General features: G+C 67.7%; 53 protein-coding genes and 1 pseudogene (2 of these 54 cut by a window edge). 30 read left to right on the top strand and 24 right to left on the bottom strand.

The genetic code is table 11. The features are described 5' to 3' along the window. Together J3R73_RS11290 and J3R73_RS11285 are read left to right on the top strand one after the other, a co-directional pair. On the top strand, positions 1 to 254 hold the final stretch of the coding sequence (locus tag J3R73_RS11290) for a sugar-binding transcriptional regulator (RefSeq protein WP_307426435.1). It extends 742 nt beyond the left edge of the window; the window shows 254 of its 996 coding nt (coding positions 743-996); the start codon falls outside the window, past its left edge; it ends in the stop codon at positions 252 to 254. A 180-nt stretch (positions 255 to 434) separates the two neighbouring features. Beyond that, positions 435 to 1,712 (top strand): L-fuconate dehydratase, encoded by a 1,278-nt coding sequence (locus tag J3R73_RS11285; RefSeq protein ID WP_307426432.1) that lies wholly within the window; start codon positions 435 to 437, stop codon positions 1,710 to 1,712. Positions 1,713 to 2,012: 300 nt separating this feature from the next. Here J3R73_RS11285 and J3R73_RS11280 read toward each other — a convergent pair whose 3' ends face one another. Continuing rightward, positions 2,013 to 2,939, bottom strand: coding sequence for a LysR family transcriptional regulator (locus J3R73_RS11280; protein ID WP_307426429.1), 927 nt, complete (start codon positions 2,937 to 2,939; stop codon positions 2,013 to 2,015). Positions 2,940 to 3,040: 101 nt separating this feature from the next. On the opposite strand from J3R73_RS11280, the gene J3R73_RS11275 reads away from it, so the two are divergent. Further along, entirely contained in the window at positions 3,041 to 3,556 is a 516-nt protein-coding gene (locus J3R73_RS11275; RefSeq protein WP_307426426.1) for a VOC family protein, read from the top strand. A 132-nt stretch (positions 3,557 to 3,688) separates the two neighbouring features. Here the strand turns inward: J3R73_RS11275 and J3R73_RS11270 are convergent, their stop codons facing one another. After that, complete coding sequence (locus J3R73_RS11270) at positions 3,689 to 4,387, bottom strand: ABC transporter ATP-binding protein (protein ID WP_307426423.1); 699 nt, start codon at positions 4,385 to 4,387, stop codon at positions 3,689 to 3,691. A 111-nt stretch (positions 4,388 to 4,498) separates the two neighbouring features. Between J3R73_RS11270 and J3R73_RS11265 the strand changes: the two genes are divergently transcribed. Beyond that, entirely contained in the window at positions 4,499 to 5,125 is a 627-nt protein-coding gene (locus J3R73_RS11265; protein WP_370880076.1) for an arylesterase, read from the top strand. 118 nt (positions 5,126 to 5,243) lie between these two features. On the opposite strand, the gene J3R73_RS11260 is transcribed toward J3R73_RS11265, so the two are convergent. Both J3R73_RS11260 and pncA read right to left on the bottom strand, forming a co-directional pair. Beyond that, entirely contained in the window at positions 5,244 to 5,630 is a 387-nt protein-coding gene (locus tag J3R73_RS11260; protein ID WP_307426420.1) for a DUF2794 domain-containing protein, read from the bottom strand. A gap of 135 nt (positions 5,631 to 5,765) precedes the next feature. Continuing rightward, positions 5,766 to 6,410 carry a bifunctional nicotinamidase/pyrazinamidase gene (gene pncA / locus J3R73_RS11255; RefSeq protein WP_307426417.1) on the bottom strand — a complete coding sequence of 215 codons (645 nt, stop codon included), beginning with the start codon at positions 6,408 to 6,410 and terminating at the stop codon, positions 5,766 to 5,768. A 112-nt stretch (positions 6,411 to 6,522) separates the two neighbouring features. Between pncA and rsmI the strand changes: the two genes are divergently transcribed. From rsmI to J3R73_RS11240, 3 genes are all read left to right on the top strand, one after another. Continuing rightward, complete coding sequence (gene rsmI, locus J3R73_RS11250) at positions 6,523 to 7,449, top strand: 16S rRNA (cytidine(1402)-2'-O)-methyltransferase (RefSeq protein ID WP_307426414.1); 927 nt, start codon at positions 6,523 to 6,525, stop codon at positions 7,447 to 7,449. After that, positions 7,446 to 7,820 carry a YraN family protein gene (locus J3R73_RS11245; RefSeq protein ID WP_307426411.1) on the top strand — a complete coding sequence of 125 codons (375 nt, stop codon included), beginning with the start codon at positions 7,446 to 7,448 and terminating at the stop codon, positions 7,818 to 7,820. The genes rsmI and J3R73_RS11245 overlap by 4 nt, the downstream gene beginning before the upstream one ends. Before the next feature lie 470 nt (positions 7,821 to 8,290). Continuing rightward, entirely contained in the window at positions 8,291 to 9,508 is a 1,218-nt protein-coding gene (locus J3R73_RS11240) for an MFS transporter (protein WP_307426407.1), read from the top strand. A 135-nt stretch (positions 9,509 to 9,643) separates the two neighbouring features. On the opposite strand, the gene J3R73_RS11235 is transcribed toward J3R73_RS11240, so the two are convergent. Continuing rightward, positions 9,644 to 11,881 carry a transglycosylase domain-containing protein gene (locus J3R73_RS11235; RefSeq protein ID WP_307426405.1) on the bottom strand — a complete coding sequence of 746 codons (2,238 nt, stop codon included), beginning with the start codon at positions 11,879 to 11,881 and terminating at the stop codon, positions 9,644 to 9,646. Between the two features lie 363 nt (positions 11,882 to 12,244). Between J3R73_RS11235 and J3R73_RS11230 the strand changes: the two genes are divergently transcribed. The 3 genes from J3R73_RS11230 to J3R73_RS11220 are packed head-to-tail and all read left to right on the top strand — an operon-like array spanning position 12,245 to position 14,150. Next, entirely contained in the window at positions 12,245 to 12,589 is a 345-nt protein-coding gene (locus J3R73_RS11230) for a DUF952 domain-containing protein (RefSeq protein WP_307426402.1), read from the top strand. After that, positions 12,586 to 13,587, top strand: a complete 1,002-nt coding sequence (locus J3R73_RS11225) for a quinone-dependent dihydroorotate dehydrogenase (protein ID WP_307426399.1) — start codon at positions 12,586 to 12,588, stop codon at positions 13,585 to 13,587. Before J3R73_RS11230 ends, J3R73_RS11225 begins: the two co-directional genes overlap by 4 nt. A 32-nt stretch (positions 13,588 to 13,619) precedes the next feature. Further along, on the top strand, positions 13,620 to 14,150 hold the full coding sequence (locus tag J3R73_RS11220) for a transposase (RefSeq protein WP_307426396.1): 531 nt from the start codon (positions 13,620 to 13,622) through the stop codon (positions 14,148 to 14,150). 191 nt (positions 14,151 to 14,341) lie between these two features. Here J3R73_RS11220 and J3R73_RS11215 read toward each other — a convergent pair whose 3' ends face one another. The 4 genes from J3R73_RS11215 to J3R73_RS11200 form a co-directional block, all read right to left on the bottom strand. Then, complete coding sequence (locus J3R73_RS11215; protein WP_307426392.1) at positions 14,342 to 16,549, bottom strand: FAD-dependent oxidoreductase; 2,208 nt, start codon at positions 16,547 to 16,549, stop codon at positions 14,342 to 14,344. Continuing rightward, complete coding sequence (locus J3R73_RS11210) at positions 16,549 to 17,757, bottom strand: acetyl-CoA C-acetyltransferase (RefSeq protein ID WP_307426389.1); 1,209 nt, start codon at positions 17,755 to 17,757, stop codon at positions 16,549 to 16,551. The genes J3R73_RS11215 and J3R73_RS11210 overlap by 1 nt, the downstream gene beginning before the upstream one ends. A 105-nt stretch (positions 17,758 to 17,862) precedes the next feature. After that, a complete protein-coding gene (locus J3R73_RS11205; RefSeq protein ID WP_307426387.1) occupies positions 17,863 to 19,641 on the bottom strand; it encodes an acyl-CoA dehydrogenase C-terminal domain-containing protein in 1,779 nt (592 codons plus the stop codon). A 9-nt stretch (positions 19,642 to 19,650) separates the two neighbouring features. After that, complete coding sequence (locus tag J3R73_RS11200) at positions 19,651 to 20,100, bottom strand: MerR family transcriptional regulator (RefSeq protein ID WP_307426384.1); 450 nt, start codon at positions 20,098 to 20,100, stop codon at positions 19,651 to 19,653. 136 nt (positions 20,101 to 20,236) lie between these two features. Between J3R73_RS11200 and J3R73_RS11195 the strand changes: the two genes are divergently transcribed. Both J3R73_RS11195 and J3R73_RS11190 read left to right on the top strand, forming a co-directional pair. Next, entirely contained in the window at positions 20,237 to 20,905 is a 669-nt protein-coding gene (locus J3R73_RS11195; RefSeq protein WP_307426382.1) for a cytochrome c oxidase assembly protein, read from the top strand. A 322-nt stretch (positions 20,906 to 21,227) separates the two neighbouring features. Further along, entirely contained in the window at positions 21,228 to 21,866 is a 639-nt protein-coding gene (locus J3R73_RS11190; protein ID WP_307426379.1) for an SEL1-like repeat protein, read from the top strand. A gap of 117 nt (positions 21,867 to 21,983) precedes the next feature. Here the strand turns inward: J3R73_RS11190 and J3R73_RS11185 are convergent, their stop codons facing one another. The 9 genes from J3R73_RS11185 to J3R73_RS11145 form a co-directional block, all read right to left on the bottom strand. Then, positions 21,984 to 22,580 carry an amino acid synthesis family protein gene (locus J3R73_RS11185; RefSeq protein ID WP_307426375.1) on the bottom strand — a complete coding sequence of 199 codons (597 nt, stop codon included), beginning with the start codon at positions 22,578 to 22,580 and terminating at the stop codon, positions 21,984 to 21,986. Positions 22,581 to 22,670: 90 nt separating this feature from the next. After that, entirely contained in the window at positions 22,671 to 23,255 is a 585-nt protein-coding gene (locus tag J3R73_RS11180; RefSeq protein ID WP_307426374.1) for an amino acid synthesis family protein, read from the bottom strand. After that, positions 23,248 to 24,138: a UPF0280 family protein gene (locus J3R73_RS11175; protein ID WP_307426371.1), complete on the bottom strand. Its 891-nt coding sequence runs from the start codon at positions 24,136 to 24,138 to the stop codon at positions 23,248 to 23,250. The genes J3R73_RS11180 and J3R73_RS11175 overlap by 8 nt, the downstream gene beginning before the upstream one ends. Continuing rightward, positions 24,135 to 25,622, bottom strand: coding sequence for a 6-hydroxynicotinate reductase (locus J3R73_RS11170; protein WP_307426368.1), 1,488 nt, complete (start codon positions 25,620 to 25,622; stop codon positions 24,135 to 24,137). The genes J3R73_RS11175 and J3R73_RS11170 overlap by 4 nt, the downstream gene beginning before the upstream one ends. A 336-nt stretch (positions 25,623 to 25,958) precedes the next feature. Beyond that, the gene (gene mprF, locus J3R73_RS11165; protein WP_307426365.1) at positions 25,959 to 28,589 is read right to left on the bottom strand and encodes a bifunctional lysylphosphatidylglycerol flippase/synthetase MprF; all 2,631 of its coding nucleotides are present in this window, start codon (positions 28,587 to 28,589) and stop codon (positions 25,959 to 25,961) included. 199 nt (positions 28,590 to 28,788) lie between these two features. Beyond that, complete coding sequence (locus tag J3R73_RS11160) at positions 28,789 to 29,151, bottom strand: helix-turn-helix domain-containing protein (RefSeq protein WP_307426362.1); 363 nt, start codon at positions 29,149 to 29,151, stop codon at positions 28,789 to 28,791. Further along, positions 29,148 to 29,765, bottom strand: coding sequence for a Smr/MutS family protein (locus J3R73_RS11155; protein ID WP_307426359.1), 618 nt, complete (start codon positions 29,763 to 29,765; stop codon positions 29,148 to 29,150). Before J3R73_RS11155 ends, J3R73_RS11160 begins: the two co-directional genes overlap by 4 nt. After that, positions 29,762 to 30,970 carry a murein transglycosylase A gene (gene mltA / locus J3R73_RS11150; protein ID WP_307426356.1) on the bottom strand — a complete coding sequence of 403 codons (1,209 nt, stop codon included), beginning with the start codon at positions 30,968 to 30,970 and terminating at the stop codon, positions 29,762 to 29,764. The genes J3R73_RS11155 and mltA overlap by 4 nt, the downstream gene beginning before the upstream one ends. A gap of 61 nt (positions 30,971 to 31,031) precedes the next feature. Continuing rightward, entirely contained in the window at positions 31,032 to 31,736 is a 705-nt protein-coding gene (locus J3R73_RS11145; protein WP_307426355.1) for a Tim44/TimA family putative adaptor protein, read from the bottom strand. A gap of 221 nt (positions 31,737 to 31,957) precedes the next feature. Between J3R73_RS11145 and J3R73_RS11140 the strand changes: the two genes are divergently transcribed. After that, a complete protein-coding gene (locus J3R73_RS11140) occupies positions 31,958 to 32,416 on the top strand; it encodes an FxsA family protein (RefSeq protein ID WP_307426353.1) in 459 nt (152 codons plus the stop codon). 83 nt (positions 32,417 to 32,499) lie between these two features. Here the strand turns inward: J3R73_RS11140 and J3R73_RS11135 are convergent, their stop codons facing one another. Beyond that, on the bottom strand, positions 32,500 to 32,715 hold the full coding sequence (locus J3R73_RS11135) for a hypothetical protein (RefSeq protein ID WP_307426350.1): 216 nt from the start codon (positions 32,713 to 32,715) through the stop codon (positions 32,500 to 32,502). Between the two features lie 154 nt (positions 32,716 to 32,869). Between J3R73_RS11135 and J3R73_RS11130 the strand changes: the two genes are divergently transcribed. From J3R73_RS11130 to truB, 10 genes and pseudogenes are all read left to right on the top strand, one after another. Continuing rightward, entirely contained in the window at positions 32,870 to 33,766 is an 897-nt protein-coding gene (locus J3R73_RS11130) for a LuxR family transcriptional regulator (protein ID WP_307426347.1), read from the top strand. Between the two features lie 76 nt (positions 33,767 to 33,842). After that, complete coding sequence (locus J3R73_RS11125) at positions 33,843 to 34,481, top strand: acyl-homoserine-lactone synthase (protein WP_307426343.1); 639 nt, start codon at positions 33,843 to 33,845, stop codon at positions 34,479 to 34,481. 123 nt (positions 34,482 to 34,604) lie between these two features. Next, positions 34,605 to 35,123, top strand: a complete 519-nt coding sequence (locus tag J3R73_RS11120; protein WP_307426340.1) for a transposase — start codon at positions 34,605 to 34,607, stop codon at positions 35,121 to 35,123. Between the two features lie 233 nt (positions 35,124 to 35,356). Beyond that, entirely contained in the window at positions 35,357 to 36,049 is a 693-nt protein-coding gene (gene rimP / locus J3R73_RS11115; protein ID WP_370879889.1) for a ribosome maturation factor RimP, read from the top strand. Positions 36,050 to 36,061: 12 nt separating this feature from the next. After that, positions 36,062 to 37,660 (top strand): transcription termination factor NusA, encoded by a 1,599-nt coding sequence (gene nusA / locus J3R73_RS11110; RefSeq protein ID WP_307426337.1) that lies wholly within the window; start codon positions 36,062 to 36,064, stop codon positions 37,658 to 37,660. A gap of 6 nt (positions 37,661 to 37,666) precedes the next feature. Then, a complete protein-coding gene (locus tag J3R73_RS11105; RefSeq protein WP_307426335.1) occupies positions 37,667 to 38,401 on the top strand; it encodes an RNA-binding protein in 735 nt (244 codons plus the stop codon). A gap of 30 nt (positions 38,402 to 38,431) precedes the next feature. After that, a pseudogene (locus J3R73_RS31515) lies at positions 38,432 to 38,572 on the top strand (translation initiation factor IF-2 associated domain-containing protein); the annotation flags it as partial. 573 nt (positions 38,573 to 39,145) lie between these two features. Next, positions 39,146 to 41,872 carry a translation initiation factor IF-2 gene (gene infB, locus J3R73_RS11100; RefSeq protein ID WP_370880075.1) on the top strand — a complete coding sequence of 909 codons (2,727 nt, stop codon included), beginning with the start codon at positions 39,146 to 39,148 and terminating at the stop codon, positions 41,870 to 41,872. A gap of 144 nt (positions 41,873 to 42,016) precedes the next feature. After that, the gene (rbfA, locus tag J3R73_RS11095; RefSeq protein WP_307426328.1) at positions 42,017 to 42,442 is read left to right on the top strand and encodes a 30S ribosome-binding factor RbfA; all 426 of its coding nucleotides are present in this window, start codon (positions 42,017 to 42,019) and stop codon (positions 42,440 to 42,442) included. Beyond that, complete coding sequence (gene truB / locus J3R73_RS11090) at positions 42,439 to 43,374, top strand: tRNA pseudouridine(55) synthase TruB (protein WP_307426325.1); 936 nt, start codon at positions 42,439 to 42,441, stop codon at positions 43,372 to 43,374. The genes rbfA and truB overlap by 4 nt, the downstream gene beginning before the upstream one ends. A 3-nt stretch (positions 43,375 to 43,377) precedes the next feature. Here truB and ppk2 read toward each other — a convergent pair whose 3' ends face one another. Next, positions 43,378 to 44,289 carry a polyphosphate kinase 2 gene (gene ppk2 / locus J3R73_RS11085; protein WP_307426322.1) on the bottom strand — a complete coding sequence of 304 codons (912 nt, stop codon included), beginning with the start codon at positions 44,287 to 44,289 and terminating at the stop codon, positions 43,378 to 43,380. Between the two features lie 198 nt (positions 44,290 to 44,487). On the opposite strand from ppk2, the gene J3R73_RS11080 reads away from it, so the two are divergent. The 7 genes from J3R73_RS11080 (at position 44,488) to phoB (ending at position 51,425) form a co-directional block, all read left to right on the top strand. Further along, on the top strand, positions 44,488 to 45,741 hold the full coding sequence (locus J3R73_RS11080; protein ID WP_307426320.1) for an ATP-binding protein: 1,254 nt from the start codon (positions 44,488 to 44,490) through the stop codon (positions 45,739 to 45,741). A gap of 320 nt (positions 45,742 to 46,061) precedes the next feature. Next, entirely contained in the window at positions 46,062 to 47,111 is a 1,050-nt protein-coding gene (gene pstS, locus J3R73_RS11075) for a phosphate ABC transporter substrate-binding protein PstS (RefSeq protein WP_307426318.1), read from the top strand. 87 nt (positions 47,112 to 47,198) lie between these two features. Beyond that, a complete protein-coding gene (gene pstC / locus J3R73_RS11070) occupies positions 47,199 to 48,179 on the top strand; it encodes a phosphate ABC transporter permease subunit PstC (protein ID WP_442358289.1) in 981 nt (326 codons plus the stop codon). 16 nt (positions 48,180 to 48,195) lie between these two features. After that, positions 48,196 to 49,017, top strand: coding sequence for a phosphate ABC transporter permease PstA (pstA, locus tag J3R73_RS11065; RefSeq protein WP_307426314.1), 822 nt, complete (start codon positions 48,196 to 48,198; stop codon positions 49,015 to 49,017). 8 nt (positions 49,018 to 49,025) lie between these two features. Next, positions 49,026 to 49,841 (top strand): phosphate ABC transporter ATP-binding protein PstB, encoded by an 816-nt coding sequence (gene pstB / locus J3R73_RS11060; protein ID WP_307426310.1) that lies wholly within the window; start codon positions 49,026 to 49,028, stop codon positions 49,839 to 49,841. A gap of 59 nt (positions 49,842 to 49,900) precedes the next feature. Further along, positions 49,901 to 50,620, top strand: a complete 720-nt coding sequence (gene phoU, locus J3R73_RS11055) for a phosphate signaling complex protein PhoU (protein WP_307426307.1) — start codon at positions 49,901 to 49,903, stop codon at positions 50,618 to 50,620. Positions 50,621 to 50,723: 103 nt separating this feature from the next. Continuing rightward, a complete protein-coding gene (phoB, locus tag J3R73_RS11050) occupies positions 50,724 to 51,425 on the top strand; it encodes a phosphate regulon transcriptional regulator PhoB (protein WP_307426306.1) in 702 nt (233 codons plus the stop codon). Positions 51,426 to 51,533: 108 nt separating this feature from the next. On the opposite strand, the gene J3R73_RS11045 is transcribed toward phoB, so the two are convergent. The 4 genes from J3R73_RS11045 to J3R73_RS11030 form a co-directional block, all read right to left on the bottom strand. Further along, complete coding sequence (locus tag J3R73_RS11045) at positions 51,534 to 52,487, bottom strand: aldo/keto reductase (RefSeq protein ID WP_307426303.1); 954 nt, start codon at positions 52,485 to 52,487, stop codon at positions 51,534 to 51,536. An 88-nt stretch (positions 52,488 to 52,575) separates the two neighbouring features. After that, positions 52,576 to 53,022, bottom strand: a complete 447-nt coding sequence (locus J3R73_RS11040) for an RrF2 family transcriptional regulator (RefSeq protein ID WP_307426300.1) — start codon at positions 53,020 to 53,022, stop codon at positions 52,576 to 52,578. A 92-nt stretch (positions 53,023 to 53,114) separates the two neighbouring features. Next, complete coding sequence (locus J3R73_RS11035; RefSeq protein ID WP_307426297.1) at positions 53,115 to 53,405, bottom strand: RNA-binding S4 domain-containing protein; 291 nt, start codon at positions 53,403 to 53,405, stop codon at positions 53,115 to 53,117. A gap of 3 nt (positions 53,406 to 53,408) precedes the next feature. Then, positions 53,409 to 56,356, bottom strand: partial view of a DEAD/DEAH box helicase gene (locus J3R73_RS11030; protein WP_307437273.1) — the 3' portion only. 628 nt of this gene lie beyond the right edge of the window; only the last 2,948 of its 3,576 coding nucleotides appear in the window; its start codon lies beyond the right edge, outside the window; the stop codon is at positions 53,409 to 53,411.

Here is a 56,356-nt window from a genome sequence, read left to right as displayed (position 1 = left end):
TCGGCCAGGCCATGGAGGCCGGCGCGATCGGCGAACTGCTCGGCCACGGCATCGACGCCTCCGGCAGGCTCGTCTCCGGCGGCTATCACGACCGGCTGACCTCCTTCCTGCTGCAGGCGGGAGCCAGGCGCCCGACCATGATCGTGCAGTCCGGCACCATCCGCGTGCCGGCCATCCGCGCCGCCCTCGACGGGCGCCTCGCCAACAGCCTGATCACCGACGAGAACACCGCGCGGCGCCTGCTGGAGGAATGAGCCGATCCCGGGTGCGCGGGCGTCCCGCCCGCTCTTGCCTCCTGCAAGCGCGACGTTTCAAGGGCGGACGAGACGTCCGCGCACCCGGGGGATAAGATCCGACGGATCGATTCTTTACGGACGGACGGGTATCCTCGCATGAGGCAGCCTCGTCCTTCGCAATCGTCCACGGTGGCAGACATGACCAGAATTACCGGCCTTCGCATTTTCGACCTGCGTTTCCCGACCTCGCAATCGCTCGACGGCTCGGATGCGATGAATCCCGATCCGGATTATTCGGCCGCCTATGTCATCCTCGACACCGACCGGCCCGGCCTGTCGGGCCACGGCCTCACCTTCACCATCGGCCGCGGCAACGAGGTCTGCTGCGCGGCGATCCGCGCGCTCGACCATCTGGTGATCGGCCTCGACCTCGACTGGATCAAGCAGGATCCCGGCCGGTTCTGGCGCCACGTCACCGGCGACAGCCAGCTGCGCTGGATCGGCCCGGACAAGGGGGCCATCCATCTCGCCACCGGCGCCGTCGTCAACGCCGTGTGGGACCTGTGGGCCAAGGAGGCGGGAAAGCCGGTCTGGCAGCTCGTCGCCGAGATGAACCCGGAGGAACTCGTCGGCATCATCGACTTCCGCTACCTCACCGACGCCCTGACGCCGGACGACGCCCTCGCGATCTTCCGCCGCGCCGAGCCGGGCAAGGCCGAACGCATGCGGCTTCTGCGCGAAGAGGGCTATCCCTGCTACACCACCTCGGCCGGCTGGCTCGGCTACAGCGACGAGAAGCTGCGACGGCTCTGCCAGGAGGCGGTCGACAACGGCTTCGACCACATCAAGATGAAGGTCGGCCGCGATCTCGACGACGATATCCGCCGCCTGAAGACGGCGCGCGAGGTCATCGGTCCGGACCGCTACCTGATGATCGACGCCAATCAGGTGTGGGAAACCGACCAGGCGATCGAATGGGTGAAGGAGCTCGCCTTCGCCAAGCCCTATTTCATCGAGGAGCCGACCAGCCCCGACGATATCGAGGGCCATCGCCGCATCCGCGAGGGTGTCGCCCCGGTCAAGGTCGCTACCGGCGAGATGTGCCAGAACCGCATCCTGTTCAAGCAGTTCATCACCCGGGACGCGATCGATATAGTGCAGATCGACGCCTGCCGCATCGGCGGGCTCAACGAGGTGCTCGCCGTGCTGCTGATGGCGGCCAAATATGGCAAGCCGGTCTGGCCGCATGCCGGCGGGGTGGGCTTGTGCGAATATGTCCAGCACCTCTCGATGATCGACTATCTCGTCGTCTCCGGCGAGAAGGAGGGGCGCGTCATCGAATATGTCGACCACCTGCACGAGCATTTCGTCGACCCCTGCCTGATCGAGAACGCCGCCTACATGCCGCCGACCCGGCCGGGATTCTCGATCGAGATGAAGGAAGAATCGATCCGGCGCTATACGTTCGCGGGGTAGGATCCGGGGAGCGCGGACATCTCCGTCCGCCGCCGCCCCTGCCGGCAGGGCGATCGCCTATGGATGCCGCGTCATCCCGGACGCGATGCGGCACGCAGTGACGCTTCGCAGATCCGGGACCGCCGGCCGATGAAGGCGCTTCTTATCGTCTCGCGATCCCGCCTCTGCATCGCACCACTGCGTGGCGCAATGCGCGCGGGATGACACACAGACAGATGCGACTGCTCTTCCGCCAGGAGCGGAGCGGTTTCGGCCTGCGGGCACGCATGAGCGGACAGGGATGTCCGCGCTCGCCGCCCCCTATGCCAGGGCGAGATCGCGGTCCCAGGGCGGCCTGGGGCCGAAACGCTCCGCAAGATGGTCGATGAAGGCGCGGACCTTGGCCGGCGGATTGCGGCCCGGCGGCTGCACGGCATGGATGGCGAGGCTGGTGCGCTGCGGCTGGTCGAGCGGCACGATGACGAGCCGGCCGGCGCGGATGTCGTCTCCGACGATGAAGGTCGGCTGATTGATCAGCCCGAGGCCGGCCAGCGCGGCCAGGCGCAACGCCTCGCCATTGCTGGCGCGCAGGCGACCGGAGACGGCGACGCCGATCTCGCCGTCGCGGCCGAAGCTCCAGCGCTCGGCGGATGCGGGAACCGGCAGCGTGTAGCCGAGGCAGTCATGGGCGGCGAGGTCCGCCAGCGTCCTCGGCGTTCCCCGGCGTTCCAGATAGGCTGGCGCGGCGCACAGCACCATGTTGCACGGCGCGAGGCGCCGGGCGAGCAGGCTCGATTCGGCCAGGACCGCGATGCGGACCGCCACGTCCCAGCCCTCGTCGATGAGGTCGACGACGCGGTCGTTGAAGCCGATATCGACGGTGATGGCCGGGTGCTGCTGCAGGAAACCCGCCAGGAGCGGGGCGATCTCCCTCGTTCCGAACACGACCGGCACCGCCACGCGCAGCACGCCGCGCGGCTCGATGCGCTCGTCCGCCGTGGCCCGCTCCGCCTCCTCGATCTCGGCGAGGATGCGCTCACAGAATTCGAGGTGCCGGCGACCGGCGTCGGTCAGGGTCAAATGCCGGGTCGAGCGGTGGAAAAGCCGCACCCCGAGCCTGTCTTCCAGGGCCTGGACGTGGCGGGTGACCATGGTCTGCGACAAGGAAAGAGCCCGGCCTGCCGCCGAGAAGCTGCCGAGCGCCGCCACCCGGACAAAGACCTGCATTCCCGTCAAGCGATCGAGCACGGCATCATCTCACACTCCGCCGATGAGATGATATTCCATTGCGCCATATTATCCAGTCGAACGGCAGAGGTTATATCTCGCTCAGCAAACAGGAGCCTTCCATGTCCGTCCCATCCTTCGAACCCCTGCGTACGCCGGCCAATCCGATCGCCGCCGGCACCCGCATCGGTCACATCCATCTCAAGGTCGCCGACCTCGACCGCGCGCTCGCCTTCTATGTCGACGTCCTCGGCTTCAGCCTGATGGCGCGCTATGGCACGCAGGCCGCCTTCATCGCCGCCGGCGGCTACCATCATCACATCGGGCTCAACACCTGGGAGAGCCGTGGAGGCTCGCCGCCGGCCCCCGGCACCACGGGCCTGTTCCACACCGCCATCCTCTATCCGACCCGCGCCGCACTGGCGGACGCTCTCCGCCGGCTCATCGCCGCGGGCATCCCGCTCGACGGGGCGAGCGACCACGGCGTCAGCGAGGCGCTCTATCTGCACGATCCCGACCATAACGGCGTCGAGCTCTATTGGGACCGGCCCGAAGCCGAATGGCCGCGCCAGCCCGACGGCAAGCTCGGCATGTACACGCGCCATCTCGACCTCGACGGCCTGCTGAAGGCGGCATAGCCCGGGAGGGTCGATCACCGATCGACCTCTTCCTTTCCCGCAAGCTCCACGTTGCCAGGAAGGGCGATCGGTGATCGCCCCTCCGTTCGCGCCATCTCCCGCAAACCCCGCACCTCGGGGCAGATGTCTGCCCTACTCCGCCGCTTCGGCTTCGGGCGTCTCGTCGGTCTCGATCCGGCCGGAGCGGATGCGGATCATGCGGTCGCAGCGCGCCGCCAGCGCCAGGTCGTGGGTGACGAGCACCAGCGTCGCCCCGCGCTCGCGCTTGAGCCGGAACATCAGCTCGACGATGCCGCGGCCGGTATCCTCGTCGAGATTGCCGGTCGGCTCGTCCGCGATGAGGATGGCCGGCTCGGGTGCGAGCGCCCGCGCCAGCGCCACCCTCTGCTGCTCGCCGCCGGACAATTGCGCGGGATAATGGGCCTGGCGCCCCGCCAGCCCCACCGCCGCCAGTTCCGCCTCGGCCCTGGCGAAGGCATCGCGCCGTCCGGCGAGCTCCAGGGGAACCGCGACATTCTCCAGCGCCGTCATGGTCGGGATGAGGTGGAAGGACTGGAAGACGATGCCGATATGCCGCCCGCGGAAACGGGCGAGCCCGTCTTCGTTCAGGACGCCGAGATCCTGCCCGGCGATGCGGACCATGCCGCTGTCCGGCCTTTCGAGGCCACCGAGCGTCATCAGCAGGGTCGATTTGCCGGAACCGGATGGACCGACCAGGCCGATGGCCTCGCCCTGCCTTATTTTCAGCGTAACGCCCTTGAGAATGTGAACGCGCGCCGCACCGGTGCCGAGGCTGAGATGGACATCGGCCAGATCGATCGCTTCGTTCATGATCATTCCCGTAAAGGCCCAGTCCGCAAAGCGCCACCGCTTTCCGGCCAACAGAAGAGTTCGGAAGGCATGCCCGTCTGCAGCATCCCCGTCTACGCATGGATTGTGGCAATTCGCCGTCGCGCCGCTGCCCTGGCCGCGCTCGCGCTGCTGGCGGCGGCGCTGCAGCCGGCAGCGGCGCGATCCCTCCACATCGTCGCGCTGGGCGACAGCCTCACCGCCGGCCTCGGCCTGCCGGCCGGGGACGCCTATCCGGTGAAGCTCCAGGCCGCCCTCACCGCGCAGGGCCTCGACGTCGCCATCGACAATGCCGGCGTCTCCGGCGACACCGCCGACGACGGCCTCGCGCGGATCGACTGGTCGGTCCCGGACGGCACCGACGCGGTGCTGCTCGAACTCGGCGCCAACGACATGCTGCGCGGCTTCGACCCCGCCCGGACGAGAGCCGCGCTCGACGCCATCCTGTCGCGGCTGAAGGAACGCAGGATCGCGGTCATGCTGCTCGGCATGCGCGCCGCGCCCAATCTCGGCCCCGACTACCAGAAATCCTTCGACACCATCTATCCGGACCTCGCCGTCCGCTACGGCGTCGGACTGTACCCATTCTTCCTCGACGGCGTGGCGGGAAACCAGAAGCTTAACCAGGCGGACGGCATGCACCCCACGGCGCAGGGCGTCGACGTCATCGTGGCAAAGATGGCGCCGGCCGTAGCGGCTTTCGTGAAGGGGATGCCATAGACGGCAGCGCGGACATCCCTGTCCGCATCTTCGCGCCGGTTCGCCGCGGCGATAGCCAGGGCCCTCCCGTCACCTGGAAGGCGTGCGCCCTCCAGAGCGGACAGGGATGTCCCGCTCCCTACACCACCACCCGCACCGGCTTGTCGATCACCTGCAGCACGCGGGCGAGGTCATGCCCGCGCTTGAGGATCATGCCGGTCGGCGCGAGGACGCTGTAGGCGCCCTGGCGCTGGGCCAGGGCCGGGTCCTTGACGATACGGTAGAGCGGCATCTCCGAAGAGCGGCGAAAGATCGAGAAAATCGCCTTGTCGCGCAGGAAATCGATGGCGTAATCGCGCCACTCGCCATAGGCGACCATGCGGCCATAGAGATCGAGGATCTGGCGCAATTCGTGCCGGTCGAATGCGATGGTGGGGGGATCGGGCCGGCGCGGAGCCGGAAAGACCGCTATGTCGGCTCCCTCGCTCCGCGAAACCTGCGATCCCGGCGGATCGGACTCCGTCATGACGCCTCCATGTCAGATAGGGCCTGTCGTCATAACGTCATGATCGCGCCGAACGCCCGGCGGTTCAAGTCACCATTTCGGTCCGCTCCGGATTGCCCTCCGCACCGAAGCGCAGTGGTATCCGCACGAGACCGGCTAGATCCAGTCGACGAGCACCGCGCCGGCCGCCTTCATGGCGCCGATGCCGGCGGCGATCGAGCCGTCGAGGTCGATGCCGCGGCAGGCGCCGAGCACCACCACCGTCTCGAAGCCGAGCCGCCGTGCGTCCTCGGCCGAATAGCGCACGCAGAAATCGGTGGCGAGCCCGACACAGAAGATCCGCGACAGGCCGCATTCCCTGAGATAGCCGGCAAGCCCGGTCGGCGTCCGCCCGTCATTCTCGAAGAAGGCCGAATAGCTGTCGATCGCCGGGCGGAATCCCTTGCGGATGACGAGGCCGGCGCGCGGCAGGGCAAGGCCCGGATGGAATTCCGCGCCCTTCGTCCCCTGGACGCAGTGGTCCGGCCACAAAGTCTGCTCGCCATAGGGCATGGCGACGGTCGAATAGGGCTGGCGGCCCGGATGGCTCGAGGCGAAGGAGGAATGGCCGGCCGGATGCCAGTCCTGCGTCAGCACGCAGCGGTCGAAACTCATGGCGATGCGATTGATGTCCGGCACCACCGAATCGCCGTCCGGCACGGCGAGCGCACCGCCCGGGCAGAAATCATTCTGCACATCGATCACCAGAAGAACGTCCGTCTCGCCCGGCTTCATCGCAAATCCCTTGCTGCTTTGCGCCATCATCGGCGCCGGAGGCGGCAAGATCAACTTGCCTTTGCGTCGAGCCCCCCGGCAATGCTACGCAACGCAGTGGCCGCCCCATCGCGACGCGGGCGGATAAAGGCAGGACCCTATGCGTCCCGATTTCTCTCCCTCCTCCGACAGCGCCGAGCGAACCTATATCCTGCACGGCCAGCGCCTGACGCCCCCCTCGCTGATTCCGGGCCTTCATGTCGTGGCGACGCCGATCGGCAATCTCGGCGACGTCACCTTGCGGGCCTTGGCGACCTTGGCCGCGGCCGACCTGATCGTCTGCGAGGACACTCGCGTCACTGCCCGCCTCACCAACCATTACGGCATCGGCGCCACCCTGCTCGCCTATAACGACCACAATGCGCCCCGCATGCGCCCCCAGATCCTGAACCGCCTGAACAGCGGCCAGGCGGTGGCCCTGGTCTCGGATGCGGGCACGCCGATGGTGTCCGATCCCGGCTTCAAGCTGGTGCGCGAGGCCATCGAGGCCGGCGTGGCGGTGTTCTCGGCCCCCGGCCCGTCCGCGGCGCTGGCGGCGCTCACGCTCGCGGGCCTGCCGACCGACCGCTTCTTCTTCGAGGGCTTCCTGCCGGCCCGGGACGGCGCCCGGGTCAACCGGCTGGCCGAACTCAAGACGATTCCGGCCACGCTGATCTTCTACGAGAGCGGCCCGCGCCTCGCCGACAGCCTCGCCGCCATGGCGACGGCGCTCGGCGACCGCAGCGCCACCGTGGCGCGCGAGCTCACCAAGGCGTTCGAGACCGTCTATCGCGGCACGCTGGTTTCGCTGGCCACCGATTTCGCCCTGGCGGACGAGCCCCGGGGCGAGATCGTGGTGATCGTCGGCCCGCCGGTCGAGGAGCGCGCCAGCGAGCACGACATGGAAGCCTCGCTCGCCGTCGCCCTCGACAGCCTTTCGGTGAAGGATGCGGCGACGACGGTGTCCGCCCGCCTCGGCCTGCCCCGGCGCGATGTCTATGCCCGGGCCGTCGAGATGGCGGCCGAACGGCGCAGCCGGGCGTCGTGAGCGGGCGCGACGCGCGCCGGACCGCCTTCCGCTTCGGCCTCGGCGCCGAGGCCAGGGCGGCATGGCTCCTGCGCCTGAAGGGCTACCGTATCCTCGCCCGCCGCTTCAAGACGCAGGCAGGGGAGATCGACCTCGTCGCCTCGCGGGGCGACACGCTCGTCTTCATCGAGGTCAAGGGCCGTCTCGATGCGGCCTCGGCCTATGAAGCGATCACGCCGGCGCAGCGGCGGCGGATCGCCGCGGCCGCCCGCATCTGGCTGGCGCGCCATCCCGGCCACATGGCCATGACGCAGCGTTTCGACGCCGTCTTCGTCTCGCCGCGCCGCTGGCCCGTCCACAACGCCAACGCCTTCGAGATGGATCTGGGGTAGAGGCATGGCTGCCCCTTGCGTCGCGTCCCGAACCGGTCGGGCGAGACGAAGACATTTCCGACCCGTCTCGACGCCGAGGTTCCCTCTCCCCGCATCGCGGGGAGAGGATAGAGGTGAGGGCAACGCCGCCGCCCGCCCTCGTCGAGCAGGCGATCGCGCCGCCCCTCATCCTACCCTTCTCCCCGTAAGGACGGGGAGAAGGAGTGGCCGGCGTCACGTCTCGAACTGGCCGGGCGAGACGGAGACGTTTCCCGATCCGAGGTCCCCTCTCCCCGCATCGCGGGGAAGAGGGTAGGGCAAGCGCTGCGCCGCTGCTGACGTCACGTCTTCGGCGCTGCGGCCTGCAAATCCGGATGGCAGTTTTGCAAAAAGATCATGGGACGGAAAAATCGCGGCCGCCATAATGGCCGCCCGCCTGGACTCGCCCCGATTTGCCTCCCGTCCGCGCGCTTGCCGAAGGACCCTCTCCCGTGCCCGCCGACCATGCCGCCGACGCCTCTGTTCCCAAGCGGAACAGCAGGGACGGCAATGCCCAGATCATCGCGACCGTCTTCGTCACCTTCGTCGGCTACCTGACCATCGGGCTTCCGCTGGCGGTCCTGCCGACCTATGTCCACGGCACGCTCGGCTACAGCACGGTGATGGCCGGCTTCGTCATCAGCATCCAATATATCGCGACCGTGCTGACCCGCGCCCAGGTCGGGCGGATCGCCGATACGCGCGGCCCCAAGCGCACGGTGATCTGGGGCCTGATGGCCGGCTTTGCGAGCGGCGTGCTGCTGCTCGCCTCCGCCCTCCTGGAAGGCGTTCCGGCGCTCGGCCTCGGCCTGCTGCTGGCGAGCCGCCTGGCGCTCGGCATCGGTGAAAGCCTGATCGGCACCGGCGCCATCGCCTGGGCCATCGGACGCGTCGGCCCCGAATACACCGCCCGCATCATCGCCTGGAACGGGGTATCCACCTATGGCGCGCTCGCCCTCGGCGCTCCCGCGGGCGTCTACCTGATGGGACTGCTGGGCTTTGCCAGCCTCGGCGTCAGCGTCATGCTGCTCGCCGCGCTCGGCCTCGCCATCGCGCTGCCCAAGCCGGCGACCGCCATGGTCGGCGGCGAAGGCCGGCTCGGCGTCGGCCGGGTGCTGTCGCGCGTCCTGCTGCCGGGCATCGCCCTTGCCCTGGCGACCGCCGGCTTCGGCACGATCACCACCTTCATCACGCTGTTCTACGCCAGCCGCGGCTGGGAGGGCGCCGCCTTCGCCCTCAGCGTGTTCGGCGTCGCCTTCATGGCCTGCCGGCTGATCTTCGCCGACACGATCAACCTCTATGGCGGCCTGAAGGTGGCGATCGTCTCGCTGGTCCTGCAGTTCGTCGGGCTGATGGTGGTGTGGAGCGCCGATGCGCCGGCGATGGCGCTGATCGGCGCCGGGCTCGCCGGCTTCGGCTTCAGCCTCGTCTTCCCGGCGATCGGCGTGCAGGCCGTCGCCAGCGTGCCTGCCGCGAACCGGGGATCGGCGCTCGGCCTCTATTCGATGTTCCTCGACGTGTCGCTCGGCATCACCGGGCCGGCGGCCGGCCTGATCGCCAGCTGCTTCACCTCGGCCACGCCCTTCCTGTTCGGCGGCATCGCCACCGTCGGCAGCCTGGCGATCACCCTCCTCCTCGCGGCGAAGGGCCGCTCGCGGCAGAGCGCGTGAAGCATCGGCGGCGTTCTCCTCGACCTTTTCTTTACCGGCGAAAGGTGCGGATGGAGGGGCGACCACCGATCGCCCGTCTTGGAACCGTCGCGTCTGCCGGAAAGGAAGAGGTCGATCGGTGATCGACCCTCCGCCTCAATTGCCCAGCACCCGGTGAAGCCAGTCGCCGATGCCCGGCCGGTCCGGCGGCGGGCCGCCGTCATAAGACGGGTCCATCGCCACGGGCTGGTCGTCCGGCGCACCGTCGATCTGCGGCTGCTGGGCGTCGACGGCCGGGTCGACCGGCGCCTCCTGATGCACCCAGGGCGCGCCCGGCAGCGGCCGCGGCGCAAGGCCCTTGTGGGCCGTCTTCATGAAGGTGTTCCAGATCTGCGCCGGCATGGCGCCGCCGGTGATTCGCTTGGTCGACGAACCGTCGTCGTTGCCGACCCAGACCGACGTCACCATGTGGCTGGTGAAGCCGATGAACCAGGCATCGCGGAAGTTCTGGCTGGTGCCGCTCTTGCCGGCGGCCTGCCAGCCCGAGAGCGCCCATTTGCGGGCGGTGCCGACGGTGAGCGTCTCGCTCATCATGGAGTTCATCATGCCGACCTTGTCGTCGGAGATGACGGTCTGGCCCATTGGCGGCCCGCGCTGGAACAGGACCTTGCCTTTCACCGTGCGGATACGCTTGACGACATAGGGGATGACGAGATGCCCGCCATTGGCGAAGGTGGCATAGGCGGAGGTGATCTCGAGCGGCGTCACTTCCGAGGTGCCGAGCGCGATCGACGGGTTCGGCTCGAGATTGGATGAAATGCCGAGGCGATGGGCGACGTCGACCACCGTCTTCGCCCCCACTTCGGCGCACAGGCGCACGGCGACGGTGTTGAGGGAGAGGGCGAGCGCCGTCGTCAGCGAGACCGGCCCGCGATATTCCTTGGAGAAGTCGGCCGGGTTCCAGCCGGCGAGGCTCACCGGCGCGTCGTCGCGCACCGTATCGGGCGTCGCCCCGGCTTCCAGCGCGGCGAGATAGACGAAGGGCTTGAAGGTCGATCCCGGCTGGCGATGGGCCATGATGACGCGATTGAACTGGCTGTCGGCGTAGGAACGCCCGCCGACCATCGCCCGCACCGCTCCGTCGGGGTCCATGGCGACGAGGGCGCCCTGCGAGACGTGGAGCTTCGCGCCCGATTTGTCGAGCGCCTGCCGCAGGGATTGCTCGCCCAGCGACTGCAGCTTCGAATCGATCGTCGTGTCGACGATGACGTCGGTATCGAGCGGGCCGGTGAAGTCGTCGAGGAGGCCCATGATCCAGTCGGCCGGATAGTTGCCGGACGATTCGCTGGCGAATTTGGAGACCTTCACCGGCGTGGCGAGGGCCTGCTGCTCCTGCTGCGGCGTGATCACCTTGGTGTCGACCATGGCGTCGAGCACCTCATGGGCGCGGGCCTGCGCGCCCTTCGGATTCTTGTTCGGCGCGAGGGAGGACGGCGCCTTCATCAGCCCGGCCAGGGTCGCGGCCTCGGCGATGCTGAGGCTCTTCGCCGGCTCGTGGAAATAGCGCTGGGCCGCCGCCTCGATGCCATAGGCTCCCGCGCCGAAATAGACGCGGTTGATATACATTTCGAGGATCTGGTCCTTGGTGAACTTGTGTTCGAGCCAGATCGCCAGGATCGCTTCCTGGACCTTGCGTTGCAGGCTGCGTTCCTGGGTCAGGAACACGTTCTTGGCGAGCTGCTGCGTCAGCGTCGAGCCGCCCTGCGTGGCGCGGTGGGTGGTGATGGCGACGAAGGCGGCGCGGGCGAGGCCGATCGGATCGATGCCGAAATGCGAATAGAAGCGCCGGTCCTCGATGGCGACGAAGGCCTGGGGCACGTAGGAAGGCAGGTCCTTGATCGAGACGGCGGCTCCGCCCATATCGCCGCGATTGGCGAGGACGGCACCGTCCGCCGACACGATCTGCACGTTGGGCGGACGCTGCGGCACTTCGAGGTTCTGGATCGGCGGCAGATGCGCGGCATACCAGGCGACGATGCCGCCGACGCCGAGCAATCCCCACATCGCCAGCACGAAGGACCAGTAGACCAGGCGGAACAGGAAGGAGCGCCGCCGACGCGGCCTGCGCCCCCGGCCGCCGCCGGACGAGCCGCCGCGCGATCCCGACGTCCTGGCATCGCCGCCGAAGAAGCCCTTGCCGCTCTTCTGGCGCACGGTCTTCGGGCTCGCCGAGGCGCGACCGCGGGCCTCGATCGGAACAGGCGCCGGCCGGTCCTCCCGCGTCAGGCGCAAGCCGCCGCCATCGGCATCCGTGTCCGCGCCCGGCTCGTCTTTCCTGTCCGGCTCAAAGCGCGGCTCGACCCGTTCAATCATGCGCCGCTGCCCCTGCGCCATTCATTCCGTCCAACCCATGAGAAGCGAATATCCGCGACAATCGACTGTTTTATGCCCACGGCCGTTAAGGGCCCGTTGCCGCTCCAGCTGCAGGCTCCGGCGGCGCCGACGTGCTTTCCACCAGGCGCACGGCGCAAACAAGGCCTTATCGGGCCATTGTGGTGGCTGACGCAATGCGACTTTACGCGCGAACGATGGAAAAACGGTGCAAGCCGCCGCAACGCGCCTCGCTGGACTGTATCGGCGACATCAAACATTCACTTTGCCAATCAAGAACATAATGAATATGCCGCATAGAGTGTCCGGCGGGCGGCTTGCGCAACGCCGCCTTTCGTATAGGCGAGGCCGGGCTGGGGATCGAGCATGAAGATCATTTACAAGATCGCGACGGCGCAACAATGGCGCGCGGCCGAGGAGAAGGGCCGCTTCGACGGGGCGCCGGTCGACATCGAGGACGGCTTCATCCATTTCTCCGATGCGGCCACCGTGCGCGAGACGGCGGCCAGGCATTTCGCCGCGCAGGAAGGCCTCGTCCTCGCCGCCGTCGATGCGGCGAGGCTGGGCGATACCCTCAAATGGGAAGTCTCGCGCGGCGGCGCCCTGTTTCCGCATCTTTATGCTTTCCTGCCGCTCGATGCCGTGCTTTGGACGGTGCCGCTGCCGCTGGACGGCCTCGGCGGCCATCTGTTTCCGACGAACCTTCCATGATCGCAGCTTTCTTCCCGCTGATTCGCCCGCTGCTGTTCCGGATGGACCCGGAACGCGCCCATGAGCGGACACTCATGGCGCTGCGCACGCTGCCGCTCCCACCGATGGCCCCCGATCCGCCGAGGCTGGCGGTCCGCGCCTTCGGCCTCGACTTTCCCAATCCCGTCGGCGTGGCCGCCGGCTTCGACAAGAACGGCGAGGTCGTCGATCCCTTGTTCCGCCTCGGCTTCGGCTTCGTCGAGATCGGCAGCGTCACGCCGCGGCCGCAGGAAGGCAATCCGCGCCCGCGCCTGTTCCGCCTGCCGGCCGACCAGGGCGTGATCAACCGCTTCGGCTTCAACAATGAGGGCCACCAGGCCGTGCTCGCGCGGCTCCGGGCGCGCAAGGCCGGCGGCATCCTCGGCGTCAATGTCGGCGCCAACAAGGACAGCGAGGACAAGGCGGCGGACTATGCCGCCGGCATCGTCGCCTTTGCGCCGGTCGCCTCCTATTTCACCCTCAACATCTCCTCCCCCAACACGCCCGGCCTCAGGGACCTGCAGAAACGCGAAGCGCTCGACAGCCTGCTCGCCCGCGTGGTGGAGACGCGGGACGAGATCGCGCTGAAGGCGCCGCGCCGGCCTCTCCTGCTCAAGATCGCGCCCGACCTCACCGCCTATGAACTCGACGACATCATCGACGTGGCGCTCGGCCGCGGCATCGACGGCATGATCGTCTCCAACACCACGATCGCCCGGCCGGACAGCCTGAAGGACAAGGAGACGGCGCGCGAAGGCGGTGGGCTGTCGGGAGCGCCGCTGTTCGATCTCTCCACCCGCGTCCTGGCGGAAGTCGCCCGGCGGGTGGCCGGCAAGTTCCCCCTCATCGGCGTCGGCGGCATCCATTCGGCGGCGACGGCCAAGGCCAAGCTCGAAGCCGGCGCCACGCTGGTGCAGCTCTATTCGAGCCTGATCTACAAGGGGCCGGGCCTGATCGGGGAGATCAAGCGGGGGCTGTAATCCCGCCGGGACCGCAGGCGCCTCGCCTGCTCTTGGAAACGCTGCATTGCAGCAAGAGTCATACGGTCTCGAAGAGGGGCCATGAAATCCAGTCGGGAATGGCATTCGCGGGGTACCTCCCCCATTGGGAAGCTGGCGAAGTACCTCAGGCGATTTGCTTTCGCCTCGCCGATTCCCTTCCGCGCGCCGTCGTCGATCGATATCTGGCCGATCTTGCCTCCTGGCCCGAAAGCAAGGCGAAGATCGAGGAGCGAAGGCGCATAGAGGCCGTCCTCGATCAAGGCCATGGCGAGGCCTTTTTGGCGCGGTCTGACATCGGTGCGATCGTCGAGGACGCCATGCTGTTCTTCGACGGCATACGCTACCATCTGCACGCATGGTGCGTGATGCCCAATCATGTCCACGCCTTGGTGACACCCCTGGCGGAACACAGCCTGTCTTCACTGGCGCATGCCTGGAAATCGTTCTCAGCTCACCGGATCAACCAGGCATTGAATCGCGACGGCCAAGTCTGGTTCAAGGAGTATTTCGACCGCAGAATACGCGATGAACGCCATTTTTAGACCGCATGCTTCTATATTGAGCAAAACCCTGTCAAGGCTCGCTTGTGCAGCACGCCGGAACAATGGCGCTTTTCGAGCGCCTCAAACCATCGAACGAAACGATAATTCCCGGGACCGCTGGCGTCTCGCCTGCTTCTGGAAACGCGGCGCTTCCGGAAAGAGCAGGCGAGACGCCTGCGGTCCCGGGAGCATCACGCCGCTTTCGGCGCCGGCTTGAAGCGCTGATAGAAGCGTTCGTCCTTCACGGCCATCGCACGCAGCAGGCCGTTGGGCTCGAATCGCGGCCCATGGGCGGCGGCGAGCCTGTCGCACAGCGCGACGAAGGCCTTCGTGCCCATGCCGTCGATATAGGACAGCGCCCCGCCGGTGAAGGGCGCGAAGCCGAAGCCGAGGATCGAGCCGACATCCGCCTCCCGCATGTCGGTGATGATGCCGTCCTCCACCGTCCGCGCCGCCTCCAGGGCCTGCGTCACCAGGAAACGATGCTTCAAGGTGGGGATGTCGATGGTGTCCGGATCGAGCTTGGCCGGCTGCAGCTCGGCGAGCCCCGGCCACAGACGCTTGGCGCCGACGGCCGGATAATCATAGAAGCCCTTGGCGTTCTTGCGGCCGAGCCGGCCATGCTGGTGGAGCATGGCGTCGAGCAGCCGCTCCTGGGCGGGATCGACGGCGTCCGGACCGAGATCCTTCTTCGCCGCCTGCAGGATCTTCCAGGCGAGGTCGATGGCGATCTCGTCGTTGAGCGAGAGCGGGCCGACCGGCATGCCCGCCGCCCGCGCCACATTCTCGATCATCGCCGGCGGCACGCCCTCGCCCAGCATCAGATGGCCTTCGCGGATATAGTTGAGCACGCAGCGATTGGCGAAGAAGCCGCGGCCGTCATTGACGAGGATCGGCGTCTTACGGATCAGCCTGACGAAGTCGAAGGCGGTGGCGATCGCCCCGTCGCCGGTGTTTGCGCCCTTGATCACCTCGACGAGCAGCATCTTCTCCACCGGCGAGAAGAAATGGATGCCGACGAAGCGCGCCGGATTGTTCGAGGCCGCGGCGAGCGAGCCGATCGGCAGCGTCGAGGTGTTGGACGCGAAGATGGTGTCCGGCCCGATCGCCGCCTCGACCTTGGCGATCACCTCAGCCTTGACGCCGCGGTCCTCGAACACCGCCTCGATGACGAGATCGACGCCGGCGAGCGCGCCATAGTCCGGCGTCGCGGTGATGCGGGCGAGCAAGGCGTCCCGCTCCGCCGTGGTGGCCCGGCCCTTGCGGATCTGCCCGGTGATCAGGCTCTCCGAATGGGCCCTGCCCTTGTCGGCCGCCTCCTGGTCGCGGTCGACGAGCACGACGTCGAGCCCCGCCAGCGCGGCGACATAGGCGATGCCGGCGCCCATGAAGCCGGCGCCGACGACGCCGATGCGCTTCAGGCCGGCCTTGGGCGCGGCCGGCCGGCGGGCGCCCTTGTTGAGGTCCTGCATCGAGACGAACAGGGTGCGGATCATGGCGCCCGCCTCGCGGCTGCGCAGGACATGGGCGAAATAGCGCGATTCCACCCTCAAGGCGGTGTCGAAGGGCAGCTGAAGTCCTTCATAGACGGTCTGCAGCAGGGCGCGCGCCGCCGGATAATTGTCATAGGTCTCGCGGCGGTAGATCGCGTTGGCCGGCGGGAAGACCATCGTGCCGGCCTTGGAATAGACCGGCCCGCCGGGCAGGCGGAAACCGTCGACATCCCAGGGGGCGATCGGCGAGCCGCCGACGCGGATCCAGTCCTTCGCCCTGGCGACCAGTTCGCCGCGGGGCGCGAGGGCATGGATCAGGCCCATCTTCTGCGCCTGCGCCATGCGCAGCTGCTCGCCCTTGAGCAGCATCTGCAGGGCCTGGTCCGGCTTCATCAGGCGCGAGACGCGGATGGTGCCGCCGCCGCCGGGGAACAGGCCGACCTTGATCTCGGGCAGGCCGACGCGGGCCTTGTCGTTGTCGGCGGCGCCGATGCGGTAGTGGCAGGCGAGCGCCAGCTCGAAGGCGCCGCCGACACAGATGCCGTCGATCGCGATGGCGAACGGCTTGCCGCAGGTCTCGAGCCGGCGGAAGAGCTGCGACAAGGCGCGGCTGTCGGCGAAGAAGACCTCCATCGCCTTCTCCTCGCCGATCTCGTGCCGTGCCGCCTCGTAGCGGCGCCCCAGCCCTTCGAGCATGGTGAGATCGGCACCGCCGGAAAAGCTCTCCTTGCCGGAGGCGATGACGCAGCCCTTGATCGCCGTGTCGGCGACGACGTGGTCGACGATGCCGCCGAGTTCCTCCATCGCCGTCGGGGTGAAGACGTTCATCGAACGGTCCGGCATGTCCCAGATCGCGAGGGCGATGCCGTCGGCGTCGACGTCGAAGCGGAAATTGACGAGTTCCATCACACCCTCTCGATGATCGTGGCCGCGCCCATGCCGGCGGCGACGCACAGCGTCACCAGCGCCACCGACTTGCCGGTTCGTTCCAATTCGTCCAGGGCCGTGCCGAGGATCATCGCGCCGGTCGCGCCGAGCGGATGGCCCATGGCGATGGCACCGCCGCAGGGATTGACGCGGGCGGGATCGAGGTCGAAGGCCTGCATGTAGCGCAGCACCACTGAGGAAAAGGCCTCGTTGATCTCGAAAAGGTCGATGTCGGCGGTGTTCATGCCGCATCTGCGCAGGATCAGCTCCGTCACGTCGACCGGCCCGGTCAGCATCAGCGCGGTGTCCGACCCGATCGAGGCGGCCGCCCTGAGCCGGGCGCGCGGCTTGAGGCCGAAGCGGCTGCCGGCTTCGGCGGACCCCACCAGCACCGCCGCGGCGCCGTCGACGATGCCCGAGGAATTGCCGGCATGGTGGACATGCTCGACCTTCTCGACTTCCGGATGCGACTGCACGGCCACCGCGTCGAAGCCGCCCATCTCGCCCATCTCGACGAAGGCCGGCCGGAGGGCGGCGAGCGACTGCATGGTGGTGGAGGGCCGCATATGTTCATCCCGGCCGAGGATGACGAGGCCGTTGACGTCGCGCACCGGGATCACCGAGCCGCCGAAGCGGCCTTCGTCCCAGGCCTGCGCCGTCCTGCGCTGCGATTCGACGGCATAGGCGTCGACGTCGGAACGCGAGAAGCCGTATTTGGTGGCGATGAGGTCCGCGGAGATGCCCTGCGGCATGAACCAGGTCGGCACCGCGCTGGAGGGATCGAAGGCCCAGGCGCCGCCCGAGGCCATCATGCCGATGCGCGACATGCTCTCGACGCCGCCGGCCGCCACCAGGTCCTTCTGGCCGCCGGCGACCTGGCCGGCGGCCAGGTTCACGGCATCGAGGCCGGAGGCGCAGAAGCGGTTGATCTGCACGCCGGGCACCTTCTCGCCGAGCCCGGCATGCAGCGCGGCGATGCGGGCGATATCGCCGCCGGCCTCGCCGATCGGGTCGACGCAGCCGAGGATGACGTCCTCGACCGCGTTCTCGGGCAGTTCGCTGCGCCTGGCGAGCGCGGCGAGCGCCTGGCTCGCCAGCGACAGGCTCGTCACCTCGTGGAGAGCGCCGTCGGCCTTGCCGCGGCCGCGGGGCGTGCGCACCGCATCGTAGATGTAGACATCGGTCATCGGGCGATTCCTCCCTGGGACCGCAGGCTTCCAGCCTGCTTTCCCGCAAAGACAAAGAGCAAGGGCAGGCTGGAAGCCTGCGGTCCCAGGATCAAAACATCTCCATCAGAACATCTCCGCCGGCAGCGCCATCACCCCGCCGGCACCGGCGCTGACGCGCGCCAGGCGCAGGCCGGTCTCCGGCAGCAGGCGTTCGGCGAAGAAGCGCGCGGTGACGAGCTTGGCCCTGGCCAGCGGATCGTCCCCCTTCGCCAGCGCCGCCTTCGCCATGCGCGCCCACATATGGCCGAGCGCCACCAGCCCGAAGAGGTGGAGGTAGTCGGTCGAGGCGGCGCCGGCATTGTCCGGCTTGCCGAGCGCGTTCTGCATCAGCCACATCGTCGCCTGCTGCAGATGTCCGGCCGAGACCTTCAGGGGATCGATATGGGGCTTCAGCGCCTCGTCCGCCGCATGGCGGCCGAGAAAGGCCTGGAGCTCGCCGAGATAGGCCATCATCGCGCGTCCACCGTCCTTGGGCAGCTTGCGGCCGACGAGGTCGAGGGCCTGGATGCCGTTGGCGCCTTCATAGATCAGGGTGATGCGGGCGTCGCGCACGAACTGCTCGACGCCGACCTCGGCGACATAGCCGTGGCCGCCGAACACCTGCTGGCTCTCGATCGCGCCCCTGAGGCCGTTCTCGGTGAGCATCGCCTTGACGATCGGCGTCATCAGGCCGAGGCGGTCGTCCGCGGCCCGTCGGGTGGCCTCGTCCGCGGCGCGGCGGTGGATGTCGGCCTGCAACGCCGTCTCCAGCATGAGGGCGCGGCCGCCCTCGTTGAGCGCCCGCACCGTCATTAGCATGCGGCGGACGTCGGGATGGACGATGATGGGATCGGCCGGCTTGTCCGCCTGCTTGGCGCCGGTGAGCGCGCGGCCCTGCAGGCGCTCTTTGGCATAGGCGGCGGCGTTCTGGTAGGCAGCCTCGCCGACCGCCAGCCCCTGGACGCCGACGGCGAGGCGCGCCTCGTTCATCATCACGAACATGGCGGGCAGGCCCCGGTTCTCCTCGCCGACCAGCCACGCGCTCGCCCCGTCATAGTTCATGACGCATGTGGCGTTGGCGTGGATGCCCATCTTCTCCTCGATCTTGCCGCAGGTGACCGCGTTGCGCGCGCCGATGGTGCCGTCCGCGCCGACCAGGAATTTCGGGCAGACGAACAGCGAAATGCCCTTGGTGCCGGCGGGCGCCCCTTCGATGCGGGCGAGCACCAGATGCACGATATTGTCCGTCAGGTCGTGCTCGCCGGCCGAGATGAAGATCTTCTGGCCGCTGAGGCGATAGGAGCCGTCCGGCTGCTTCGCCGCGCGGGTGCGGATGAGGCCGAGATCCGTGCCGCAATGCGGCTCGGTCAGGTTCATGGTGCCGCTCCACTCGCCCGACACCATCTTCGGTAGGTAGGTCGCCTTCTGCTCGTCCGAACCATGCTCCAGCAAGGCGGCGATGGCGCCCTGCGTCAGGCCGGGATACATGCCGAAGGCGAGGTTGGCGCCGGACGCGAACTCCTGCATCACCGCGTTCAGCACCGCCGGCAGGCCGAGGCCCCCGAACGCGGTCGGCACCGGCAGGCCGATCCACCCGCCGGCGCGATAGGCCTCATAGGCCTCGCGGAACCCCTTGGGGGTCGTCACCGACCCGTCCTCGGCGCGATGGCATCCCTCGCGGTCGCCGCTGGCGTTCAGGGGCTGCAGCACCGCCTCGCAGAGCCTGGCGCCCTCGACGAGGATGGCACGGACGGTATCCGCGGAGACGTCCTCGAAGCCGGGAAGGCCGCTGTAGCGCCCGATCTCCAGCACGTCCTCCAGGAGGAACATGACGTCCGCGACGGGCGCTTTGTAGACGGGCATCGTTCTCTCCTATTTCGGCTGCCGGGCGAGGCGGGCGCGCACGACTTCGCACGCATGGGTGAGCTCGGCACGGGCCTGGTCGAGGTCGCGCCGCTTGCGCTCGAGCTCCGCGAGCTTTTCCTCGAAACGGCCGAGGGCGACGCGCAATTGCGTGGCCTGGCCGTCGCCGAGATCGTAGAGGTCGAGCATGGCCCTGACGTCCTCGAGCGGGAAGCCGACATTGCGGCCCATCAGCACGAGCTTCAGCCGGGCCCGGTCCCGACGCGAATAGAGACGCTCCTGCCCCTTGCGCGCGGGAGCGAGAAGGCCCTTCTCCTCGTAGAAGCGCAGCGTCCGCGCCGTGACCCCGAATTCGGCGGCGAGGTCGCGGATCGTGAAGCAGGTCTTGCGGGAAACAATCCCCTGCGCCGGCGTTTCCCCCTCGCGACTGCCGGCCTCGGTGAACGTCATCAACGTCATCGCCTCGTCTTACAGGTCATGGGAGGCGAAGCTATTTACCGTTTACGTCAACGTCAAGACAAACCCCCGTGGTCATCCGCCACAGTGCCTTGACCGCCCGCGTGGCATACCTTGCCGGCTTTCGGGAATGGATTTGATGTTGCCCAGACTTGCGCGGATCCGCGTCACCGCTCTCATCGCCACCGCCTTCGTCGGCAGCATGCTGGTCACCGTTTCCTACGCCCCTGCCCTCTACCGCGCCTTCTGCGACGCGACCGGCATCGACGGCACGCCCAAGCGCGCAGGCGACGTCCTGAAGCCGAGCGCCGACGGGCATCAGGCACGGCGCAAGCTGACGGTGTTCTTCGATACCAATGTCGCGCCCGGGCTCGACTGGGACTTCAAGCCGGAACAGCGATCGGTCGAGGTCGAGGTCGGCATCCCCGCCACCGTCTATTTCGACGCCAGGAACAAATCGGCGCAGACGCAGGTCGCGCGTGCCGTCTACAACGTCACGCCGAGCGGGGTCGCCCCGTATTTCTACAAGATCCAGTGCTTCTGCTTCACCTCGGAAAAGCTGGCCCCCGGCGAATCCGCCCAGATGCCGGTCGTCTTCTATCTCGACGACGCGATGCTCGCCGACGAGAACGTCCAGAAGATCAACGACGTGACGCTGTCCTATACCTTCTACAACCAGAAGGGGCTGCCGGCCGACGACGTCGCCGCCGCGCGCGACCTCAAGGCCGGCTCCGCCGCCGAGGCGAAGCAGAAGCTCACCGCCGACACCAGCTTCGTGAACGATGCCGTCCGCCGCGAGGAACCGTGATGTCGTGCCGTTGAAGGAGGCTCCAGGACGGAGCGAGCCTGCCGTGACGCCGTGTTTGCGCCTTTCTCTTCCTGGGAGCGCGGTCGTCCCGACCGCTTCTTCCCATCCTGTCGACGCCGTGTTTCAAGCGCGGATGGACAGTTCGGCTGCGCCGTCCGGATTCGCTCCAAAAGGAACAGATGGATCAACGCAACGTCAAGATACGATGCATCGGCGGAACAATACCGAAACCAGAGATCGCGGAAACCTTTGAACACATCCTTGTCGGGTCTGTCGACTTCCTCTACGACGCTCGAAGCGGCTATCGCTGAGGCTGATGTCAATGATTGGGCACCGCGTTTTCCTCCTCAACTGGCTTGCGCTGGCTGCCTTGCTTCTTGCGCCGTCCACAAGGCGGTCGCAGCAGGACGACGCCCTTCACGCGACGTTGGCAAAGCGTCCGGCATGGCTTTTTCACCAAAGATCGTGTCCCGCCGACGCCTTCGGGACGCAACCCGATCTCGCCTTGGACTCGGATGTCGATTGCAAGGCCGATCAGGCCACCTGTCTGCTCCAATGCCAAGTGGGGGACGCCTTTAGCTGCTACTGGCTGGCGGTGGAACTGCAGAGGGAAGACCCGCGGAAGCGGAGAACCGACGACTACAACGCACTGTTTCACCGCGCATGCGAACTCGGCACGCCATCCGGATGCACCAACCGCGCCGCCGCGATGATGGATGACGGCCCGGCCTCTGCGCGTTGCGTCACGCGCTCCTTCGAGATCGCCTGCAAAGCGCACGATCCGTGGGGGTGCTCCATGTACGCGCTCGAACTCTATCGGGGCGAGGGAACCGCCCGCGATCTAAGCGCAGCCAAGGCCGCTCTGGCCGACAGTTGCCTGAATGGCGACATCGATCCTGCCTGCCGGGCCGCAAAACGCCTCCGTCTCGAAATCGAGCATGGGCCTATCGAGTCGCATTAGATCACTGCGCCTTGTCGCCTGTTGGCGCCCTCCGATTCAGCGTGAGCCGTCGAAGCAGAAGGGCGAAACTTGATCCTGCTTCTTATGATGGCGTGCCTTTCTCGGGAAACATCCGCTTCAGCGCAGGCCGTCCTCGCCCTTGACGGCGTCCTTGGCGAGGCCGCCGACGCGCGGCAAAGGCCGGCCGCTATCGGTGACGACGACGGCGACGACGATCTCGTCGGCGCGGGGAGCATCGGGCACGCGCACCTCCATGCCGTCGAAATGGCTGCGGACATAGGCGGCATCCTTGTGGCCGAGCGGCACGTCGAGCACCCCGCCGAGGCCGCAGCGCTTCTTCGAGGAGGGAATCAGCGCGGCGCCCTTGCCGAGCACCTTGCGCACAGGCGTGCCGAGCTTGGGATGCAGGATGGCGGCCGCGTGCTCCAGCTCACCGTTCTCGCCCACCGCCGCGGCCTTGCCGTAGCTCTCGGCGTCGGCCCCGTCGATGCCGAGCGCCGCCACGGCGCGTTCGGCCAGGAGGCCGCCCAGTTCCTCGCCGATCTCGATCAGCGGCGTGAGGTCCTCGACATAGCGGCCGGCGAAGGGATTGGCGATCACCGCCACCGCGGCGGCACGGCGGGTCGGCGGGTGGATGGGCCGGTCCATCTCGGCGTGGACTTCCTCGACGATAGTGACGATCTTGCGGATCCTGGCGGATGTGGCGGGCTGCATGGCGGGGTTCCGGAAATTGGGATCTGTCGGGCGGATATCAGGATCGGGGGCGGCCGTTGCCGGCCGCGAGGGGTAGAAACGGCAGGCCGCTCATCGCAGGCCGTCCTCGCCCTTGACGTCCTTGGCGGCGAGGCCGCCGACGCGGGCATGGATGCGCGGGCCCGTCGTCATCACCAGCACCACCACGATCTCGTCCGCCTTCGGCCCGTCGGGCAGGCCGACCTCCATCGCGTCGAAATGGCTGCGCACATAGGAGGCGTTGACATGGGTCACGGGCACGTCGAGGCGGGCGCCGGGCGCGCCGAGCTTCTTGGTCGAGGCGACGATCGCCTTGGCGTCGCCGAGGATCTCGCGCATGGCGTAGCCGCCGGGCACATGCCAGAGGGCGCCGTGCTCGAGCTCGCCGGCCGCCCCGACGATGGCGCCCTTGCCATACCCCTCGACGATCTTGGGATTACCGCCGAGCGCCGCGAGCAGCGCCCTGGCCATCTCGAGCCCCAGCGGCTTCAGGTCTTCCATGAAGGGCGCGATCTCCTCGACGTAGCGGCCGGCGAAGGGATTGCGGATGGCGCTGAGGATGGCGCCGCGCCGAAGCGGCACCGGGCTGGCCGGCCCGCCTTCGTGGAAGATCTCCTCGATGATGATGGCGCGCTTGCGCAGGAGGATTTCAGGCATGTCGGACTGCTTCCGGTTGGATGGGAGAGACGAGCGGATGAGAGGCTGGCACGAGGCGCGTCATGCCGGCAAGATGGAGCGCCGCCGCGACGATGAGGCCGCTATCGGCAAGATCCTGCGCCATCGCCGCACCCGAGGCCAGCGCCCGCCCGATCTCCTCCGGGCAGAGCGGGCCGACGTGGCGGGTCACCGGCCTGTCGCCGAGATCGCTGTCGGGCTGGAGGTCGCGGGCCGCCCGCCTGTCGATGGCCGGGTGGCCGGGCAGGTCGACGGCATTGGCGACGATGGTGGCGGCCGCATCCGCCGCGGCCGCGTCGGCGGCCAGCACGGTGACGGCGTCGGCGATGCCGAGCGAGAAGCTGCGCCCCCGCCAGCCCGATGTCGCGATGCCGCGGACCGGATCGGCGGACGCCACCTCGCCTCGGCCGAACAGGCCGGGCCTGTCGGGCCGGTCGACGAGGCCGACGGCGAAGCGCTCGCCGTCGGCGAGATGCAGCGCGATGTCGCCGCCATTGTTGACATAGGCCCGCCGGAGCGGCGCCGCGGCGACCATGGCGGCGAGGACGGCATCCGCGACCGCGCCCGCCACCGCCGCCATCGGCGTGATGTAGTGCCCGGCTGCATGGGGTGCGACGGCCACCTGCATGCGGCGAGCGACATCACTATCGGCGCGCGGACTGTCCGGCCGATGCGGCGCGCGCAGCAACCCGAGCTCGGCGCAGAGCGCTTCGAGGAGCCCGTCGAAGCGCCGCGAAGCGGCCTGATGCGCCGCCCGCACGGCCTCAGCCTGGCCGAAAGCCTCGATGACGAGATCGATCGGGCCGTGCTGGAGATGCAGCCGGCTGCCGTCGCCCAGCCATGCGGCTCGCGGCGGCTCCCTCATCCGTGCGACCTTCTGGCGGCCTGCGGCGAGAAGGGCCAGGGATTGTCGTCGCGATGGCGCAGGCCGAGGCCGCCCCCGAGGCTCGACAGCGGCCTGACATGGCCCATATGGCCGCCCATCGCCTCATAGTCGTCGAGGCGGAGGGTGAACTCCACCGGAGCCACCAAGGCGGGCGTCGGCACATAGCCGAAGGCGTTGGCCGGCAGGCGGGTGACGTCGACCATGAAGGTGATGCCGCCGCCCGGCCAGACATAGACGGGCGCGCCGCCGCAGGTGACATAGGTCAGCGCATCCTTGACCGAGCGTGTCAGCCGCACCGGATTCTCGGTGACGCCGGCCCGCAGCGAGCCGCCGGCCCCGCCGATGAACAGCACGGTGGCCAAAGCCGGCTCGCAATTCTCGCTGATGCGCTCGACCGATTCCACCAGCGCCGCGGGCAGGTCGCGCGGGACGGGCCGCAGGCTTTCGTCGAGTTCGAAATAGGCATGATGCTCGCCGGTGGTGCTGACCATCAGGAGGCGCAGCCCGGGATAGGCCGTCTTGGGATCGAACGCGCCGAGGATGGCAAGGGGATCGTCGATATCGGTGCCGCCCCAACCGGTTCCGGGCTGGGCGACCTGGAAATAGCGCCCGGGAGTCGAGCGCCGGCCCTTCAGGCGGATGCCGGTCTCGGCGATGCCGAGCAGCTTGCCGGCCTGGTGCTCGGACAGGACGCCGGTGATGTGGTCGTCGACGACCACGACCTCGTCGACCTTGCCTTCCCACTGCTTGGCGAAGATGCCGATGGTGGCCGAGCCGCAGCCGACGCGCATGCGCTGCTCGAGCTGGCCGTTGACCCGCGGCGCCTTGCCGGCCTCGATGACGAGGGTGGCGCCGCCGTCGACGGTCATCTCGACCGGCCTGCCGTTGCACAGTTCGAGCAGGGCGTCGCAGGTGACCCGCCCCTCCTTCTTGGAGCCGCCGGTGAGGTGGTGCACGCCGCCGAGCGACAGCATCTGCGAGCCATATTCGCCGGTGGTGACGTGGCCGACCGCCTCGCCGGCGACGCGCACGCTCGCCTGTTCCGGCCCGACGAAGCGGTCGGTGTCGATCTTCACCTTGACGCCGCAATAGGAGAAGATGCCCTCCGTCACCACGGTGACCATGTCGACGCCGTCGACCTGCGAGGAAACGATGAACGGGGCCGGCTTGTAGTCGGGATAGGTGGTTCCCGCGCCGATGGCGGTGACGAACCTCTCCGGTCCCGCCACCACGCCGCCGTCCCAGCCGGCATCGCCGCCGAACGCCACGAGGTCGCCGCCGCCGCTGACCGCGCGCTCCAGGAGCACATGCGGATCGACCCGCACCAGCCGGCCATCGTCGTTGGCGTAGCGGTCGCAGGCGCCGGCCATGCCGGGCTTGATATAGCACATCACCGGACAGGCATCGCAGCGGATCTTGTCGTCGGCGGTCGCAGCAGCGGGAAGCTCGCTCGGGACGGTCATGGCTCAAGCCTCTGCCCCTCGCGAGGGCGGCATATATTCATTTGTATGCTAACAATAATCGCGCTGGAATGCCGCTCCTGTCAAGACCTGGAAGACCGATCCACCGGCAGCGATTTCGGGAGGAGCGCCCCCGGAGCGACGCCCCTGCTCCACCCGTCCTCGTTACGATGAGCGGGGCCCCTCAGTTACGATCGGCGACAAGATGGCTTACGATCTGCGGAGCTTTTCCTTTCAATCTGCGGATCGAGCGCATCAAGCTCGCCTCTGCATGCCGCCCCGATCTGCCATCTGTGGACGATGTGAAGCGGCGATCGCCGACGCCTCCGCCTCTCGACCTCAGCGCGGGGGGACGCCGCCTCTTTCGATCAGCGCGGTGATGTCCTGCAGGATGTGCGGCAGGGCGAAGCCGGCGGTGCAGGCAAGGTAGCGCGGCTCGAAATGCGGGTTGAAGCGGGCCTTGAACCCGCGCAAGGCATCGAAATTGGCGATGTGGTCGCCGAAGCGGAACAGGAGCGGCGTGACGCGCTGCCAGGCGGGGCCGAGATTTTCGGTGGCGCGGGCGGGATTGGGCGTCAGGCCGAGATCGAAGCGCCTGACGCCGCGCGCCTTGGCCAGGCGCATCAGCCGGAGCAGCATGAAATCGAGCGCGTTGGGGCCGAGCTCGGGCAGATAGCGCAGGATGTCGACCGCCCATTCCTCGTTGCCGCCGCCGCGCATCACCACGGCGAAGCCGACGATCTCGCCGGCGCGGCGCAGAATGGCGCAATCATTGCCCTTGATCCATTCCGGCAGAAAGCGGCCGAGCGTGAAATAGCCCTCCGCATGCGGGCTGCGGGTCAGCCAGGCCTGGGAGACGGCGTGCAGCGCCGGCGTTGCCGCAGCCATGGCGCCGGCCGGCACCAGATCGAGGCTCAGTCCCTGGGCATCGGCCCAGGCGAAGATGGCATTGGCGCCGCTGAACGGCTCGTCGGCCAGTGTCGGCAGGTCGAGCCAGGCGCGGTCGCCGATCGGCGTCAGGGTCAGGCCGGCCTCGAGATAGTCCGAGCGCATCTGCGGCGAGGCGGACAGGATGACGGGCCACAGGCGCTGCCGCTCGGCGCGCTCGCTGAAGACCCAGACCAGTTCCTGCGCCAGCCCCGGCAGCCCGAGCGGATCGCCGAGGGCGATCGAGGAGGCGCCGGCCCGCGCGACCACCATGGCGGCATTGCCCTGATCGCTCGCCAGCAGCGTCTGGCCGGGCAGCAGGGCCAGGCGCGCCTCGGCGGACGGCGTCGACGCCACCAGGCCGGAAAGATCGAGCGAGGCGGCCGGCAGCAGCGCGATACCCCCCTTCCAGCGGAAGCTCAGCACGCCGATCACGACCGCGGCAAGCAGGGCGAGGGCAGCCGCCCGCAGAAAACGCGACATTTCCTCGCCATAGCCGAAGCTGATCCACGTCTGCGGGCTGTAGGCGACGAAGCGGAAGGCAAAGAAGCCGATCCATGTCGTCACGACGAGCACCGCGGCGATCGCCCCCAGGAGGAGCGGGGAGAAATCGAGGCCGAACAGGCGCGCGACGCGGGGAAAGGCCGGGCGGCTCAGCGCCAGCACGAGCAACGCGCCGCACAGCACCAGGGCGAAACGCCAGTCTGCGCTTCGCAGCAGGCTGGCGAGGATGGCGACCGAGAGGACCACGCCGGCCGCATGCCACGCGGTCTCGACCCGGCGGATCAGCCCGCGCGACAGGAACAGAAGAGCGACGCCGGCCAGCGTCGCTGCGACATGCGCGATCTCGACGACCGGCAGCGGGATCAGGGTCTCGACGAGGCTGCGACGGGCTTCGCCGGCCGGCACCGCGCCCGTCACCAGCAGGGCGGTGCCGGCCAGGAACGCCGCGCCGCTGACGAGGATCGGCGCCAGCGGCTTCATCACGCCCGAAGCCTGGTCGACCAGCCTGTCGACGACATGCCGGCGCCGCGCCAGTTCGTAGATGCCCAGGATCGCCAAGGCGAGGGCGAACGGCACGAAATAATAGATCACCCGGAAAAGCAGGATCCGGCCCAGCAGGGCGGTCTCCGGAATGCCCGGCAGCGCCACCAGCATGGTCGCCTCGAACACGCCGATGCCGCCGGGCGCATGGCTGAGGACGCCGAGGAAGGCGGCCAGCACATAGATCACCATGAAGGTGAAGAAGGGCACGCTCGCCGCCTGGTCCGGAAGCAGCACATAGAGCGCGCCGGCGCCGGCGCAGACATCGAGCACGCCGAGCACGATCTGTATCGCCGTCACCCGCCCGTCCGGCAACGGCAGCGACCAGCCTTCGAGCGCGACGACACGCCTGCCGCTCGCCACATAGGCGACATAGGCGACGATGACGACGATGATGGCGACGCCGATCGACATGTTGAGCGTCAGGGGCAGGTGGTCGACCCCGGCCACCGAGCCCGGCACCAGCACCAAGCCCAGCGCCAGCACCGCCCCCATGCCGAGCCAGAAGGTGAGCGTGCAGACGAGGGTCAGCGCCGCGATCTGCGGCGCGGAAAGGCCGGCGCCGCCATAGACGCGGTAGCGGACCGCGCCCGCCGTGAGCAGCGGCACGCCGAGTGTGTAGCTGATGGCGTAGGAGGTGAAGGAGCCGATGGCCGCCGTCGAATAGGGAATGTCCTTGGCGCCGATCTGGCGCAAGGCGAGGCCGTCATAGCCTGTCAAGGCGAGATAGGAGCAGGCCGTGCACAGGATGCTGACGATGATCGCCGTCGTCGGCGTCGCGGTGAAGGCCGCCGCGACCTCGTCCGGCTTCACCTCCCGCAACAGCGACGCCAGGACGGCCAGGGCGCCGACGAACAGGCCGATGCTGAGGATGGGGCCGACATAATTCCAGGGCACGGCACGCAGAGCCCGCCTCAGCCACGACGTCTTCCCGCCTCGGGGCGGCGGCACGAGCATCGTCGACGCCGGCGACTGGTTTTCATCCTTGCTCGCCGTCACCCGTCAACTCCCGAACTGTCCGGCCTGGCCGCCGGCGGCGCCGACCCTTCCTCGAGGAAAAGGTCCCTGCCGGAGCCGAAGCGCTCGCGTGCCCGCCTTATGCGCCCGGCGACACCGGATTGTGAAGGGCCCGGGCGGCATTTCTCGCATGCGCGGGCGCGCCCGCATCGACATGCGCAAGCCCTATGCCGGTCCCCAGTCACCGCTTGTCCGCCGCCCGCAGCCGGAGGAGGAGCGCGCGGATCTCGTCTTCCGGCAACGCGCCGATGTCGCGCGCCAGACGGTTGGCGAGCTCGGTCGCCTCCGGCGAAAGACCGGCCGTGTCGACGACGACGCGGGGATCCGACAGCGCGGCAAGGCGCTGCAGATCTTCCGCCTCGTCCCAGATGATGTTGAAATGGGCAATGATGCGCTGGATCAGCAGCCAGGTCGGCCGGCCGCGCCTGCCATGCTCGAGGGCCGAGAGATAGGCCTGCGATACGCCGATGGCGGACGCCATGGATTTGAGGTTCTGCCCCCGCGCCGCGCGCAGGTCGCGCAGTTTCGCGCCGAACGGCGTCATGACAGGCCGCTTCGCTTGATGCGGCGCAGGCGCACATAGAGCGCGCCCGCTCCGCCATGCGCCTGATGCGCTTCCTCGAAGCCGAGCACGAGCGGCCGCATGTCCGGCATGCGCAGCCATTGCGGCACGACGCGGCGCAGCACCCCCCGCTCGTCGTGGAAGGCGACAAGGGCCTCGTCGGCCGCCCCTTTGCCGGTGATCACCAGCACCATGCTGTAGCCGCGCATCTGCGCGATGGCGAGAAAGCCCCGGAGCGCGCCATGCGCCTCGGCCTGGCGCATGCCGTGCAGATCGATGCGGGCTTCGATCTCACGGGCGCCGCGGACGATCTGGCGCCGCTCCTTGCGGTCGATCGGCGCGATCGGCGGCAGGACGGGCGCCTTGGGCGCCGCGGGCCGCGGCCTGGCGGCAGCGGCCGGCCCGGCGGGGACGGCGGCCTTAGCGACGGCTTCCGCCGGCGGGGGCGTGCCGGGCGGCACGGCTGCGGGAACCTCCTCGGCCGGCTTGGCGGCAATCCGTCGGCGGCGGCGCTTCAGCGGCTCGACGTCGCGGGTGATATAGGTCCACAGTTCGATGTCCTCGCTGCTGAGGCCCCGGCGGCGGCGCGTGGTCATGGCCGGCCTTCCGCCTCGGACTGCGGCGGCTGGCGCGGCCAGAGCACGAGGAACTCCCCGCCATGGCGTACGGCGCCGGCGAGCGCCCCCGCCTCGTCGCCGGAGCCGAAGAAGATGTCCGCCCGCGCCGCGCCGACGATGGCCGAGCCGGTGTCCTGGGCGATCATCAGCTTGCGGATCCGCCGCGGCCGCACGCCGCCGACATCGGGGATCGCCGTCCCGACGAAGACCGGCAGGCCGTAGGGCCAGATCCGGCGGTCGACGGCGATCGAGCGCAGCGGAGTGACCGGCAGGCCCTCGCCGCCGATCGGCCCGGCATCCGGACCGAGGAAAGGCGCGATGCGGAAGAAGACGAAGGACTTGTTCTCGCGCATGACGTCACGTGCCACCTGCGGGTCGCGGGCGAGGAAGGCGCGCAGGCTCGCCATGGTGATCTTGCCCGGCGGCACGCCGAGCCGGGCCGCCACGACCTTGCCGATGGAGGTGTAGGGGTGACCGTTGCGGCCGGCATAGGCGAAGCGGACGACGCCGCCGCGCGGCAAGCGGAGGCGTCCCGATCCCTGCACCTGCATGAAGAAGCGGTCGACGGGATCGGCGACGAAGGCGCGCTCCAGCCCCTGGCCGTCCAGCGCTCCCCCCTCGATCGCCGCGCGGTCGGGATAGATCGCCAGCGCCCCGTCCGGCAGCCGCCGGGCCGCCGTGTAGCCCTCGAACCCCGGCGGCACGTCATCCTGCTGGAAGGTGACGAGATCGGCCGGGCGGTCGAGAAGGGGGGTCTGGTAGACGCCCTCCCGCACCAGCGATCCGGCGATCTCCGGCTCGTAATAGCCGGTGTAGAAGGCCCCGCCCCCGTTCGGGCGGATGCGCCAGGCGGCGAAGCGGCTCTCGAAGAAACGACGCGCCGAACGATCGTCCTGCGGACCGAGCGCGAGCGCCTCCCGACAGACGGCGGCAAGCGCCTCGGGAATCGGCACGCCGTCCCGCAAGGGCGGATTGCCCTCGGCCTGCGACTTGCAGGATGCGAGCCACACGCTCCAGGCACGGGCATGGTCGTCGCGCGCCCATCCGGAAATGGCCGAAAAGGCGACGGGCGAAGCGACGACCCCTGTCGGCACCGGCGGCGCGGAAAGCGCCTGGCGGCCGGCGGTCGCAGCCAGGCCGCTCGTCACCGAAAGCGCCAGTGCAAGGCTGGCTGTCCACAACATCCGCACGGTTCGTCCTTGCCGCGGCGCATCGGTCCGTCACCGGGAACGACGCGGCGCTCCCCTATTCGCCGTCGCCGGTGGCGACGAGACGCCAATTGGGATCCTTGCTGGCGGTGTCGCGGGAGAATGTCCAGGTATCCTTGACGTTGACGATCCGGTCGAGGCTCCCGTCGACCACGGTGCCGGCCTTGTCGCGGGTGGCGGTGATCATCTGCGAAACGAAGCGGACCGTGACCTGTGCGGTGCGGGCCTTCACCGAGGCATCGGTGATGTCGGCCTTGTCGAGCGAGACGAAATTGGATTCGATCGCCTCCCCGCGCGTCTCCCGCTCGGTGATGTCCTGGGAGAAGGCGTCGAAGATCTCGCGCGACAGCAGATTCTTGAGCGCCTTGCGGTCGCCGTTGTTGAAGGCGGTGACGATCATCTCATAGGCCGCCTTGGCGCCCGCGGCGAAGCTGCGGGGATGGAAGGTGGGGTCGAGCGCGACGATCGCATCGAAGCCGGCGGCGAGCGCCGAACCCTCCTCGGCAAAGTCCTGCCAGCGGAATGCGGACTCCGGCTCGGCCTCCTCGACGGGCGGCGGCGTGCGCTGCGGCAGCGTGATGATCTTTTCGTCCCGGACGGGCGCCTGGGGAGCGTCGCGACGCAGCACCTCGGGCGGCGGCGGCTCGGCGCCCGTACGTTCCCCCAGCACCGAGCGGAGCTTGAAAATGACGAACACTGCCAGGCCGAGAAAGATAAGCGTGATTATGTCGAAGCTGCCCATTTGACCTTCAGCACATGTGCTCCAGCGAGGAGCCTCGCAATATCGGCTCCATCCAACCGTGGCAATGCCACAATCCACGCCTATATGGTATGGAACGGCCGCTATGCCAATGGCTTGTCCCATCATGGCGGCCAAACATGGCCTCCTTGCGGCGGATAGCGAATGCGGAATCCGCAGGGGTGGGCGGCCGGCGGAGGGGCTCCGAGATGAATATGGATCCGATGACGACTCGCAGCATCGACATTCCGCCTCGTCGGCTCTGGCTCGGCCTCGCCGCGCTCGTGGTGCTGCCTTTTGCCGAATTCGCCGCTTTCTTCTGGGTTGCGGACCGGCTCGGCCTGTCCCTCACGCTGCTGCTGCTGATCGCGACCTCTTTCCTGGGGGTCTCCCTGCTGCGGCACCAGGGTTCGTCCGCATTCAGGCGCCTCCTGCGTGCCTTCGGCAGCGGCGAGGCCTCCGGCGGGGCGGCGCGCGAGAGCCTCATGCTGGCAGCGGGCGGCGCGCTGATGATCCTGCCCGGCTTCGTCACCGACGCGATCGGATTCGGGCTGATGGTGCCGGCGCTGCTTCGATCGTGGAAGGAAGGGAGCGCCGTGGCGCCTTCCAGACCTGCTCGGGCCGGCGGCGATCGCGGCGTCATCGATCTCGGTCGCGACGAATGGAAGCCGGTGGACGAGTGAAGGCCGGCGCCTTCACGACGCCCGTCAGCCATCCCGTCAGCGGACGAGCGTCACGGCATTAACCTTTTTTCCACGATTTCGTCCTATCCTCGCGTGACAATATCGTCGGAGAAGTCTGTCCATTGAATGGTGTTGAGGAGGCTGCGTCCATCAAACTCGATGTCGCCATCCGCCGTCAGGACAATTCGAACGAAGCCGTCGGCAACAACGTCGATCGTAATCGCCCCTGTATCCCTGTCGATCGTGACCGATGTTCTGTCGCTTTGAAAGGGCGAGATTTCGTCAAGCCTGGATTCCATTTTCACGGCACTCCTTTCAGTCGGAACGAAAAAGCAAAATTATATCGCTGGAACAGAAAAACGCCCGTCCTCACTATAATTTTTCGTATATAATTTTATTACTTCCAATCCCCTGAGCGATCCTGCCCCTCTCAACTCCGCTCCGCGACCAGTTATGGACGCTCCGACCGGGCATATCGACATATTATACTGCATATTTTTTTTCGATTTACCATTACGACAGACTATCCCGACTCGCTCCCGGTCACTTCCCAAGCTGGCAAGAAAAGGAACCTTGCTCTATCATCTAGTGTCAGATTGCGTTAAGGATCGGCCGATGAAGGCGCTCGACAGAATATACTATGATATCGTCGACGAGCTCGACCACGTCCCGACGTCCGCCGGCGTCAGAAACCTGCTCAATTGCGTCACCGAACGATACGGCCTGCGGACCGCGGCCTACTTCGCCATCAACATCCCGGACATCGCGACCGAAGAGCCTTATCTCGCGGTTACCTACAGCAATGACTGGATCGAGCATTACAAGCAGGAAAATTTCGTCCGCATCGACCCGGTGCTGACCGAAGGCTTCTCGTCCATCCTGCCCATCGACTGGCGCAAATTCGATATCAAGGCGCCCAAGCTGCGCACGTTTTTCGGCCAGGCCGCGGAATTCGGGCTGGGCCGGCAGGGCCTCACCTTTCCGATCCGCGGCCGGCACGGCGAAAGAGCGCTCTTCACCATCACCAGCGACGCCCAGGACGGCGAGTGGGACAAGACCCTGCGGACTTTCATGCGGGACTTCCAGGTGCTGGCCTACCATATCCACAACGCCATCCTCCGCACCGAAGCGGTCAAGGAGGAGGAGATCCATCTTTCTCCGCGTGAGATCGAATGCCTCAAATGGGTCGCCCGCGGCAAGACGGTTTCGGAAACCGCCACCATTCTCTCCCTTTCGGATCGGACCGTCCGTTTTTATCTCGATATCGCCCGCAACAAGCTGAACGCCACCAACGTTACCCATGCCGTTGCTAAGGCACTGAATATGAGCATTTTTTTCGGGAGTCGGTAACCCGTCAAATGTGCGGTATTTTTTTAGGAGTTCATTGTTACTAAGTTTGCTCAGTTTCAACTGAGGTTCTGTGGCAATGATCGAAATCATTCAAAGTAGCGACCGTCATCTACATGCCGAAACCCTTGACGCGATCTACAGAATGCGTGCCAGCGTGTTCAAGGACCGGCTCAATTGGGACGTCAGGGTCGAGAACGGCCGCGAGATCGATCGCTTCGACGATTGCGATCCGCTCTATCTGGTCTCCCGCAACCAGGAGACCGGGCGTGTCGAAGGTGGCCTGCGCCTCCTGCCGACGACCGGGCCGAACATGCTCAGAGACGTGTTCTCGGTGCTCCTGCCCGACGGCGAAGTGGTCGAAAGCCCGCTGATCTGGGAAAGCTCGCGCTTCGCGATCGATCCGAACCTGGCGACCGACGGCTCCCGCCGCCTGCATGCCGTGACCACCGAACTGCTCTGCGGCATCGTCGAGGTCGGCCTCCTCGCCGGTATCGATTTCGTGGTCTCGGTCTATGATGCGCGGATGGCCCGGATCTTCAAGCTGGCCAATTGTCCGGCCGACATCATCGGCGTCCCCACCCGCATCGGCCAGGTGATGACCTATGCCGGGCTGTTCGAAATCTCCGAGGAGATGAGACAGCGGATCGCCTCGGCCGGCCACATCAACGCAAGCGTCCTGAACGGCAACGCCCGATACCACGCCGTCGCCGCCTGACACGCCGTCGCCTGATACGCCGCCGCCATGCCAGCCGCCGTTTGCGCGGATGACTAAGTGCGTCGTGTTGACAAAGTTATTTCGAAGAGCGGAAGCGCGCTTCACGGAATTTTGGAGGCAGCCATGGCCCATGGCGATCTGACCGACGAACAATGGAAGATCATCGGAGAATTGTTGCCGCCCGAGCGGGGACGCAAATCGCGTCCTGCCCGGGACAACAGGATGTTTTTGAACGGAATGCTGCAGGTGCTGCGCGCGGGTTGCCCGTGGCGGAACATGCACAAGCGCTACGGCAAGTGGAACTCCGTCTATGTCCGCTTCCGCCGCTGGGCCGAACAGGGGATCTGGGACGAGATGCTGGTCCCGCTCTTCGATCTCGGCCTTACCGACAATTGGCGGCACATGATCGACGGCACGTCCGTCCATGGCGAGATGCAGGCGGCGGCCTCGAAGGGGAAGAGCATCAGGGAACTCCTGATCGACCATGTCGAGGCGCTGCGGGCAAAATCCAGCCCCCCCGTGACGATCAGGGCCGCCCTCATGTCCTCCACCGATGGCCGTCAGGGCTTCGGGCCGTCGAACCGCTTCCCGCCGATCCCGGTGGCGAGGCACGGCTATCTGGAAGGCCGGGAGCGGGTCTGACGCCAGGCGCCGCCCGCTGGCGCCGCGGCCGGCGTGCGCCGTTTCGCGGCACCGCATTGCGATGCGAGACCCCATCGTGGGGAATCGGCGCCCGATCTTCTATTAGCGCTTGCGCAGGAGGTCGAAACGACTATATTGATGGTGTCTTAGTGAGACATCTCATAGACGATCCTGGATCGTGATTTTGAGAGTGGGGCCCTCCCGGGACCCGCTCTTTTTGTTTCGAGGATTGCTTGACCGAAGCTGTAACCATCATCGCCAACGAAATCGGCCTGGCCACCGACGCCCTGCACGAGCCGCGCCGTCTCACCGAGACGGGCGTTGCCGCACGCGTGGCGGAAATCGTCGAACGCACCATCCTGCCGATGGGCTACCGCCTCGTGCGCGTCCGCCTCAACGGCAATAATGGCTGCACGGTGCAGATCATGGCCGAACGGCCGGACGGAACGATGACGGTGGACGATTGCGAGCTGATCAGCAAGACGATCTCCCCCGTCCTCGACGTCGACGATCCCGTCGGCACCGCCTATCACCTGGAGGTCTCCTCTCCGGGCATCGACCGACCGCTCGTCAGGGCCAGCGATTTCCAACGCTGGGCCGGGCACGAAGCCAGGATCGACATGACCCTGATCGTCGCCGGCCGGCGGAAGTTCCGCGGCATCCTCCTCGGGGGCGAAGGCAGCAAGGCCAGGCTCCGCCGCACCGACGCCCAGCCGGGCGAAGCCACCGACGTCGAGCTGAAGATCGACGACATGAGCGAGGCGCGGCTGGTGTTGACCGATGCGCTGGTGTCGGAATCCCTGCGCCGCGCCAAGGCCGCCTCCAAGGCTCTCGCCGCGCAGATCGAGGCGGCCGAGCAGGACGGCCTGGAGATCGATGACGCCCCGGAGCTGGAAAGTTCCGATAAACCACCAAGAACCCGCTGAGAGGAAAGAACCATGGCCGTCAGCGCGAATCGCCTGGAACTTCTGCAAATTGCCGATGCCGTCGCCCGCGAAAAGGTGATCGACCGTCAGATCGTGCTCGCCGCCATGGAAGATGCGATCCAGAAGGCCGCCCGTTCGCGCTATGGCCAGGAGACCGAAGTCCGCGCCGAGATCAATCCCAAGACGGGCGAGATCCGCCTCTCCCGGCTGCTCCTCGTCGTCGACCAGATCGAGAACGACGCGACGCAGATCCTGATCGAGGACGCGCGTCGCAAGAATCCGGCCGCGCAGGTCGGCGACTGGATCGCCGAGACGCTGCCGCCCTTCGATTTCGGCCGCATCGCCGCCCAGTCGGCCAAGCAGGTCATCGTGCAGAAGGTGCGCGAAGCCGAGCGCGACCGCCAGTTCGACGAGTTCAAGGACCGTGTCGGCACCGTGGTCAACGGCCTCGTCAAGCGGGTCGAATATGGCAATGTCGTCGTCGATCTCGGCCGCGGCGAGGCCGTGGTGCGCCGCGACGAACTCCTCCCGCGCGAAGTCTTCCGGCCGGGGGACCGCCTGCGCGCCTATCTCTTCGACGTGCGCCGCGAACAGCGCGGGCCCCAGGTCTTCCTGTCGCGCACCCACCCCCAGTTCATGGCCAAGCTCTTCGAGCAGGAAGTGCCGGAGATCTATGACGGGGTGATCGAGGTCAAGGCGGTCGCCCGCGACCCGGGCTCGCGCGCCAAGATCGCCGTGATCTCCCGCGATTCCTCCATCGATCCGGTCGGCGCCTGCGTGGGCATGCGCGGCTCGCGCGTGCAGGCCGTCGTCGGCGAATTGCAGGGCGAGAAGATCGACATCATCCCGTGGTCGCCGGACGTCGCCACCTTCATCGTCAATGCCCTGCAGCCCGCCGAGGTGTCGAAGGTGGTGCTGGACGAGGATTCCGAGAAGATCGAGGTCGTCGTGCCGGAAGCCCAGCTTTCGCTCGCCATCGGCCGGCGCGGCCAGAACGTCCGCCTCGCTTCGCAGCTGACCGGCTGGGATATCGATATCCTCACCGAGGCGGAAGAGAGCGAACGGCGCCAGAAGGAATTCGTGGCCCGTACGCAGACCTTCATGAACGCCCTCAACGTCGACGAGGTGGTGGGCCAGCTCCTGGCGTCCGAAGGCTTCCGCACGGTGGAGGAGGTCGCCTATGTCGATCCGTCCGACGTGTCGTCGATCGAAGGCTTCGACGAGGAGACCGCCGAAGAGATCCAGACCCGCGCCCGCAACTATCTCAACGCGCTGGAAGCCGAACTCGACGGCAAGCGCAAGACGCTGGGCGTCGAGGACGACCTCAAGGGCATCGAGGGCCTGAGCACGGCCATGCTGGTGGCGCTCGGCGAGAACGACGTCAAGTCGGTCGAGGACCTGGCGGGCTGCGCCACCGACGATCTCGTCGGCTGGACGGAACGCAAGGACGGCGAGACGACCAAGAACGCCGGCTATCTCGACGAATTCGACCTCAGCCGCGACGAGGCGGAAGCGATCATCATGGCGGCCCGCGTCAAGGCCGGCTGGATCGAGGCTCCGGCCCCGGCGCCGGTCCCTGACACCGCCGCTCTCGCCGAGCATGGAGCATGACCCAGCGTGCGGACAGGACGGACCGAGGACGCAGATGATCGGCAGGCGCGCGAGCGCCTGTGCGTCGCCACGCGTCTCGTCCAGCCTGTCGGCACGCTGCTCCGCCTGGTCGTCTCGCCCGACGGGGTACTGACGCCCGACCTCAAGCGCAGCCTGCCCGGCCGCGGCGTATGGGTGACGGCGACGAGGGCGGCTTTCACCGAAGCGGTCCGGAAGAAGGCCTTCGTCCGCTCCCTGAAGCATCCGGCCGAGGTGCCGGCCGACCTCGCCGATACCATCGACCGGCTGCTTGAGAGAGCCGCGCTGGACATGCTCGGCCTCGCCAACAAGGCCGGCCTGGTGATTCCCGGCTATGCCAAGGTGATGGACGCGATCGAATCCCGGCGCGCCGCAGCTGTGATTCAGGCCCGCGACGGAGCGGAAGACGGTCTGCGCAAGCTTGCGCAAGCCGTCCGGCGGGCTTATCTAGAAAAAAATGCACCTTCAATCGTAATGAATTTTGATTCCGCCCATTTGGATTTGGCATTGGGGCGGTCAAATGTGATACATGCTGCGCTGTGCGCGGGCCCGGCGGCTACCGGTTTCCTGGATCGCGTTGCGGCGCTCACTTTCTGGCGCGATGGCGGACTTGCTCCGGCGCAGCCTCAGCCATCCCAGGAAGTCCCGCCACACGCGGACGACGAACCCTCAACGCAAGATGCCGGCCCGTCGAGAGATGGCGTCATCGGAATTTTTGAATGAACCGGGGCGACCCGCAGGATTTGGCACGGAATGAGTGATACGAAGAACCCGGGCGATACGCTGAGTGTTACGCCCAACAAGACGTTGACGCTGAAGCGGCCCTCGAGCGCGCCGGACGTCGTACGCCAGAGCTTTTCGCATGGCCGTACGAAGACCGTCGTCGTCGAGACGGTGAAGCGACGTCCGTCCGGCCCTGCCCCCACGCCGGCGCCGCCGGTGGCGGCTCCGCCGCGCCCTGCCGCACCCGTTGCACCCGCCCGTCCCGCTCCCACGCCGCCGGCCGCGGCCGCCGCACCGGCGCAGCCCGCTCCGGCGCCCCAACCCCAGCCTCAGCCTCCTGCGGTCGCAGCGAGCCCGGCAGCGGCGCCGCCTGAGCGTCCCGTTGCCCAGGCGCCGGCACCCGCTGCTCCGGCACCCGTCGCCGCTCCTGCGCCGCGGCCGGCCGAAGCGCCGGCGCCCGCCGCAGTTGCGGCCGCGCCTGCCGCGGCCCCCAAGCCTGCCGCGCCGGCACCCGCTGCCGCTGCGCCCCAGAGCGCTCCTCCCGCAGCCCCGCGTCAATCCGCCCCCGCCGCCTCCAGTGGCGCACAACCCGAACGCCGTCCGGCGCCGCAAGCGGCGGCACCGAGCCGTCCTTCCGCGCCGAACCGCCCCAATGCGCCCCAGCAGGGCGGGCGTCCCGGCCAGAACGGCGGCCGCCCGCAGGGGCAGAACGCCAGCCAGCGCCCGAATCGTCCGGGCGCCGGCATGGTGCTGCGCACCCTCTCGAACGAAGAAATGGACGCCCGTACGCGTGTGCTCGCCGAAGCCCGGGTCCGCGAAGCCGAGGATCGCAAGCGTGCGGCCGAGGAAGCCGTCCGCCGCGCGGCCGAGGAAGCGCGCCGCGAGGAAGAGCGCCTGGCTGCGGAAGTCCGCAAGCGCGAAGAGGACGAGCGTCACCGCCGCGAGGAGGAGACGCGCCGCCGCGCCGAGGCCGAAGCCCGCCGTCATCTCGGGGAAGCCACGCCCGCTTCGCGCGATGCCGCAGCCGCACGGCCGGCCGGTGAGCGCCGCGACGGCCCGAGCGACCGCTTCGGCGACCGTCGTCCCCCCCGCGAGGGCGGCACCGGTCCCGGTACCAGCTTCGCCGATCGCCGGCCCCGCGAAGGCGGTGCTGCGCCCTTCGGCGACCGGCGTCCCGCCCGTGAGGGCGGCACCGGTCCCGGTACCAGCTTCGCCGATCGCCGGCCCCGCGAAGGCGGCGCCGCGCCCTTCGGCGACCGGCGCCCCGTCCGCGAGGGCGGCACCGGTCCCAGCACCGGCTTCGCCGATCGCCGGCCCCGCGAAGGCGGCGCCGCTCCCTTCGGCGACCGGCGTCCGTCCGGCACCGGCTTCGGTGCCAATCGCGGCGGCTTCGCCGCGCCGGCCGAGCCGGCGATCACGCCTCCGGCGGGCCGCAATGTCGGCGGGCCGAGCCGCGCCCGCGCCGTCACCGGCGACGACGACGAGAATCGCGGCGTGCGCCGCGGCCCTGGCGCGGCGGGACGCGGCGGTGCCGCCGCTCCCAAGCGCGAAGCCACGCCGCGCGCCGGCGAAGCCAAGGTCCGAGGCCGCCTGACGGTCACCAGCGCGACCGGCGGCGACGACGAGCGCACGCGTTCGGTCGCCTCGTTCCGCCGCCGCACGCAGCGCATGACAGGCCATCGCCCTGTTGAGGCGAAGGAAAAGATCATGCGCGAAGTGGTGATCCCGGAGGCGATCACGATCCAGGAACTTGCCAACCGCATGTCGGAACGCGCGGTCGACGTCATCCGCCTGCTGATGAGGCAGGGCGAGATGAAGAAGATCAACGACGTCATCGACGCCGATACCGCGCAGCTCATCGTGGAAGAACTCGGCCACACCGCCAAGCGCGTGTCGGAAGCCGACGTCGAGGAAGGCCTGTTCGCCGCGGCCGACATCGACGATCATCTCGAGCCGCGTCCGCCCGTCGTCACCATCATGGGCCATGTCGATCACGGCAAGACCTCGCTGCTCGACGCGATCCGCTCGGCCAATGTCGTCTCCGGCGAAGCCGGCGGCATCACCCAGCATATCGGTGCCTATCAGGTGACCTCGCCGCTCGGCGGCAAGATCACCTTCATCGACACGCCGGGCCACGCCGCCTTCACGGCGATGCGTGCCCGCGGCGCCAAGGTGACGGATATCGTCGTGCTGGTGGTCGCCGCCGATGACGGCGTCATGCCGCAGACGGTGGAAGCCATCAATCACGCGGCTGCCGCCAAGGTGCCGATGATCGTGGCGATCAACAAGATCGACAAGCCCGACGCCCGGCCCGAGCGCGTGCGCACGGAATTGCTGCAGCACAACGTGCAGGTCGAAAGCATGGGCGGCGAGACGCTGGAGGTCGAGGTTTCGGCCAAGCAGCATCTCAACCTCGACAAGCTGCTGGAGGCGATCCAGCTGCAGGCCGAGCTCCTCAACCTGCAGGCCAATCCAGACCGGCCGGCCGAGGGCACGGTGATCGAGGCCAAGCTCGACCGCGGTCGCGGCCCCGTCGCCACCGTGCTGGTGCAGCGCGGCACGCTCCGGGTCGGCGACATCGTCGTCGCCGGCGCCGAATGGGGCCGCGTGCGCGCCCTCGTCAGCGATATCGGCGCGGCGATGGCGGAGGCGGCACCCTCGGTTCCCGTCGAGGTCCTCGGCTTCAACGGCACGCCGGAGGCGGGCGACCGCGTCGCGGTGGTCGAGAACGAGGCCCGCGCCCGTGAGATCACGGAATATCGCGAGCGTCAGAAGCGCGAGAACGCCGCCGTCCGCCTGTCGACGGGCCGTGGTTCGCTCGCCGACATGATGGCGGCCGTCAAGGCCGGCTCGGGCGCCCGCGAATTGCCGCTGGTCGTCAAGGCCGACGTGCAGGGCTCTCTCGAAGCGATCATCGGCGCCCTCGACAAGGTGGGCAACGACGAGGTGAAGGCCCGCGTCATCCATTCGGGTGTCGGCGGCATCACCGAATCGGACATCACCCTGGCCGAGGCGTCCGGCGCCGCGGTCATCGGCTTCAACGTGCGCGCCCACAAGGAAGCGCGCGAGGCGGCCGAGCGCACGGGCACCGAGATCCGCTACTACAACATCATCTACAACCTCGTGGACGATGTGAAGGGCGTGCTCTCCGGCCTGCTCGCACCGACCCTGCGCGAGGAATTCCTCGGCAATGCGCAGATCCTCGAAGTGTTCAACATCTCGAAGGTCGGCAAGGTCGCGGGCTGCCGCGTCACCGACGGCCATGTCGAACGCGGCGCCAATGTCCGCCTGATCCGCGACAATGTCGTCATTCACGAAGGCAAGCTCTCGACGCTTAAGCGTTTCAAGGACGAGGTCCGGGAAGTGCAGGTCGGCCAGGAGTGCGGCATGGCCTTCGAGAACTATCAGGACATGCGCGCCGGCGACGTTATCGAGTGCTATCGCGTCGAGGAGATCAAGCGTACGCTCTGATCCGCCTCTGCAACTTCGAGCATGGCCGGGCTCGTCCCGGCCATCTCTGTTTGGAGCGCAGACGCCCTCTTCGCTCTTCCCATCCGCAGGAGCGGGTTCCGAGAGCGGGCGGGATGTCCGCGCTCCCAAGAAACGAAAGCAACGATGCCACGTCTCACCCCTTCTTCCTCCAAGGCTCCGTCGCAGCGGCAATTGCGCATCGCGGAACTGATCCGCCACGCCGTCGCCGAGACCCTGACGCGCGGTGAGATCATCGACGACGTGCTCACCCGCCACGTCATCACCGTCCCCGAAGTCAGGATGTCTCCCGATCTCAAGGTGGCGACCGTCTATGTCATGCCTCTGGGGGGACAGGACGGCGAAGCGGTCATCAAGGCGCTGGCGGCCAACGCCAAGTTCCTGCGCGGGCTGGTGGCCCGGCGTGTGGTCACGAAGTTCGTGCCGAATTTCCGCTTCCAGCTCGACACCACCTTCGACTACGCCGACAAGGTCGACGGCATCCTGCGCAAGGCCGAGGTCAGCCGCGACCTGGAGCAGAAATTGCCGAATTCGGAGCCCGACGAGGAATGAACGCTCCCCGCTCCACCAAGGTCGAGGTCGACGGCTGGGTCATCCTCGACAAGCCGGTCGGCATGACGTCGACCCAGGGCGTCGCCGTCGTCAAACGCATTTTCAACGCCAAGAAGGCCGGCCATGCCGGCACGCTCGACCCGCTCGCCTCCGGCCTGCTGCCGATCGCCCTCGGCGAAGCCACCAAGACCGTTCCCTATGTCATGGACGGGCGCAAGGTCTACCGCTTCACGGTGGCCTGGGGCGTGGAGACCAACACCGACGACACCGAGGGCGAGGCCGTCGCGACCTCCGACAAGCGGCCGGAACGCGGGGATATCGAGGCGCTCCTGCCCCGCTATACCGGCGTCATCAGCCAGGTGCCGCCCAAATTCTCGGCGATCAAGATCGATGGCGAGCGCGCCTACGACCTGGCCCGCGACGGCGAGGAGGTCGAGCTCGCCGCCCGCCAGATCGAGATCCACCGGCTCGTCATCGCCGCCTCTTCGCCCGACTCCACCACCTTCGAAGCCGAATGCGGCAAGGGCACCTATGTGCGCGCGCTCGCACGCGACCTCGGACGCGACCTCGGCTGCTACGGCCACGTCATCGACCTGCGCCGCGCCGTCGTCGGCACCTTCGACGAGGAAGACGCGGTGACGCCGGACGAGCTGCGGGCGATGAAGGACGGCCTCGACGGCTTCGCGCCGGTACAGAACGCCCTGCTGCCGGTCGAGACCGCCCTCGAGGCGCTGCCGACGCTGGCGGTGTCGCAGCATGACGCCAGCCGCCTCGCGCGGGGCCAGAGCGTGCTCCTGCGCGGACGCGACGCCCCGGTGTTCGAGGGGACGGCCGCGGTGATGTCCGGCGGCACGCTGATCGCGCTCGCGGAACTGGAGCGGGGCGAATTGATGCCGCGGCGAATCTTCAGGCTCGCGGCGCCGCGAGCCTGAGTCCTATCCCTCCCCGCCCCGCGCGAGGAACTGCCCCGCCGACAGAACGATGCTGTCGTCCTGTCCCCCCACCAGCTTCTCGTCCTTGTCCGGATAGGGCAGGTCCGCCAGCACCCGGCGGATCACCGCCAGCCGCGTCCGGCGCTTGTCGTTGCCCTTGACGATGGTCCAGGGCGCGTCGACGGTGTCGGTCTGCTCCAGCATGGTGTCGTAGGCCTGCGAATAGGGCTCCCATTTTTCGACGGCCTTGTAGTCCACCTCGGACAATTTCCACCGCTTCAGCGGATCGGCGCGACGGGCATGGAGGCGTTTGAGCTGCATGGCCTGACCGATGGTGAGGAAGAGCTTGAACAGACGTATGCCGTCACGCGCCAGCATGGCCTCGAAATGGGGCGCCTCATGCAGGAACTGCTTGGTCTGCTCGGGCTTGCAGAACCCCAGGACCGGCTCGACGCCGCCGCGGTTGTACCAGGAGCGGTCGAAGATGACGATCTCGCCGCGTGTCGGCATATGCGTGACGTAGCGCTGGAAATACCATTGTCCCAGCTCTGCCGGCGACGGCTTGGGCAGCGCGGCGATGCGCACGAGGCGCGAATTGAGGTGCTGGGTGAAACGGTGGATGGAACCGCCCTTGCCGGCGGCATCGCGTCCCTCGAACACGATCACCACCCGTTCCCCTTGCTCCTCGACCCAGGTCTGCGCCTTCTGGAGCTCGATCTGCAGGGCCAGGAGCTGCGCCTTGTAGAGGGAGCCCCCGAGCTTGCCGGCATGGGGATAGCCGCCGGAGGCGAAGGCGGCCCGCTCGATTTCGGGCGCGAGCTCGGCGTCGTCGATATGGAAGGCGGCGATCGCCGCCGCCAGACCGCTCCCTTCCTTCTTTCCTCCCCGCTGCTTTGTCTTCCCCTGCTTTGTCATGCCGCCCTCCCGCCTGTCGTCAAACTGTCGTCAATTTCACTACACTTCCGGTGAAGATATTTCCACGACGCGGCGGATGAACGGGTGCCGATCCTCCCTTCCATCGGCCGTCGGCCAAGGGGGGAAGCTGCTATGTCGATGGCGCTGGAACTTTCCCGCCTCTTGACGAAACAGGCAAGGCGCGGTGTAGCTGCGGGCGTGGGCTCGAACACGACCATTCTGCATCAGCTCTGGGCGCGCCGATGGCTGCTCCTGGCGTCGTCGCTCGTCCTGGCCAGCTTCGTGCTGTGGGACGGGGTCAGTCTGTGGCACGGGCTGGCGGGCTGGGCGATCATCGTGGGCATTGCCGGCCTGCTGCCGCAAGGCGGCGCGCATGACGACGGCTCGCTGCCGCCTCAGCCGGCGGACGGCCCCAAGCCTTCCTTCGAAGCGCTCGTCTCGGCCATACCGGACCCCGTCATCGTGCTCGACGCCAATCTCGCCGTCCGGCACTTCAACCGCCATGCCCGCGACCTGGTGCCCAATCTCAGGGTGTCGGAAGCGCTGACCTTCGCCCTGCGCGTCCCCGAGCTGATCGACGCCATCCGCCTCGCCACCGAAAGCGGCGCCAGCCGGCTGATCCAATATGCCGAACGCGTTCCCGTCGACCGCGCGGTCGAGGCGCAGATATCCACGATCGCCGGCGCCGCGGGAAAGACCGATTTCGTGGTGATCGTCCTGCGCGACGTCACCCAGCGCCAGCGGGTGGAGCAGATGCGCGTCGATTTCGTCGCCAATGCCAGCCATGAGCTGCGAACGCCCCTGGCCTCCCTGCTCGGCTTCGTCGAGACGCTGCAGGGCCCGGCCCGCAACGACGCGGCGGCGCGCGAGAAATTCCTCGACATCATGCGCGCGCAGGCCAACCGCATGTCGCGCCTCATCGACGACCTCCTGTCGCTCTCGCGCATCGAGCTCAACGCCCATGTCCGACCGGACAAGCCGATCGACCTCAACATCGTCGTCGGCCATGTCGCCGACACGCTGGCGCCGCTGGCGGAAGATCGGGGTGTGGCGCTGACGATCGACAAGCGCCTTCCCGCCCTGGAAGTCCTCGGCGAACGCGACGAGCTGATTCGGGTGTTCGAGAACCTCGTCGAGAACGCGATCAAATATGGTGCGTCCGGCGGCAAGGTCGAGATCACCCTGGAATCGCAGCCCCGCGCCCGCGGCAAGGGCGCCGAGGCGGTGGTGACGGTGCGCGACTACGGCCCCGGCATCGAGGCCGAGCACGTGCCTCGCCTGACCGAGCGTTTCTATCGCGTCGACGTGGCGAAATCACGCGAGAAGGGCGGCACAGGCCTCGGCCTGGCCATCGTCAAGCATATCGTGGCGCGCCATCGCGGCCGCCTGGTGATCGAAAGCGTACCGGGCGAGGGAGCCGCCTTCTCCGTCCGCATCGACCAGCTCGGATAAAGAACGCAACCTTAACGCGAATTAATGTTGCGACACCCCCGATCAAGCGGCTCGTCGCGCTGATGGGCCCTCGCGGGCAGGCATTTCCGGGCCGAAAGCACGGCCTCTCGCGCCCCCTGGGTCCAAGGCGGAGGTATTTTTCGTTACACGAAAGGGACAAAAACACCTAACCATATGATATTTATATACATTCCTTGTCATAAAACGATAGCCCTCTTGTCATAGAAGCGTTGCTGGCGACTTTTAGGAGTTGCCCGTAGGCAGGGCTTGCAATCGGAAGACGATTGGGGCGGCTGCTTTCACGATAACGGAGACATCCCGTGAAGCTTTCATTCCTTGCGCTGGCGGCTTCTGTCGCGCTTTCGAGCACGATCGCTGCGACCACCGCCTATGCTGCCGACATCACCGGTGCCGGCGGCACCTTCCCGGCCCCCGTCTACAATGCGTGGGCTTCCGAATACAAAGCCAAGACCGGCAACGCGGTGAACTATCAGGCGATCGGCTCGGGCGGCGGTCAGACGCAGATCACCAACCGTACCGTCGATTTCGGCGCTTCCGACGCCCCGATGGCGCCGGAGAAGCTCGTCTCCGCCAAGATCCTGCAGTTCCCCACGGTCGTCGGCGCCATCGTGCCGATCGTCAACCTGGACGGCATCTCCTCCGACCAGCTCCAACTCGACGGCGACCTCATCGCCCAGATCTATCTCGGCAAGATCACCAAGTGGAACGACCCGGCGATCGCCGCGCTCAACAAGGGCGTGACGCTGCCGGATCTCGACATCGCTCCCGTCTATCGTTCGGACGGATCGGGCACGACCTTCGTGTTCACCTCCTATCTGGCCGGCGTCAGCCCTGACTGGAAGTCCAATGTCGGCGCCGCCACCTCGGTGCAGTGGGCCGCGGGCTCGGGCGCCAAGGGCAATGACGGCGTCGCCGCCTCGGTCAAGAACACCAAGGGCGCCATCGGCTATGTCGAATACGCCTATGCCGCCGAAAACCACCTGACGACCACTGAACTGAAGAACAAGGCCGGCAAGGTCCTCAAGCCGAGCCTCGAGACCTTCAAGGCGGCCGCCGCCAAGGCCGACTGGAAGAACGCGAAGGATTTCGCCGTTTCCATGGTCAATGTCGACGGCGACAATTCCTGGCCGATCGTCTCCACCACCTTCATCCTGCTGCCGAAGGATCCCAAGGACGCGGCGAAGTCGGCTGCGGTCATGAAGTTCTTCGAATGGGCCTACAAGGACGGCGCTCCGGCCGCCGAGAAGCTCCATTACATCACGCTGCCGAAGGAAGTCGTGACCTCGATCCATTCCGCCTGGAAGGCCGAGGTCAAGGGTCCCGACGGCAAGCCCGTCCTCACCAACTAAGACATGTTCCGGCCTCCGGCGCCCAGGCGCCGGAGGCTCGTCGTTTCGCGGCAGGAAAATCACATGAGCGCCATTGCAGAGAGTTCGATGGACAGGGGTGCCGTCGCATCCGAAGTCGCCCGGGGCGCCCCCTCGCCCGGTGCGAGACATGTGCCTGGCGCAGGTCTCGACCCCATCTTCAAGGCAGCCCTCTATGGCTGCAGCGGCCTGATCCTGATCCTGCTGGCCTCGATCGTCGTGCTGCTGTTCTATGGCGGCTGGCCGGCCCTGTCGCATTTCGGCCCGAGCTTCTACTGGTCGACGGTGTGGAATCCGGTCACCGAGAATTTCGGCGCCGGCGTCATGATCTACGGCACGCTGTTCACCGGCATCCTGGCGCTGATCATCGCCATGCCGATGTCCTTCGGCATCGCCTTCTTCCTGACGGAGATCGCCCCGGTCAGCCTGCGCCGCCCGATCGGCATGGCGATCCAGCTTCTCGCCGCCGTGCCGTCCATCATCTTCGGCATGTGGGGCGTAGTGGTCGTGGTGCCGCTGATGGCCGCCTATGTCGAACCGCCGCTGATCGCGCTGTTCTCGCACATACCGGTGCTCACCTATCTCTTCAAGGGGCCGGCCAGCGGCCTCGGCATGCTCACCGCCGGCATCATCCTCGCCTTCATGGTGATCCCCTTCATCACCGCGATGTTCGTGGAGATCATCGAAGCCGTCCCGACGATGCTGAAGGAATCGGCCTATGGCGTGGGATGCACCACCTATGAGGTGTTCCGCAACGTCTCGGTGCCCTATGGGCGCACTGCCCTGGTCGGCGCCACCATGCTCGGCTTCGGCCGCGCGCTGGGCGAGACCATGGCCGTCACCTATGTGATCGGCAACGCCAACCGCATCTCGGCCTCGCTGTTCGCCTCCGGCTCGACCATCGCCTCGACCATCGCCAATGAATTCCCGGACGCACCGGCCGGCTCGCTGCGCAACCAGTCGCTGCTCGAACTCGGCTTCGTGCTCTTCGTGATCTCCTTCATCGTGCTCGCGATCTCCCGCCTGCTCGTTCGCACCGGCGTCAAATAGGACGAGAGGAAACATCATGGACCGCCTCGCACGCCGCCGTTCCGTCGACTACACGATGAAGGCCATATCCAGCGCCTTCGCCGTGATCTCGCTGATCGCGCTCGCCTGGATTCTGTTCACTCTGCTCCAGCGCGGCCTCCCCGCCTTGAGCAGCGATATCTTCACCAAGGCCATTTCCGACGGCGGCCTGCTCAACGCCATCGTCGGCAGCCTTCTGATGGTGGCCCTCGCTCTGGTGATCGGCGCGCCGATCGGCATCATGGCCGGCACCTATCTGGCCGAGGCCGGACGCGGCAGCCGCTTCGCCGCGGCGGTGCGCTTCATCAACGACATCCTGCTCTCGGCCCCCTCGATCCTGATCGGCCTGTTCGTCTACCAGATGGTGGTGGTGCCGACCGGCGGGTTCTCCGGCTGGTCGGGCGTCGTGGCGCTTGCCATCATCATCATGCCGGTCGTCGTCCGCACCACGGAGGACATGCTGTCGCTGGTGCCGATCGGCCTGCGCGAGGCCGCCTTCGCCCTGGGCGCGCCGATGTGGAAGGTGATCGTATCGGTGACGTGGCGGGCGGCCCGCACGGGCATCGTGACGGGCATCCTGCTCTCGCTGGCCCGCGCCGCCGGCGAGACCGCCCCGCTGCTCTTCACCGCCTTCGGCAACCCGAACCTGACATTCGATCTCGGCCAGGCTTTCCCAAGCCTTCCGGCCGCCATCAACCAGCTCGCCCAGGTGCCGGATCCGGCGCAGGTCTCGATCGCCTGGGCCGGCGCGCTCCTCATCACTGCCGGCGTCCTGGCCCTGAACATCATCACCCGCGTCGTGCTCGCCCCCAAGAAATGAGTGCTCCCATGTCCTCTTCTTCCAACGCCTCGATTGCGGTTGCCGACCGTCCCGCCCTCGATCCGAATGCAGCGATCAAGCTCAAGGTCGAAGCCCTCGACTTCTTCTACGGCGACAAGCATGCGCTCAAGGGCATCAATCTCGACATGGGCGAACGCCGTGTCACCGCCATGATCGGCCCGTCGGGTTGCGGCAAGTCGACCCTCCTGCGCGTCCTCAACCGGATGTATGATCTCTATCCGGGCCAGCGCGCCGAGGGAAAGGTGCTGCTCGACGGCCAGAACGTCATCGGCAAGGAAATCGACCCCGCCGTGCTGCGGGCGCGCATCGGCATGGTGTTCCAGAAGCCGACGCCCTTCCCGATGTCGATCTATGACAATATCGCCTTCGGCGTGCGCCTGCACGAGAGTATCGGCAAGGCCGATATGGACAAGCGCGTGGAGTGGTGCCTGACCAAGGCCGCCCTCTGGAACGAGGTCAAGGACCGGCTCAACACGTCGGCGCTCGGCCTGTCCGGCGGCCAGCAGCAGCGCCTGTGCATCGCCCGCACCATCGCGGTGAAGCCGGAAGTGGTCCTTCTTGACGAGCCGACCTCCGCCCTCGATCCGATCTCGACCGCCAAGATCGAAGAGCTGATCGACGAGTTGAAGCGGGATTTCACCATCGTCATCGTCACGCACAACATGCAGCAGGCCGCACGCTGCGCCGACGTGACGGCGTTCTTCTATCTCGGCAATCTCATCGAAGCCGGGCCGACCAACAAGATCTTCACCAGGCCCGACGACAGCCGCACGCAGGATTACATCACGGGCCGCTTCGGCTGACCGGCAACCGGCCGGGCCGGCGGGCCGCCGGCACCGACACACGACATTGGGAGAGCGGCATGTCCGACCACATCGTTACGTCCTTCGATCAGGAATTGCGGGAACTGCGCAACATGATCGCCGAAATGGGCGGCTATGCCGAAAAGAGCGTAGCCGACAGCGTCGAGGCCTTGCTCAAGCGGGACACCCTGCGGGCGCAGGCCGTGATCGAGCTCGATCTCAGCATCGACCGGCTGCAGCGTCAGGTCGAGGACCGCGCCATCCTCGTCATTGCCAAGCGCGGCCCCCTCGCCCTCGACCTGCGCGAGATCGTCTCGGCCCTGCGCGTGGCCAACGACCTCGAGCGCATCGGCGATCTCGGCAAGAACGTCGCCAAGCGCGTGGTCGCCATCAACGGCCACATGCAGCCGGTGCAGCTGTTCGGCGGCTTCGATCACATGGCCGATCTGGTGCTCGAGCAGCTCAAGCAGGTTCTCGACGCCTTCGCCCAGCGCAATGTCGAGGAGGCCCTGTCCGTCTGGCGCTCCGACGGCGAGATCGACGCGATGTACACCTCGCTCTTCCGCGAATTGCTGACCTACATGATGGAGGATCCGCGCAATATCGGCTTCTGCACCCATCTGCTGTTCTGCGCCAAGAACATCGAGCGGATCGGCGACCACGCCACCAACATCGCGGAAACCGTGCATTATCTCGTCACCGGCGAATCGCCGGCCGGCGAACGCCCGAAGAACGACACCAGCACCTCGCTGGTCGACCTGCCCATTCCCGTCAAGTGAAGGCGGGAGGCGGTAACCGGCCGCCGGCCGCCGGTCCCTCTTTCATCGCAAATCCCCTCCGGACGGCCGGGCGGCCCTCCGGAGCCAATGCTGGGGGAGGCCTATGCCTGCCAAGGTTCTGATCGTCGAAGACGAAGAAGCGTTGACGCTGCTGCTGCGCTACAATCTCGAAGCCGAGGGCTACGAGGTCGACAGCGTGGCGCGCGGCGACGAGGCGGAGATCCGCCTTCGCGAAAGCATCCCCGATCTGGTGCTGCTCGACTGGATGCTGCCGGGCCTGTCCGGCATCGAACTGTGCCGCCGCATCCGCATGCGCCCGGAGACGGAGCGGCTGCCGGTGATCATGCTCACGGCGCGCGGCGAAGAGACCGAGCGCGTCCGGGGGCTCGCCACCGGTGCCGACGACTATGTGGTGAAGCCCTTCTCGGTGCCCGAGCTGTCGGCCCGCGTCCGCGCCCTGCTGCGCCGCGCCAAGCCCGATCACGTCGCCTCGCTCCTGAAGGCTGGCGACATCTCCCTCGACCGCGAGACCAAGCGGGTCCATCGCGGCACGCGCGAGATCCGGCTCGGGCCGACCGAATTTCGCCTGCTCGAATTCCTGATGCAGGCGCCCGGCCGCGTCTTCGCCCGCGAGCAACTGCTCGACAGCGTATGGGGCCGTGACGTCTATATCGACGAGCGCACCGTCGACGTGCATGTCGGGCGCCTGCGCAAGGCGATGAACCGCACGCGCGAGATCGATCCCATCCGCACCGTCCGCGGCGCGGGCTATTCGTTCGACGAGACCTTTTCCAAGCAGAACTGATGGTGCGGCGCCCCGCGGGCGACAATCCGCGGGGCGTCGGCGATCACCGGTCGACTGGAAGGCCGGAGACCGGCCCTCCGTCGCACGCGCGGTGATCCCCCGGCGCCTTCAATAGGCGCTCGCCTTGTTGAGCTGCTCGATTTCCGCGCCGTTGAGGGACAGGGCGGTCGCGGCGATGAGATCGCCGAGCTGGGCGACGCTGGTGGCGCTGGCGATCGGCGCGACGAGGCCGGGCCGGGCGATCAGCCAGGCGATGGCGATCTGCGCGGGCGTCGCCCCCTTGGCCTTCGCCACGGCGTCGAGCGCGTCGAGGATGCGCAGGCCGCGCTCGTTGAGGTAGTCGGCCATGCCGCCGCCACGGGCCGCGCTCTTGGAGAAATCGGCTTCCGAGCGATATTTGCCCGACAGGAAGCCCTTGGCGAGCGAGAAATAGCTGGTCACGCCGATCTCGTTCTTGAGGCAGAACGGCTCCAGCTCGGCCTCGTAGCCGGCGCGGTCATAGAGATTGTAATGCGTCTGCAGGTTCTCGAACCGCGGCCAGCCTTCCTTGGCGCTGATCGCCAGCGCCTTGAACATCGTGTTGGCGCTGTGGTTGGAATTGCCGATCACCCTGACCTTGCCGGCCTTGACCAGATCGGCGTAGATGCCGAGCGTCTCTTCCAGCGGCGTCTCGGGATCCTCCCAATGGGAGAGATAGAGGTCGATATAGTCGGTCTGCAGGCGGCGCAGCGATGCCTCGACGGCGCTGGTGATATAGCTGCGGGACAGGCCCTTCTTGCCCGGGCCCATTTCCGAGCCGACCTTGGTGGTCAGCACGATCGCATCGCGGTTGCCGCGCTCCTTCATCCATTTGCCGATCACCGTCTCCGACTCGCCGCCCTGGTTGCCGGGGGCCCAGGCCGAATAGACGTCGGCGGTGTCGACGAGATTGAAGCCCGCATCGACGAAGGCATCGAGAACCGCGAACGAGGCCTTCTCGTCCGCGCTCCAGCCGAAGACGTTGCCGCCCAGCCCGAGCGGGGCCACCATCAGATCGGATCGTCCAATTGCACGCTTTTCCATCAATGCTCTCCGTAGTTCCAGGCAAACAGGTCGGGACGCGCAGTGCCGCCCCTGCCTCAGATCGCCGCGTAAATGACCGGATTGACCGTCAGATCGAGTAGCTCAGCGCCTGTTCGCCGAGAGCGGCCTGGCGCATTTCCTCGACGGAGGTGTTGTCGAGGAGATTGGAGGATATGTCGCGCACCTTCTGCATCAGCAGGCGCACCGTGCAGCTTGGAACATCCGGGCAGTCGGTGCAAGGCTGATAGGCGGTGCGGCTGGCGCAGGCGATCGGGGCGAGCGGCCCGTCCAGCACGCGGATGGCGTTGCCGACGCTGATCTGGCTGGCGTCGCGCGCCAGCATATAGCCGCCGCCCTTGCCCTTCTTGCTGCGGACGATCCCGGCGACCCGCAGCTCGCCGAGGATCGCGTCGAGGAATTTCTTGGGGATCTGGTTGGCTTCCGCGATCTCCTGGCTCTGCGCCGTCTCGCCGGTCGGCAGGCCGGCCAGATGCGCCAGAGCCTTGAGTCCGTATTTACCCTTGTTGGTCAGCATGGCCGCCCTGATATTCTCCGCCGCTGAAGGCGTCGCGGATCATCGGTTCAATATGGTATGAATATACGGATTGTCGAGCACCCATGCCTGCCTCACCCCTGCGGCGGCTCGGGCGAAAGGTCCTCGTATAAAGCCTGCGCCTCCGCCGCCGGGCCGCGCCGCCCGCCCAGTTCGAGCACGCGATAGACGCGCACGGTGCGTTCGAGGGCGATCGTCAGCACGTCGCCCGCCTTCACCGTCTTGGCGGGCGAATCGGTCTTGGTCCCGTTGATGCGGACATAGCCGTCCGCCACCAGTTTCGCGGCCGATGTGCGCGTCTTGGCGACGCGCACACGCCAGAGCCATTTGTCGATCCGAAGACGATCCTGGCTCGTGGACGTCATGCGCTACTTCTTGTCCGGCCTGCCATTCTGCATCTGCTCCTTGAGAGCCAGCAGCTTGGCGAAGGGCGAATTGGGGTCCGGCGCACGATTGTCGCGCCCCTGCGGCTTGGCGTCGCTCGACCAGTTGCGCGGGCGGTCGCCGCCCCGATCGCCGCGGTCGCGGTCCGGGCGATCGTGACGCTGCCCCCGATCGGGCCGGGCGTCGCTCCCCGGCCGGTCCTGGCCGTTGCGCCGGCCGCCGCCGCCTTCGGGACGGGGCCCGCGAGCTTCGATCCCCCGGCGCTCTTCCCGCGGCGCCTCGCCGGCGGGCGGGCGCGCACCGGCCTCGGCGCTGACGCGTTCGTCGCGGCGCGGCCGGTCGAAGCGGCGCGGCCGATCGTCCCGCCGTGCCTCGCCGCCTTCCGCCGCCGGGGCGGCGGCCGGGCCGGACGGCGCACCGGCAGGCGGCTGGCCGCGGCGGAACCCGCCACCCGGCCTTCTCTCCGGCTCACGCTCGGCACCGCCCTGCGCGCCGGCATTGGCGCCGCGGCCGCCATGATGCTGGCGCCCGTGCTGCGGTCGCGGGCCGCGCTCGAAGCGCGCCGGACGCCAGACGTCGATCTCCGGTATTTCCTCGGCCACCGGCTCGGCAGCGACGGCCTCGCCATCGGCGGCGACGGCCTCGCCATCGGCGGCGGCAGCCTCACCATCGGCAGCGACAGCCTCGCCATCGGCGGCGACGGCCTCACCATCGGCGGCAACGGCCTCGCCATCGGCGGCGGCCTCCTGCCCCGCGGCGGCTTCCGCCGCCGGCTCGCCGGGCGTTTGGCCGGCGTCCTCCCGGACGGTCTCTTCCGCGGGTGCCTCGGCGGGAACCTCTCCCTCGCCGGCATCCGGCGCCGCGTCTGCGGCCGGTTCAGCCTCGACGGCGGGCGTATCCCCGACGGCTTCGGTCGCCTCCTCCCAGGACATCACATGCGGCGGCGAAGCCACTACTTCCATCGCATCGATCTCGGCTGCGGTCGGCGCGACCGTCTCCTCGGCGGAAGCGGCCTCCGCCGGCGGCTCGCCGGCATCCTGTTCGTCCGTCGCGGAGGACGGCGCCTCGCTGGCGGCGACGATGGGCTCCATCGGCGCGGGAAGGCGAATGGGCTGGGTGATCGCCGGCCCCTTGCGCTTTTCCGAGCGATAGCCGAGCCCGCGCAGGATGGAAGCGAAGTCCTCGCCGGAACAGCCGACCAGCGACGTCATCTGCACGGTGGCGAGGAAGCCGTCGCCATCGGCGGTGCCGACCGGCGGCTGGCCGACCGTCACGCCCGGGCGATAGGCGATCGCCGGCCGGATCAGGTCGGCGAGGCGTTCCAGGATGTCGACGCGCACCGCCCTCTCGCCGCAGACGCGGTAGCCGACGAGGCGATAGAGGGTCTTGTCGATCGACTTGTCGGCCGGCATCGAGGTGCGGCCCGAGGCGGCGAGATGGGGGATCTCGTCGAGGCCCTTGAGGTCGAGCCCGCCATGGGTCAGCGCCCAGAGCTGGGCCGCCAGGGTGCGCGGCGCCGGCTTCATCAGCGCCGGCAGATAGATATGATAGGCGCCGAAGCGCACGCCGTGCTTGCGCAGCGAGGCGCGCTGGTTCTGGTCGAGCTGCTTGAGGTCCTCGGCAACCCTGGCGCGGTCCAGCACGCCGAGCGCCTCCACGAGCTGGAAGGCGATGCCCTTCGCCAGCCCCTGCAGGTCTTCGGCCTTGTCCAGCGCCATCAGCGGCCCGAGGAGCCGGGTTATGTGGTTGCCGATCCAGATGTCGAGGCGGGTCTGCACCGCGTCGCGGGCGGCGCCCGTCAGCTGCTCGTCGGCGAGCAGGCGGATCCGCGGCGCCAGCGGCTTGTCGCCGCCGACCAGCTTGGCGACGGGTTCCCCGATCCAGCGGACGGTGCCGTCGCTGGCCAGGGCGAATTCCGTGTCCGGCGCCTGGGAGAACTTCTGCGAGCGCGACTCGATCTCGCCGGCCAAGGCCTTCGACGCCGCTGCCCGCAGGGCCCTGCCGCTTTCCCCATCACCGGCGGTCGGATCGGGAGCGAACTGGAAGCCCTGCAGCGTTCCGACGTGCTGACCTTCGACGATCACGTCACCGGTTTTGGTAATTTCAGTCTCAAGCATAGCGTTTTCTCTAAGGCGCCGCATCAGCACGCTGGTGCGACGGTCAACGAAGCGTTGGGCGAGCCGTTCGTGCAGGGCGTCGGAGAGCTTGTCTTCGACACTGCGTGTCACGCCTTGCCAATGAGCGGGGTCTTTCAGCCAGTCAAGCCGATTTGCCGCGAAAGTCCAGGTTCGGATGTGGGCGATACGGGTCGAGAGCGTATCGATGTCGCCATCCGTCCGATCCGACATGGCGACCTGACGGGCGAACCAGTCATCCGGGACCTTACTATCCCGCATCAAAAATCCATAGAGGTTCGTGACGATATCGGCATGCGCATGGGGCGAAATTTTGCGGTAATCCGGCAGCTGGGCGACTTCCCACAGCCGGGTGACGGCGGCGATGCCCCGTGCGAGCCGCCTCGTCTCCTCGTCGCGCGTGAGGATCGAGAGGACGCGGATGTCGTCGGCGTCCGGCGCGCGGGTCAGGCCGGGCTCCTCCGGCGTCGCCGCCAGGCTGCGCTGCAGGGTTTCCATCGAGGAGAAGTCGAGCGCCGGATTGCGCCATTGCAGAACCTTGACGCTGTCGAAGCTGTGGCTCTCGATCGCCTCGACGAGGTCCGGCTCGAAGCCGTCGCAGCGCCCGGTGGTGCCGAAGGTGCCGTCCCGCACGTGGCGGCCGGCCCGGCCGGCGATCTGGCCGAACTCGGACGGCGTCAGGCGGCGGAACTGGTAGCCGTCGAATTTGCGGTCGCCGGCGAAGGCGATGTGGTCGACGTCGAGGTTGAGCCCCATGCCGATGGCGTCGGTGGCGACCATGAAGTCGACGTCGCCGT

This window comes from Labrys monachus, assembly GCF_030814655.1.
Lineage (GTDB): Bacteria > Pseudomonadota > Alphaproteobacteria > Rhizobiales > Labraceae > Labrys > Labrys monacha.
Note: the sequence above shows the minus strand (reverse complement) of the source record. Positions and strands in the feature narration are given on the sequence as shown.

Bases quoted from the DNA above. Each gene is read 5' to 3' on its own strand.
- J3R73_RS11285 (WP_307426432.1), top strand. From the start codon at position 435: ATGACCAGAATTACCGGCCTTCGCATTTTCGACCTGCGTTTCCCGACC.
- J3R73_RS11275 (WP_307426426.1), top strand. From the start codon at position 3,041: ATGTCCGTCCCATCCTTCGAACCCCTGCGTACGCCGGCCAATCCGATC.
- J3R73_RS11270 (WP_307426423.1), bottom strand. From the start codon at position 4,387: ATGAACGAAGCGATCGATCTGGCCGATGTCCATCTCAGCCTCGGCACC.
- J3R73_RS11260 (WP_307426420.1), bottom strand. From the start codon at position 5,630: ATGACGGAGTCCGATCCGCCGGGATCGCAGGTTTCGCGGAGCGAGGGA.
- pncA (WP_307426417.1), bottom strand. From the start codon at position 6,410: ATGGCGCAAAGCAGCAAGGGATTTGCGATGAAGCCGGGCGAGACGGAC.
- rsmI (WP_307426414.1), top strand. From the start codon at position 6,523: ATGCGTCCCGATTTCTCTCCCTCCTCCGACAGCGCCGAGCGAACCTAT.
- J3R73_RS11235 (WP_307426405.1), bottom strand. From the start codon at position 11,881: ATGGCGCAGGGGCAGCGGCGCATGATTGAACGGGTCGAGCCGCGCTTT.
- J3R73_RS11230 (WP_307426402.1), top strand. From the start codon at position 12,245: ATGAAGATCATTTACAAGATCGCGACGGCGCAACAATGGCGCGCGGCC.
- J3R73_RS11225 (WP_307426399.1), top strand. From the start codon at position 12,586: ATGATCGCAGCTTTCTTCCCGCTGATTCGCCCGCTGCTGTTCCGGATG.
- J3R73_RS11215 (WP_307426392.1), bottom strand. From the start codon at position 16,549: ATGGAACTCGTCAATTTCCGCTTCGACGTCGACGCCGACGGCATCGCC.
- J3R73_RS11210 (WP_307426389.1), bottom strand. From the start codon at position 17,757: ATGACCGATGTCTACATCTACGATGCGGTGCGCACGCCCCGCGGCCGC.
- J3R73_RS11205 (WP_307426387.1), bottom strand. From the start codon at position 19,641: ATGCCCGTCTACAAAGCGCCCGTCGCGGACGTCATGTTCCTCCTGGAG.
- J3R73_RS11200 (WP_307426384.1), bottom strand. From the start codon at position 20,100: ATGACGTTGATGACGTTCACCGAGGCCGGCAGTCGCGAGGGGGAAACG.
- J3R73_RS11195 (WP_307426382.1), top strand. From the start codon at position 20,237: ATGTTGCCCAGACTTGCGCGGATCCGCGTCACCGCTCTCATCGCCACC.
- J3R73_RS11190 (WP_307426379.1), top strand. From the start codon at position 21,228: ATGATTGGGCACCGCGTTTTCCTCCTCAACTGGCTTGCGCTGGCTGCC.
- J3R73_RS11185 (WP_307426375.1), bottom strand. From the start codon at position 22,580: ATGCAGCCCGCCACATCCGCCAGGATCCGCAAGATCGTCACTATCGTC.
- J3R73_RS11180 (WP_307426374.1), bottom strand. From the start codon at position 23,255: ATGCCTGAAATCCTCCTGCGCAAGCGCGCCATCATCATCGAGGAGATC.
- J3R73_RS11175 (WP_307426371.1), bottom strand. From the start codon at position 24,138: ATGAGGGAGCCGCCGCGAGCCGCATGGCTGGGCGACGGCAGCCGGCTG.
- J3R73_RS11170 (WP_307426368.1), bottom strand. From the start codon at position 25,622: ATGACCGTCCCGAGCGAGCTTCCCGCTGCTGCGACCGCCGACGACAAG.
- J3R73_RS11160 (WP_307426362.1), bottom strand. From the start codon at position 29,151: ATGACGCCGTTCGGCGCGAAACTGCGCGACCTGCGCGCGGCGCGGGGG.
- J3R73_RS11155 (WP_307426359.1), bottom strand. From the start codon at position 29,765: ATGACCACGCGCCGCCGCCGGGGCCTCAGCAGCGAGGACATCGAACTG.
- mltA (WP_307426356.1), bottom strand. From the start codon at position 30,970: ATGTTGTGGACAGCCAGCCTTGCACTGGCGCTTTCGGTGACGAGCGGC.
- J3R73_RS11145 (WP_307426355.1), bottom strand. From the start codon at position 31,736: ATGGGCAGCTTCGACATAATCACGCTTATCTTTCTCGGCCTGGCAGTG.
- J3R73_RS11140 (WP_307426353.1), top strand. From the start codon at position 31,958: ATGACGACTCGCAGCATCGACATTCCGCCTCGTCGGCTCTGGCTCGGC.
- J3R73_RS11135 (WP_307426350.1), bottom strand. From the start codon at position 32,715: ATGGAATCCAGGCTTGACGAAATCTCGCCCTTTCAAAGCGACAGAACA.
- J3R73_RS11130 (WP_307426347.1), top strand. From the start codon at position 32,870: ATGGACGCTCCGACCGGGCATATCGACATATTATACTGCATATTTTTT.
- J3R73_RS11125 (WP_307426343.1), top strand. From the start codon at position 33,843: ATGATCGAAATCATTCAAAGTAGCGACCGTCATCTACATGCCGAAACC.
- J3R73_RS11120 (WP_307426340.1), top strand. From the start codon at position 34,605: ATGGCCCATGGCGATCTGACCGACGAACAATGGAAGATCATCGGAGAA.
- nusA (WP_307426337.1), top strand. From the start codon at position 36,062: ATGGCCGTCAGCGCGAATCGCCTGGAACTTCTGCAAATTGCCGATGCC.
- infB (WP_370880075.1), top strand. From the start codon at position 39,146: ATGGTGCTGCGCACCCTCTCGAACGAAGAAATGGACGCCCGTACGCGT.
- rbfA (WP_307426328.1), top strand. From the start codon at position 42,017: ATGCCACGTCTCACCCCTTCTTCCTCCAAGGCTCCGTCGCAGCGGCAA.
- truB (WP_307426325.1), top strand. From the start codon at position 42,439: ATGAACGCTCCCCGCTCCACCAAGGTCGAGGTCGACGGCTGGGTCATC.
- ppk2 (WP_307426322.1), bottom strand. From the start codon at position 44,289: ATGACAAAGCAGGGGAAGACAAAGCAGCGGGGAGGAAAGAAGGAAGGG.
- pstC (WP_442358289.1), top strand. From the start codon at position 47,199: ATGGACAGGGGTGCCGTCGCATCCGAAGTCGCCCGGGGCGCCCCCTCG.
- pstA (WP_307426314.1), top strand. From the start codon at position 48,196: ATGGACCGCCTCGCACGCCGCCGTTCCGTCGACTACACGATGAAGGCC.
- pstB (WP_307426310.1), top strand. From the start codon at position 49,026: ATGTCCTCTTCTTCCAACGCCTCGATTGCGGTTGCCGACCGTCCCGCC.
- phoU (WP_307426307.1), top strand. From the start codon at position 49,901: ATGTCCGACCACATCGTTACGTCCTTCGATCAGGAATTGCGGGAACTG.
- phoB (WP_307426306.1), top strand. From the start codon at position 50,724: ATGCCTGCCAAGGTTCTGATCGTCGAAGACGAAGAAGCGTTGACGCTG.
- J3R73_RS11045 (WP_307426303.1), bottom strand. From the start codon at position 52,487: ATGGAAAAGCGTGCAATTGGACGATCCGATCTGATGGTGGCCCCGCTC.
- J3R73_RS11040 (WP_307426300.1), bottom strand. From the start codon at position 53,022: ATGCTGACCAACAAGGGTAAATACGGACTCAAGGCTCTGGCGCATCTG.
- J3R73_RS11035 (WP_307426297.1), bottom strand. From the start codon at position 53,405: ATGACGTCCACGAGCCAGGATCGTCTTCGGATCGACAAATGGCTCTGG.